We start from the raw sequence: 52,864 nt of genomic DNA, 5'->3' as shown, positions 1-52,864 counted from the left end.
ACGGGAATCTTTCACTACTCGTCCGGGAATGTTGTGGACTATAGTGACGCAAGCCTGTGTGGCAGACGCAAGGAAGATATCGCGCACAAATTTCGAGCACCCTTGGCAAGGTTTCTTATGCTTTTATCTTTAATCTGGTTTCTCTATTAATCGTGTCTTCTCTTTATCGGTCTATCCCTGTGATTGCAGCATTTAACAAATCCAACACTCATCAATCCGGATTGCACAAGTCCGGCAAGCTCAGCCAATCTGCATGGGATACGTTGGTAGTCATCGCTGGCGTTGTACTGGCTTATACCTGTGCCCTGCTGTTCAATCTGTCGGAAGAACTCAATGCGTGGCTGTCAGGCTATGAATATGCGCAACTCGATGAAATACCGCTTACGCTGTTTGCCTGCGCAGTATTGAGCGTATGGTTCAGCCATAGACGCATGCGCGAAATACGCGCCGAAATACAACGGCGTACGCTGGTAGAGCAGCAATTACTGACCAGTCAGCGTCTTTACAAAACCTTGTTTGATGGAGATTTGACGGGCAACGTCGTATTGGATATTGAAGGCAATATCGGCATGCATAACAGCGCATTTGATCGCGTGTGTCACCCGCTGCCAGCAGATTCAAGTGCCCGCAATCTGTTTACCTTTGAATGGATACCATTCATACAGGAGCTACAGACACATCAGGAAATCAACTTTAATAAACTGCAAATCAGGCGGCCGGACGGCTTGCCGTGTTATGTCGGCGCACGCTTTATTTATGTACATTCTGAGACGATGAAGCAACCGCAGATTCACGGCTATCTGGTAGATATGACCGAGCAATGTCTGGTGGAACTGGATCTGGAGCGGACACTGAAAGAAAACCGCATCCTTGCCCGTCATGCCATGCAGGTACAAGAACAGGAGCGCAAATACATCGCCAGCGAAATTCACGATGAAACCGGTCAATACCTCACCGCCATTCGTATGGATGCGCTGGCACTACAAAAAAGCAGTCCCGACCAGGTCAATGTCATCGCGGTGCGTATTGCCTCTAATACCAGCCATGTGCAGCAATCAGTACGCGCATTGATCAAGCATCTGCGACCACCGGCACTGGATTCACTTGGACTGATTGGCGCCATCGAAAGACTGGTGGCCGACTGGAAAAAACTGACGCCCGGCATTACCTGTCAACTGCGACTGGAGATCGGGGAACAGCCACTCACAGAAGATATCAACATTGTTGCTTTTCGTGTCGTGCAGGAAGCTCTGACCAACATTGCGCGTCACGCTGAAGCCACAGAAGTATGGATTGATGCGCAGGTCGTGCTACGCGCAAATAACGCCATGCTGCAAATAGAGATACGCGATAACGGCAAAGGCATGGACAGCAGCCTGCCGGTCGAGGGTGTCGGGCTGGTCGGTATGCGTGAGCGTATCGAATCATTGCATGGCACATTCAAGCTGATGAGCGGCCCTCAAGCCGGCACCCTGATTACCGGTCTGATTCCATTAACTTCACTGGCAGGCCAGTCTTCGGCCTCCGCATCACAACCACCTGTTTCCGGAGCACACCATTATGCGACCTCTTAAATGGATCACCTTACTGACCGTTGCCACTGTATTGCAGACAGCAGCCATCCCGCTGTATGCAAAAGATCTGGTGGTTGAAGAACAAGCTTTTTTGAAAACCTACAGCGGCAAATCGCGTCAATTTGTCGAAGAGCAACTGGGCAAACCCCTGAAAAAGGAAACAGCAGTCAAACCCCAGAATGCTGACCAGATATTGCAGGAAAAAGGGGCATCGGCAGACGGTAAAGGTCAACAGATTGAAATGTGGTATTACCGTGGAAAAATTCAGTATGCGCCAAACAAATTCTTCAATGCGGCCGAACTCACCTTTGCCGAAGACAAATGCGTGAACATCACCTTTGCTAACAAAAAATAAGGCTCAGAAATACCCATGTCCAAAGTAATGATTGCCGATGACCACGCCATGCTGCGTCAGGGGCTGCGCACCCTGCTGGAACAAGCCAGTCATCAGGTACTGACCGATGCACATAACGGTGAGGAAGCCTGCCTGCTGGTTGAAAAACACCATCCAGACCTGCTGATACTGGATCTGGACATGTCAGGCATCGGCGGGCTCGAAACCTTAAAACGCATTTTGCACCGCAAACCGCAAATGCGTATCCTGATTTTCAGCATGCATGATGACTGTATTTATGCCACACGCGCCATCCAGGCTGGTGCGCGCGGTTATGTGACCAAAACAGAACCGCCGGAAGTCATTCTGGAAGCCGTGCAAAAAATACTCAAGGGCGGGCGCTATATCAATAATGAGCTGGCGCAAAACCTGTCGATGTACCACCTTGAAAGCCAGGAAAATCCTATTCAGAAACTTTCCCCACGCGAGTTCGAAGTGTTTCGCAGGATTGCACAGGGTGAAGCCCTGGCGACCATTGCGAGAGAAATGCATATCGGCTACAAAACCGTGGCCAATATTCAAACCAGCGTACGTCAGAAACTGGGCGTGGAAACCACGGGGCAACTGGTTCATATTGCAGTGCGCTTTGGCATTATCAAGGGTTTGTAGGCTGGAGCGAAAACATGATGATGATGGTGACACTTGCCCGCAAAGAGCTGAAAAGCCTGTTTGCGTCTCCCATGGGCTGGTTATTGCTGGCGATTTCACAAGCGCTGGTGGGCACCTATTACAGCCTGAGTTTTAACCAGTATTTTGAGATCATGTCCAGCGGGCACTGGCAGGTGCAGCGCATCGGCATGACCCAGTTCATGGCGGAAGGTGTGTTTGGCATCGCGGCCTTGTTACTGATGTTTCTGGTACCGCTGATCTCGATGAAACTGATCAGTGAAGAACGTAAAAGCCATACCATGGCCTTGCTGATGAGCGCGCCCATCTCCATGACAGAAATTATCCTCGGCAAACTGGCGGGGATTGTCGCCTACCTCAGCCTGCTGATTATCAGCATGGTAGTCATGATCCTGCTGTTGGCGCCCTGGACAGAAATTGATTTACCTTACCTGCTCACGCATGCCCTAGGCTTGTGGTTGCTGATGCTGGCCAGCAGTGCGCTGGGGCTATTTTTTTCCAGCCTGACCAGCAACCCTATTCTCGCAGCCTTCTGTAGCCTGACCGCATTGATGGTGTGGCAAATGCTGGATAAATTTTTTACCGAAAACAGCCAGGCCCTGTTTCACCATTTTTCACTCATGCAACATTACCGGCAATTTGCACAAGGCATGCTCAACAGCTACGACCTGGTGTTTTTTATGCTATTTACCGTGTTTTTTGTATTACTGGCGATTCGCCGTTTACAGGCAGACAAACTCTATGGCTAATTTTTCCGGTTTACGTTTACGCCTCCGTCAATGCTTGCCTATCTGGTGGCAACACCCCTTATCCGTCCTGGCCATACTGTTGCTGACGCTGGCGATTGGCGCATTGGCTATGCACTTCAATATCACAACCGACCAGACCCACAACCAGCGTAATACCTTATCCAGCGCCAGCGTCAAGGTATTAAAAGAGTTACCTGGCCGTATCGAGATCACCGCGTTTTGCAGCAACAGTCCATTCAAAGGCCGCTATTTCAGAAAATCCATTCAGGCACTGGTGCAGCGTTATCAACACCAGCAGGCAGATATACAGTTGCAATTTGTAGACCCGGCCAGCAACCCGGCACTGGCCAGAACCATGCAAATCAAAAAAGAAGGGGAAATGCTTGTCAGCTATCGCGGGCAACAGGCGCATTTATACTTGCCTTACACCGAGGAAGCCTTTACCAACCTGCTGCTACAGCTCAAGCATGGCGAGCATGCACCGCTGTGGCTGATTGAAGGAGAAAATACACTCGACCTACAAGACACCACAGCACCAGGCGGCAGCCAGTTAGCGGCAGCTGTCGCCTCCGCCGGATTACATCTGGAAAAAGTAAACATCGCGCAGCAGGCATTACCTAACAAGACCTTACCCACATGGCTACTTGCCGGCGCCAATCAGCAGTACAATACAGACCAAGTCAACGCATTGTTGCAGCATGTGCACAATGGTGGCAATCTGATCTGGCTCACAGCGTCCCCTGCACAACAGGGGCTGGAAATATTAGCGGAAAAACTGGGGCTGCAGGTCAGTGCAGGGTTGGTCATTGATCCACGCAACCGCGCATATGATATCGCACCACACGCACTCAGCACGCAGCGCTATGCCGGCCAGGGATTGACGCAAGACTTTGCCCTGAGAACATTCTTTGATCAGGCACATAGCCTGATGCGGCCAAGACTCGCCAACAATCCATGGCAAGTGACCCCACTGGTAGCCGCCGCAGAGCACGGATGGGTCAGCGCCCGTTATCGGCCGCAACATCCGGCGCACGTCCCCACCTTTGACCCAGACACAGACACGGCTGGACCGGCCACTGTCATGCTGAGCATGGAACGCTTGCGCGCCTCCGGCGACAAGCAGCGTATTCTCGTGATAGGCAGCACCGATTTTCTGAGCAATGCGCAACTGGGGCGAGGTGGCAATCAGGCCTTGGCCATGCGTGGCGTACAATGGGTATTAAACAATCAACCCAGCGTGACTTTACCCGCCAGCCCACTGCGTGACAGCGTAATTGTGCTGCCTGAAGGACAACAGCAATGGTTATTGATGGTGCTATTCAATGGTTTTCAATTTGGATTACCTCTATTGTTACTGCTGACCAGTGGCTGGATCTGGCTGCGGAGAAAGCGACAGTAGCCGCCAAGTGCTATGTCACGATAACAACCAGAACAAAACGCCGCTGGATATAACACCGTCCTAAAATACAAAGCCCCTTGCATAAACACAAGGGGCTTTCATGTTTTATCGCGGTCAGAAAGCGACTGCTTACAATCCTGACAAGCCTTTCTGAATCGCCTGATCGTGCTCGCTGATGGGCGCGTTTTTGTCTATCTTGGCAGCTGGTGCGTTCGCTTTTTCGGCGGCAGGTAACGCCGTGGCTGGTGCCGACTCCAGTTTCATTTGCGAGAAGTCACCGAGAAACTCTACTTTGGCCTCTTTACGCAAGCTCGTCACCTCGTTTTTCACCAGGGCTTGCTGACCTGCATTGACCAAAAACTGCTGGATAGCCAGTTTGGCTTTGTCCATATCCACTGGCTGTCGGTCAACCTTGGCCAAAAACAGCAAAGCCAGTGCACTCTGGCTATTCACAATCAAAGTGTCGCCAGCCTTGAGGGTGTTCAATCTTCTGGCGAGTTCAAGCGGCAATTGCTCAGCGGCTTTTCTGCTAGCATTGGCAGTAAATGTATACCCATGCTCTTTTAGCCATTTGCCTAAATCATCCGCAGTTTTGAGTGGATTGATGCCAGCCTCAATCTCGCTCGCATGCGCACCGCCATCCTGAATAACAAACTCTTGTATCACATACACATTGCGCTCACTGAACAACTCCGGGTGCGCATCATAAAACTTGCTGATCTCGTCTGCAGAAGGCGCGGCCTGTTTGGCGGCTATTTTCTGCAAATAAGCTTGCGCCAGCACCTGTTGGCGCGAAGCCTCTAATACCTGCAACACATTGGGATCACGATCGAGCTTTTCTGCCACAGATTTTTGTTTCAACAGTTCCATATCGACCAGTTGCTGCAAGATTTTCTCGGAAGCCGGTTTAAGTTGGGATGCATCCAGCTTGCCCAGTTTAGACAGCGCAAAATTTAACTGATGCACGGTAATTTCACTGCCGTTGACCTTGGCGACCACTTGAGAACCGCCTTTACCAGCCCCCTCTTCATGTTTGCTGCACCCGGCCATTACCAACAACAATGCTGGCACAATCAATACTGTTTTTTTCATCATCACCCTTTAAATGTGTCATTTCGTTTGTGTTTTGTGTTTTGTGTCTAAAGTGCGCCATCCGCTTAACAAAAACGGCATTACACGGGCGTGTGATAACGCAGACTTTACAAACCACAAAACCATTAATACTTGCGCTTACCAATACAACCAATGCCCTCCTGCAATCACCCACATGCCTAATATAGCATTGGTAGTCATGTGTGCCAGCACGGACACCCACAGCAGCTGGAATCGACGGTATAAGCAGGCATATACCAATCCTGCCAACAGCCCTGCAAGCCAGAGCTGATGCTCAACTGCAAATAATACGCTACTTGCCACTACCGCATAAGCACTTGCCGTTACGGGGGACACGGCCATAAAATCAGACGCATCCAGTTTACGCATCAAATACGAACGCCAGAACAGTTCTTCTATGACAGGCACGATCAGCGCAGAGCCTGTCCAACGGCATGCCAGCCAAAACAGGTCCGCAGGATTTCCCATGATCGGAATGGCAAAACTGCCGGATTTTTTGCTTCCAATCCACTCGGGATAAGGCAGTATCCATAGCAAAAACACGATCAAACCACTGAGCAGCGCCCAAAATACGTGGTGAACCCTGGGTCTTTGCACAAGCTCTATATAGTGTTCGCGATAGTAAAAAAGCACACAGACTGCCAGCAGGGTGCGCAGCACATAAGTCAACTGCACGCTCAAGCCGATAGAGGTGAGGCCAGTCTTTAGCAGAGGTTCCGCTGCCAGCAGCAAAATAAAGCCAATAAAGGGAAAAACACGTGCGCGCTCTTGTACGCTAAACATAGAAACCGGTCTGAACCATACGATTAAGCCACTTTTCATCAAGCCAAACAATCCTGCATCCACATCTTCAACTGTGCAAGACCAGGAGGATCAAGGCGTTGCTATTGTATCAACTTTACCGCCGTCCAGTTGATCACGCTTTTCCTGTAACAAATTCTCCAGCTCAACCCGCTTTAGCTGAAAAAACGGTTCCTGTCGCAGGATTTTCTGGTAAGTGGAAGCATCATCATACAAACTCACCAGCGACTTGCCATAGGCATAAAGCTGACTGTTTTTCTCCTCACAGGATTGCAGTTTCTGATGCATATTACTGACATTGCTCACCAGTTTTTTTCGCTGCGTATCATTCACGCCCAGTGCATTTTTCGTGTCCGTCAATTGCTGGTTGAGCTCAGCCACCAATTGCTGGTGCTCCTGCAACTGTGTTTGCAATTGTGTCAGCTGGCTTTCCAACGCCTGTTTTTCTGCGCGTAAACGATCAGCATCAAACTGTAACTGCTGATTGCGTCTTACCTGCCCTTGCAGTTTGGCCGAGTTGCTACGCTGTACACTCTGGACAGAATTGAGCTGTTCAGTCATGCTCTTTTTCTCTTGCTCCAGCTGCGTTTGCAGAGCGGCCTTTTCAGCCTCCATATCCTGCTTGAGCTTTTGCATCAGAATGGCGGCACGTTTGGTAGCCTTGTCAGGTTTGTCGGCAGCGAATAGCGGCGATGAACAGCTCCAGGCAATCATCGCGACCACACCAAGAATGAGCGTCTTTTTCATCGAGTCAACCTTAGAAACGGGCGTTCATGTCAACAAAAAAGGTGTCCACCGAAAATGGCAGCCCGCTGATTTCGTCGGCACTGATATAGCGTGAAGATAACCACGCATTTTTACCCAATCCGTACTGCGCACCCAAAAAGTAACCTTTGGCATCGGTGCCGCCAAGGCGGAAGTTGGAGTCGGTAAAACCATCCAGCATGGCATCTCTTTCCAAACGGCGGTAGCCACCAAATACCTGCCAGTCATGCAATTTTTTCATCATCGGATGGCCGACCATCAACGCCAACTCATACCCTTCATTTTCTTCATCTAATAACGTATTCGTTCTACGTAAAATTTCTTGCTGGTCAAAGCCAATATTTTTCACATATGCACCATGTAGAACAACATGTACCGGATCAAACAAGGCCAGATCAACCTCGCCTGTAAAGTTCAACAATTGAAATTGCGAAGCCAAACCGCATCGCGAGGGGTTGGTCGCGCTATCACAATTATTAGCAAAAGAATTCAATTTAAAAGTACTGTTTCCCTTTTGTCTCCACAACGGTACGGTCGCATCAAACCTGGTGTCTCCATTAAACTGACTGGGTTCACCCTCGACATTTTTAAAATCGTAATAGGCTACGCCTAACTTGACTTTACTATTGTCGCTTGCTGTCCACTCTATGCCGCCTTGCGCTGCATACAACCACTTATCACGTGCTTTATTTGTATCTGAAGTTTCAACTTCCTCGATGGGGAATGCACCAATAGAAGAAAATACTTGCCAATGATTATTGATTTTAGGATTAGCTTTGGCGACTAAACCATCAAAGGCCAAATCAGGGTCCCAAATCAAATCCGTACCAAAGACCCGATTACCCGTAAAGAACGGATTGGCAAAACGACCTCCGGTCAATGTGAGCCAATCGTAAGGCTTTGCTTCCAGAAAGGCTCTATCCAGTCCAAACACAAATTTTCCTTGCGAAAAACCCTCGGTCTGGTTGGGGGTCACAGGGGTTTGTAGTAAGCCGGTAGTAAAGCGAATGCCACCATTTAACCAATCATTAATATGCAAATTGGCGCCAAATAAAGCGCGAATACGTTGGCGTTCTCTATCTTCAGAAGTGTTATTGACCTGCATATATTGCGTGTTATTGGAGGCAAGAGTGGCAGGACTCACATTGGTATCGCTAAACTGATCCTGCTGATAACGCAAGCGAAGCTCGCCGGTCCATTCCACCCGGTCTATCCACTCGGGAATCCCCAGTCGCTCACCTGCCTTGTAATTGAGCTTTTTCATCACTTCCTGCTCAATTTCGGCACGCATTTCATTTTTCACATGCTCAGGCACATACTGCACGCGGATGGATTTGGGCTGACCAGCGTCAGCAGGCGCTGCCGTCTCGACAGGCTGTGAGGCGAGCTGTGCAGCAGCCTCTTCCTGGGCTTTTTGCTTTGCCGTCTGTGCCTGTTTAAGCAAGGCGTCGGCCTTGTCTTTGGATAACACGCCCTCTTGCACCAGCAACTCAATCAGACTCATGGTGGTGGCACGCACTTCTTCCAGTGACTCGCGCTCGCCTGCAACAGCTGCCCCGTTCTGGCTGGCAAAAATCGCCGCCAACGCCAGTGATAGCTTCCAGTTTTTCAATGTGATCTGCATCATTTTTCCCTGTTTACACGTTGTCATTCAATGACATTTCCAATATGCGTTTCTTATCAAGACATATTCTGCGAAGTCACCCGGATCACCACTTTCCTGGGCATATCCTCAGGCGCAACCTCGCCGAGTGGCGGGATTCTGGCCAGTACCTTGCGCAGCAAGGCATCGGTTTCGGCATTACCGCTGGAATCCAGTAGCTCTGCACGCTCGATGTCGCCATGTGCACTTAAATACACCCGCACCTCTATCTGGTATTTGGTCTTGGCCAGCTCCATATCTGCCGCCAGCACTTTTTTGATCTGGCTGTCGATCTTGCCGGTAAACCAGGCAAACGCCGCCATGTTCTTCTTGCCACCAATTTTGGGCCCAGTGGTTAAATCGCCTTTTTCGTATTCCTTGGAAACCTGCCCGGAAGCAAAAGGACTCGGACCATCCCCGGCAGCGCCTTCCATTTTCAGATTCTCGGCCGGCGGTGCCTCTGCCGGTTTGGGTTCAGGCTCCTTCGGTGCTTCTTTCGGTTGCTCTTTTGGCGTTTCCTTGGGCGGCTCTTTGGGGGGCGGCGGAGGCGGTGGTGGAGGCGTATCCGGCAGCAACTTCACCGTGGTGATTTGCTTTTTGTGCGGTGCCCCGCCCGAGAACATCTTCTTAATGCCATATCCAATCGTACCCAGCACAGCCAACACCAGCAGAGCAATCAGCACTCGGCTAAGCCACAGGCGGCTGGCAGAGACAGGAGTTTCCTCGCTCATGGGATCAAATTGCGTGTCAGCCATCCTTTAGGTCCCAATCTTCCCTGTCACCAGGCCCACATTTTCAATTTCAAGACGATTGACCAGATCAATCACTGAAATCACCCCGGCATACGGTGCCTGCGCCTGCCCCTTGATCATGACGTTAAACTTGGGGTCCATGGCCTTGGCCTGATTGAGCTGGCTTTCCAGTTCCGCCATGCTCACGCCCACACCGTTAATGGTCAGCGTGCCACCCTGCTGTACCTGTACAATTTTCAGGTCATGCTTTTCGGTACTCGGCTTGTTGGAAGGCTTGGGCAGGTTCATGGTCAGCCCTTGTACCCCAGCAGTGGTCATCAGGATAAAAATCACCAGCAACACATAGGCGAGGTCCAGCATCGGCGTGATGTTGATGGTGTCGTAGGGTTGTGCGTCGTTTTGGACTTGCATGACTTACTCCGTGACCTTCTTGGTCACCAGACCAACTTCGGTAATATCGAGGCGCTTGCAGATTTCCAGCACTTCGGAAATTTTTTCATAATGGGCAGCGGCATCGCCTTTAAGCACCACTGGCAACTCGGGATTACTGCTTTTGTATTCGGCCAGCCGCTGCTCCAGTTGCGTCATATCCACCGGAAAAGCATCGAGATAAACACTGCCATCACTGGTCACGGTAATCGCCCGCATTTGCGGTTTGGCCAACGCAGCCGAATTCACGGTATGCGGTGTTTCGACTTTCACGCCCTGCACTGATGCGGTGGTCATGATGATAAAAATCACCAGCAATACGTACGCCAGATCCAGCATCGGCGTAATATTGATTTCATCGTAAAGCTGGTTCTCTTCCTTAACGCCTTCTGACATGGCTGATGCCTATTCCTTGCCGTACAGCTCAGCAGTGCGCGTGATAAATTCATCGACAAAAATCTGCATGGCGATGGTGATGTTCTTGACGCGACTGGCCAGATAGTTATAGCCAAACAGGGCCGGAATCGCCACCGCCAGACCGGCCACCGTCGCCAGCAACGCAGCGGCAATCCCCGGCGCAATCGCGTTGACGTTGACGTCACCGGCTGCTGCAATCGCCGCAAAGGTGATCATCACACCGACCACAGTGCCTAACAGGCCGAGAAAAGGGCCGCCGGAAATCGCAATCGTCAGCAACACCATCATGCTGTTCATGCGCTGGGTTTCACGCACCAGATCGGCATCCACAGCAGCCTTGATCGCATCAATTGACGCACCGCCCAGTGAAATGTGGCCGTCAATCTCGCGTTTTTTGATCTCTCGCAGACCCGCTTTGTACAGACCAAACAAGGTGGAATGCGTGTAATTGCCGCTGCTATCCAGGCTGAGCAAATCCTTGCCCTGCACTTGCTGAAAGCGTTTGAGAAACAGGCTATTGTCTTTATCGGTACGGCTGACCAAGCGCGCTTTGCTGCCCATCACCCAGACACTGATGGCAAACATGACGGCCAGAATCGCAATCACCACTTTGGCATCCAGCGTCAGGCTGTTAATCAGAATGCCCATGTAGTTGGCTTCACCTTCTTCTTCGCCTTCAGCTTCACCGGCAGGGGTCACTTTCACCAGACTGGTTTCGGCACCTTGTGTCTGCGCCGCCAGTAGCAGCCATGAAGCACTGCGTGCAGTCGCGGCCAGTTGCAATTCATCGACCTCGGCAGTCAGCCCTTCGCCAAGACTAAACGCGTTATCTGGCTTGGCATCCGTGAGTGCTTGTTGCGCAACCTCATTACCATTGAGGTACACCATCGCCTTGCCGTTTTGCAGCACCAGCGCAATATGCTGCCAGGCAGAAGCCTTGAGTTCGCCTGCAGGGGTTTTCGTGCTACCCGCTTGCAAGGTCAGCGCACTGCCCTCCACTTGCAAACTGATATTGCCAGACTTGAACAACACGCCGGTCTGCGGCAGGCTGGCCGGTTTAAACCAGACCGACCAGGTGGTACCAGCCACGACATCTGGTGCTGCAGGCAAATTGACAGTCAATGCACTGCCATTCAATTGCGCACTTTCCGCAATCAAGCCGGCTTTTTGCACGGTGATTAAGCCACTGGCTGTGAGCTGATTCGGGCCGCTGTCTTTCAACAATCCAGCTTCGGCAAAAGAAAATCTGGCCAGCAGATTGGTCGCATTCAGCACGCTGGCATCGCTCGCGGCTTTTCCGCCCTCGTTGCCACTGTACAGATTGATCGACAAGTCTTTATTCGCTGCGGACAACTGCGGCAACAACACCCAGGCGATTGCCAGTTCGTTGACCGCATCATATTTTTCCAGCTGGAACTTGAGTTCGGTTTTGTCATCGGCTGCAATAAAACGCAGGTCGGAACCATCAACATTGGCACCGGTAAAGTCAAAGTTCCCCGAATGCAGACGCACCAGCACTGGCGCCTGATTCACGGCTTCCTTCACTGGCGCAGTGTCAATGGTGATTTTTTGTTGGGTTGCCCAGTCAGCGTTCCATGCCGCGTGGGCAGAAAAAGAAAGGGCGTACACACAGAGGCTGGCCAATAAACCAAATATAGACTTCTTCATATCCATCGCAGTCGAGTTAATTCGAGGTGCAAGTCTAATCATTGAATGTTTCAACGAAATTAATAGCGGACTAGGCGGACTAGTCCTTTTCATACAAAAAAGCCCGGTCACCCGGGCTTTTCAATCCAATATTGTCGTGTGTGTTAACTGCGTCTTCTTGCGATGACACCCACCAGCCCCAGTCCCATCAACATCAAAGCCGTTTGTGCGGGTTCAGGCACGACGGCAACATAAGCCAGACTGCCAGCACCGGAAAAGCCCAGGGCGGTGTCATAAGCCAGGTAGGCATCGGAGCTATCCGCAAAGCCCGCTACAAAAGTAAAACCAATCAGTGGATTGTTGCTATCCACTGACCATTCAAGACCGGTAAACAAACCATCTTGAAACACAGCGTTTGCCGCACTCAGCGCAGGTGTTGACAAGCCGAACTGGTCACCACCAAAGTTAAACTGCAAACTGCTCAAGCTGATCAGCTCGGTGCCAGTGTCCAGCAAACTGGCATCATCAAAGCTGAATTGGCCTTGATAGCTGGTTCCATTGTAGTGACCGGAGTCGATTTGACCAGAAAACTGCCAAGCTTGTATGGCTGCCTGTGCCGGAAGGACAGTTGCCAGCAATGCCACCAAAGTGACGTGTTTGATCCATGATTTCATTTTAATACTCCTCTATAACATCAATTAAAGTGCAAAGTCTCTGGCTGGGGCCACTTGTCTGGCGGTCAAGCCTTTAAGCGTCAGCAATGGTTTGGCCGCTGACGGGCCGCTGCTGCCATCCGTATCTACCAGCAACTGCACACCACCCGTCACGTCTTGCAGTCGCAAGTAACCATGCGCAATTGCCACATTGGATGACACACCCAGTGAAGCCAGCAAACCGCTTAGCTGCAGTTTGTCTGCATAGGGTGTAAAGTCGGTAATGGTGTCACCCGCTTCGCGCATGCTGTTATACACAAACACATCGTTACCTGCATTGCCTGTCAGGATGTCTACACCCAAGCCGCCATTGATCACATCATCGCCTGCGGTGCCCACCAGCGTATCGCGGGCAGCCGACCCGTTGCGCGTCACGCCCGGTGTGCTGTTGGCAATCGCCAGGTCAATCAGGCGTCCGCCAAGGTCATACTGATTTTCAAGGCCATACATATTGGCAGTCACTTCATCGCCATCGGCATTGTTCAAACGACCCAATCCACCTTCTGATTTTGGTGTTTGAATAAAATTGGCCAGGGCCTCCTGGTAGGTGATGGTGAACGGGTCATTTTCAAACTGCACGCCGTTCGCCGGGAACGGATAGCCGTCACCGCCAGCTGCTGTAAAATCAATGGTTGTGAAAGAGAATGTGCGGCTGTTATTGACCACCACGCCATTGTCGATCAGCACAGTACCGTCATCCAGCACAACGCGGCGGACACGGTTGCCAGTGCCAACAGGTGCCGGGTCTGTCGCCGTGGTACTGGCGCGTGGCGTTTGACGCGTATCGTAGACCACCTGCATGCCAGACACTTGCGCAAAGCGGCCATTGTTACCGCCGGTGGCGTTTGCATTGATCACGGAATGCTCCAGAATGTCTTTCAACTGGCTGGCATTCATTTCGGGCGCACGCTTGACCAGATTAGTGAATGGCAGAATATTGAAAGTATCACCCACTGACACATTGCCTGCCGCAGCAATACTGGTGCGGATACCGCCTCCGTTTTGAATCGCCACGTCAGATTTGCCTGCAAAACGCATGGCATCGGCCACCAGGTTACCCAGGCCGGTTTCAGCATTTCTCACCCCTGCCACAAAAGTACAAGGGGCCGGCGTGCATGAGGTATGGGTCGGGCCATTGAGTTTGACTGCGGTTGTGCCAATGATTTGTGCGTTCAGGGCAGTGATATAGTTAAGTACCGGTGTCACCACTTGTGCCTGAATGGTGGCGTCACCAGTCACGCGGTCTGCATCGGCGCTGGCACCGGACACGCGCATCATTTTGGTTGATTCAATCCCGGTAAACGTACCCTGAGCATCATCAATACTGAAGTTGACCTGACCGACATAGCGGTTACCAAAATGGCTGGTCAACACAGGCACGGTTTTGCCCAGTGCATCGGTAGCATTAACTGGATGTGAGGCATAGGTAGCAGCTACACCACCATTAATTAAAGCGTCATCGACATCCACCATCAGTTCGTGACCACCACCAGACAAGACCAGATCGACGCCCTGCAACGCGGGCACCACCACATTTATTTCATTCACCGAATTTTGCAGATGACTCATCAGAATGACAGTTTTCACGCCTTCCTCAGTACGCAAACGGTTCACTTCTGCCTGAATCAGGGGAATCAAGGCCTGCAAGTTTTGTGCTTCAGTGTTAAACGGATCGTAAGCAAACAGATTGACCGCACCTGGCGATGAAATATTGGGCAACAAAGGTGTCGTAGCACCGACCAAACCGATTTTGTGACCGGCTTTGGTGGTCACAATTTTGGACGGGGCGACTTTGCCTGCTGATTTCAAACTGGCAAACGCCGTGGTGGCGTCAAAGTTAAGATTCACGGACAGGTAGGTACTGCCAGACACCTCGGCAAAACGGGCGGCAATCTCGGGGCCCAGGTCAAACTCGTGGTTACCCACGACCATGGCGTCAAAGCCAATTTGGCGCAGCGCGATGGCATCGTAAAAATCCTGACCGCCCATGTAGGCGCTGCTCAAGTTATCCAGACTGGCCTTGAAACGCGGACCGGGCAAAAATGCATCCCCCGCATTGAGTTTGAGTACACTGCGTCCGGCGCTGTCGGCAGCCGTTTCGGCATTTTTAATCACGGTCGCCAAACGGTCGATACCGCCATAAAATGAAATCGCCTGACCGCTATTATCGCGCAGGTTACCCTGGGCGGAGAGTAACCAGCTCTCTTGGTCGCCCACATGCAACAGGGTGACCCCTTCAGCCCAGACGCTGCTTGCCGTCAAGGTCAAGGCAACGCACAGGGTGAGTTGTTTCAATTTAAACATGACATTCTCCATCAATTATGGTGCATTTAAGTGGGTGCATTTAGCGGAACTTGCGGCGCAGCACAGAGAGCAAGCCCAGACCTGCCAGCAACATGCCCAGCGACTCAGGTTCAGGGACTGTGCTCACGGCAAATGCGGTGGTATTCGGAATCAGGGCGGCGGAGTTGCTATTGTTGGCGGTATCCACATTCCAGTTATTGACGTTAGCCACCTGCACCTTGTAATCAGCGAAGTTGCTCAAACCACTGCGCACGCCGTTGTACTCGGCATAGTCAGGGTTACTCGAAGCCCCGGCTTTAGAGGTCAACTGCATGGCGTTGACACCTGCGATCAAACCGGTATTGGTCAAGCTGCCATCTGTGGCAAACGTGCCATTGGTAATCGCGGTCAAAAAGGTGGTCGGCGCTGTCGCGCTGCTGCCCAGATAGGCATACACGGTTTCAGTGCTGTTGCTGATGCCCCAGTTACTGCTGCCACTGACAGTGACACGCGACAAGGTGCCAATTGAAGCAGACAGGCTGGCGGTGTCATAAGACGACAGTCTGACCACGCTGCCGGCACTCAGTACGCTGCCGGAAATCCACTGGTTGTAGCTTTCACCGGTATTGAATGCGCTGCCTGTCCACTCGTTATCGCTGAAATAAATCGCCGTATTGGCAGCAATATCGACAAAGGTCACAAATGACAGCCCATCTTCATCGGCGTTAAAGGCAGTAAACATAATGTCGCCTGCATTCAATGCCGCATTGGCTTGGGCGGATAGCAACATCGCCATCAAGATACTCATTTTTTTCATCATCAATCCTCTCGTTAGGGTTTCAAAATACGACTTATTGATTTGTTAAGTGTTATTCCCAACGCACATCTCTGTGTGCGTCCAGTTGACTCATGGCTAATCCTTTCAAGGTGACCAGGGCTCTGGCAGCGGCAGGGCCTGCCCCATCCGCATCAATCTGCAATTGCACGCCACCACTCACACTCACCCAGCGGGCAATCCCCTCGGCAAAAGGCTGGCTGTTCACTACGCCCAGACTTTGCAGCAGCGCAGTGATATCCAGCAGGTCTTGGCCCGGCGTAAAGTCAGTAATGATGTCCATGGCGTCACGCATACTCTGGTAAACAAAGGTGTCACGTCCGGCGCCACCGGTCAGGGTGTCAGCCCCGGCGCCACCGCTGATGACATCGTCACCGGCAGTCCCGGTCAGCGTGTCACGCTGGCTGCTGCCACCGACGGTTTTTACCAGTTGCAGACCGATCAACACCGGGTCATGGTCAGACGAACGGTAAGGTGAATCCTGGTAAAGGTCCTGCGGCTTGAACTCAGTGTTGTAATCAATCACAAAAGGCTCGTCCGCGTTGATGTGCCAGTGCGTAGTACCAGTCAATTGCGACGCCATATTGCTGGTGGCCAGCGCATGGTCGAGATAACCAGACTCACCATCAAACACGTAGGAGTAATCGCTGTCACCGGCGAAGCGTGCAATCTGATCTTGCAAACCACCAGCTGCCAGCGTCAAGACAGGATCCTCCTTGCCATAGGCGTTGAGATCGCCGATGACCATGACATCCTGATCACCCGCCTGTGCTTGTACAGTATTGATGAACTGCAACAGACGGCTGGCCTGGGCGATACGCTGCGGGTTGTAACAGCCCTGACCATCGCCCTGATCAGCATTGGCACCGGCCGAATCAGAACAGCTTTTGGACTTGAAGTGATTGACCAGCACCGAAAACTTCTCGCCGTTAGCCGCCTTGAAGGTTTGCGCCAGAGTCGGGCGATTATTGATGCTGTGGGTATCGGAAAGCGCAGTGCCCGCCAGTGCCAGTTTGGCTGGTTTGTAAATCATGGCCACTTTAATGGCATCCGTGCCAGTGCCACTGGCAGGGTCAGCAACCACGGCATAGGTATTGACGCCGAGTAGTGCGTTCAGGCCATCGACCAGATTTTGTGCAGCCGTTGCACCATTGTTCTGGATCTCCATCAGCCCCACCACGTCGGCATTGATCGCGGTCAAAGCACGAATGATTTTGTTGCGCTGGCGGTTGAACTCGATGAGGTTATTGGCACCACGGCAATTGGAAGCGGAGACGCTGTTGCCCAAGCTGCACCCTTGACCAGTCTGTCCGCTGGCAGTGGCACCATTGGTAAAGGTGGTAAAGTAATTGAGCACATTGAAGCTGGCCACTTTGACGTTGCCGCCCACGCTGGCAGGGACTGCCGACCGCGGATTTTCACGACTAAACTGCACGGGTGTAGTCGGATGCAGTTTGTAATCGCGCGGCCCCGTGCTCGATGCTGTAATCAAGCCATGATCAATGACACCGGTGAGATTTTCCACCACATCGCCAGCACGCAGGGTGTTGTCTTCGCCAATGTAAGGAATCGGATTGGGGTTTTGCACACTGCTGCCATCATCCAGCATCAACCGACGACGGGCATTGTCATCGGCCAGTTGCAACGCTGCGGCAGAGTTGGCGGGATACAGATTCGTCGGCTTAACCATGCGCCCTTCGGCAGACAGGCTGACTTGACCGTAACGCCCCTGAAAATAGTTTTGCGAGGCAGTCATTGGCGTGCTGATACGCACCAGCATGCCCTCGTAAGCTTCGAGGTCGCCCTCGGTCTGTTCCGGCAGGCTGAGCGCTGTCGGCAGGATGACATTGCCCGAACTTAACACTTGCAGGTTGCTGACATTGCTTAACTGGGTCACAGTATTAAACTCGCTGACCAGTGCCTGCAAACGCAGCTGTTGACCAACAGACACTGTCGGCGTCACGCCCGTGCCCAGATACACGAATACGCCATCTGAAGTCAGTGGATTACCGTCCCCACTTGCGTCCTGCATGTAAAAACCGTTGAGGCCAGGAAACACAGCGGTCACTACCCCTTCGGTGGTCACTGTTTGCCCATTGAGCGGGCTGACGGAAGCCGTCCCCAAAGCGCTGCCCTGAATCTGGTAAATACGGGTCAAGGCACTGTTTTGTACCGTGACACTGACACTGCAACGGGCGGTTTGCGCTTCATCGTTGGCAAACTGCACATCGACCATATAATTGCCCGCAGGCAGACTGCCATCCACTTGCAGGCTGACCGTCGCCGCCTTGCCCTCGCCAGCGGCAGCAACCAGCGCTGACAAGCTGACGCCGTCCAGCGGGGCAGACTGTAGCGCGGCTGTATTCACAACACTGTCGGCATCGGTGGCAGTCAGCAACACGCCACCGGCCTCCCCCACCTGCAACACCAGTGCAGGACAGCTGGTGACAATCGGCTGGTTGCCTGTAGAGCCCCCGCCTGATGCATCGCATACGTTTAACACACTGTTACGGTTGCGAGGCGCAGGCGTGCCCGTGACGAAGTCATTACCGTTATGATTACTGTCATCGCAACCATTGTTTTTTCTGAACAAGGCGCTGCTGCTGTTGAGTGCAGGCGCTGCAGCCGACTCAAAGTAATTGGCAGTGCCATAACCGACCAGATCCACGATCTGTGCCTGTTGTGTGGGAGTACATGGGCTTGAGCCGCCGTTACATGCCAAGCCGGTACTTTGATTGAGCAATATCACCTTGCCATTGCTACCACTCATGTTGGGACCAGTGCTCCCGGCATCCACTGCGGGCAGCGCGCTGCCGCTGCCACCCGTTGCCAGGCCGACCAGATAATATTGTCCCGGCTGCAACATACCGAACAGGGTAGTCACCCCGTTGCCTGCAAAGTTGCCGGTGCCAGTGGCACTGGCATATTGCACAGACCAGCCGCTGATATCGACAGCGACATTTCCGGCATTAAATAACTCGACATAATCCTGGTTGAGCACGCTACCATTACCGCCAAAAATCTGGCTGATGACCACGCCAGCCTGAACCGGTAAAGCAATCTGTGACAAGCCCAGCAATGCCAGCGCCCACTGCAATTTTTTTAATTTCATTCAAAACTCCACAAGGTTAACCACCAAACAATCAACCTGAATAATTTATCAACAATCCGCAGCCCGCTTATTAAGTTTGCAGCGGATACACTGGGTAATTAGGACTAGGCAAGCATGGGGATTGAGTGCACTTTTGCGACAGGAACTATGATTGCAACATAGTCAGGAAGGGGGCTACAAAGCACAACGCCCGCAAATGCGGGCGTTGTGGCGATGAGAATAAAACGTGGTAATAAACCTAATCTTCAAGCCGGATAGTTTTCACCGTCACAATCGCAGGCAGCTCTTTTGGCGCTACATTTTGATTGTTCATCTGGTTGGCAAGGTTATCAGTCATATTATTGCTCACACCAGCGGCGGTGCTGGTGGCACTCAGGGCGGCACCAGCCAGACTACCAGTGTCAGCGACGGGGACGCCAGAGGAAGCACCAGCAGCAGTAATATTGGTGGCGTTGTTGATCACCTGCGCGCCGATAAACAAGTCAGCACCTGAAGAAACTCCGGCCTCACCTGCATCCAGTGCGCCGCGTGGTGCCGCCAGATAAACCGTCCCTGCCTTAGGCGCCGTCTGTGAACCATTAGGACCATCCGGGTCATAGGTTTCTGTGGCCAAGCCACTGCCTGAGGCGACGCCTTTCACTTCAACAACCACATTGCCCTGATTATCAATATTGATAATCCGCTCAGGGATGGATACCGCTGTTTTGGAACCACGTCCGGCATCAATATCGCCGTTGTTTACCCAGGCAATTAAATCCCCACCGTACAAACTTTTCACTTTTGACTGGTTAACTTCAAAGCCTTTGTCGGCGTAAACATTAATGTAACCACCACGCTCAGTAATAATCCCTATCCCATGCGGCAAGTTTTCCGAATCTGCCGCTACCCCGGCATTGAGCAAGCCACCAGGCAGCAGCAAATTGATATTGCCGTCACGTGCAGTGACGATCTGGCTTTGATACATGGAAATATTACCGCTGTAACTATTTTGTGAAGGGAATAATCCATTAATGACTGCATCACCTCTTTCAGTATTCGCTGTCTGCACATAGTCTTTAATCGCAAAGACCATTTCTTTACTAAACACATCATAAACCAATGGTGCCTGCTTCTCTGTATCCAATGCCAGATACAATTGCATCGCCTCTACAACAGTCAGGGATTTCTGCGTTATTTTTTCCATATAGGTCTGCACAATTGCATTGACCTTGCTTCGATAATCGTTCAATGCCGAGGCATCTTGCAAACTCAACGGCCCGCGACCCTGCGGATCAATATACAAACTGATAAATCCTGCGATATCCGCTCCTTTCTCACCTACACCGGCAAGTACAGTAATATTGGCACCGTTCGTTGGCAAGTTAGGGTTAACATTATTTGCCCGTGACAATATACCGGCAGAATTACCCAGATTGATATCCCGGCCCGCTTGTACAATCAAATCACCCGGGCCATTGACCTCAATCTTGGCAAGTGGTTGATTGGCTTTCATCACGATATCGTTACCCGCTTTCAAATAACTCACATCATCCTGATTGTTATGCTGAATGGACGCGTTCAAGGTCAGGTTTTTGGCAGCTGAAATATAGGCTGGCATCGATGACTTCAGACCAAATGCGCCGGAACCTGCTGCCTCTGCAGCGAGCGTAGCAGGTGGGTCGCCTGGCAAATTGATATCTCCGGTTTTGGAAATAATCACGACTGAATTTGAAGTGCCCGTATTCACAGAACTTAGCTTGTTGCCGTACTTTAAGTCACCAAACAATTCCAGATTGTCAGCGGGCTTACCACTAAACGGATTTTTAATCGTCAAATTGTTTGTACTATCAGCATTCGATACCAGAATTTGAGCGACAGGTTTATCACGTCCAACCGAAGAGACTGCTCCAACAATATCAGAATTTGCAAGCAAACTCAGGCCACCGTTGGCTGATGGAGCAACAATGATTTTATTCACTGTGATCCCCCCTGCAAACGCAGTGGCGTTCACCAGGCCAGGATGAATGGCAGCCATATCATTTTTGGTCACCGCATCCAGTGAGTTGTCAGCATCATTAAACAAAGTGCCATTATTTAAACTGCCAGGGTCATTTTGACCTATCGTCAAATTCCCCAACAGAGCAGTCACATTAAATGCACTGTTATCTGTATAGGTATTAAAAAATGTCAGATTATTGCCTGTCGTCACCTTGACGTTTTGCATCCACAAGGTGGGGTTATAGACCGTTTCAATCAACGCACTGCCTCTGGCGCGTACATCAGCTTGAGCATCTTGCAAGGCAATTGCAGTGCCGGTATTGCCCGTTTTCTGAATATCTCCGTCTACACGAATATTGATTGAACCGCGACCACTGTAATAGATACCATTGGTCAGACTGCCGCCCGCCTGAATATTCAGATCACCGCCTCCATTGACCACAGAGTTACCAGTGGCACCAGTCCCTGCCGTGTCGTATTGTGCATTTGTTGCTGAAGAGACAGACAAGTTAGAGATATTATTACCAGCACTAATGTTTACATGGCCTCCTGCCAAAGCGGCCACCCCCTGATTAAAGAGATCGGCTCTAATCCACCAACTTGTATCTGCGGTTGTACTGCCCTGTCGAGATAGCCATTCGTTCACAGTCTGCCCGGACAGTACACCAGAGATGTTATTCCCTGCATGCAGCGCAATATCACCGCCGTTATTTACATAGCTACCGTTCACGTTATAGGCATTTCTATCTCGTGAAGACTCAGCAGTGCGCGGTGCCGTGAAACCATCAATATTTGAGACCGTTTTACCCAAAGTGTAAATATTGGCATTTGCTGCAAGTTCAATGTTATTTCCGGCAACTACCGTAATATCACCTTCGCCAGTACGCACCATTTTTCCGTTCGCAAGGCTAAAATTGCCAATTCCTGCAAGCGTAGCACCCTGATTAGCAGCGGTGTAATCAGCACCTGCAATCATATTAAAGTTAAAGGTTTGCGTGTTTGCCTGCAAAATACCGGCTGTTGTTGTCGTGCTAAACCCATCGCTCAACGTGCCGTTCAGCGAGAGATCGCCACTTGACCTTAATGTCAGCGTACCGCCTTTGCCCACCTGTAAATTGCCAAATGCTCGCAGATTCTGATCTGCGTTTGACGTCATGTTTCCTGTGCTTCTAATTTCTATATGTGGTAAAACTCGTGCTGCCAACCCATCTTGCGTATTGGCATAACTCCCCGCATTCGGATTTGCATCGTAGAAGCTATTGGTATCAGTGACCAGGCCCGCAATACTGTTATCAAATGTAGCGCTGGTATAGGTTTTTACCCCTTCTACCCGCACCTCGCTGGCACCTTTAATGGCACCCGTACTATTGAAGGCAACATTTACCGTATTCGCAGTTCCCGTCGTGCCACGCTGACCTCTTAAGGTCACCGAACCATCCGCACCATCAACCCCTACATTATTGTTGGCTGTTTTATCATATCCACTCACGTCAATGATTGCCCCTGCGTCAGCTGAGACAGCATTCGTTGTACTCAAGCTATTGGAGGAAAGCAAGACATCACCGCCAGAACCGGTCTGCAGATCGCCTGTGGACTGGTTGGTTTGATGGCCGCGCGCAGTAATTTTTGCTGTGTTGGCGAGTTTGACCAGACCATTTGCGTAAATCTCGACATTGCCACCCTTGTTGCCATCAGCGTTAATGGCTCCGGCAATATTGGCATCGCCAGCATCCACTCCCAGTATAAAGGTGTTGGCAGTGACTGTATCACCCGCCTGGACATTGACATCGCCCATTCTGACCCTAATATCACGAGACTGATTGAACTGCCCTGTTTCTAGCGCTTGATTCACGGCACTGAAATTACTAAGTGATTTAACATCGAGCGCGAACTCACCTGCACGCTCGTTTGCGCTAGCACTTCCTTTGAGGGAGCCGTCAGCCACCAGAAACTCACCATTCTTGGCATTGACAGTCAACCGACCCGCCTCGCCTTGCTGGCTACCGCCAGACACATCAATCAAGGCATTTTGCGCAATATCTACATTGCCAGTATTAGAGGTCAGGCTCACATCTCCGGCATCTGTGGTTTTTGCATGCGTTTGATCAAACTGCACCGTGGCCGAGCGTGTGATAATTTTGCCACTGGCACCTAATTTCAAATCACCGTTTGTAGAGGTAGCATTAAATTGACCTGCCAGTAACTCAACCGTATTGTTAATAGTGGTTTGAGCCGCAGTCAGTGACAGTTTGCCACCGATACCCGTTGTTTCAGCCAGTGCACTACCATTTGCACTTGTGACCAGGCTGCCGCTGGCGTTCACCGCATAAGTACTGCCTGTTTCTGCGGTGATTTTTGCAGCACTTAACTGGGTCTGGTTGGCTTTCACTTCTAACTGACCAGTTCCAGCGGTGGTTATGGCTTCTTGTGCATTGATATTAACAGTCTCAAACCCCTGTACATCAAAGCGTTGCTGGTTGCCTTTTACTGACTTGGTGGCACCAAGCACGGTATTTTTGGTATTCAACACCAGATTGGATGTACCTGCGTCAGCAGGCGCATTAAAGACGCTACCATCCTGGGTATTTTTCAAAGTGAGCGTATTTGCCCGAATTTGCACATCACCATCGCCATGATGGGCCAATCCACTGGTATTGAGTGTGAGGCTTAACTGCTCACTGCCGAGGCTCACCGCCCCGTAAATATCAATATTCTGATAGCTATTGAGGTTTAATTTGTTCAGATCACCGAAAGCAAGCAGGGTTTTCTGGTCCAGCCGGGTGCCGTCTACTGCCGGGATATTATCGCCTAACAGGAAGCGATTGGTGCCCAGGGTCAGTGAGCCGCCTTCACCAACGCGTATATCTCCGTTCAATGCCAGCTGCTGACTGGCGTCAAGCACAGCTGAACGGCTTGCCTCGAGGTTGGCTCCAGAACCAATTACCATATTGCCAGAAGCCGTGGTCGCATTATTACGGTCAAACGCAAGATCATTAACTGAGGAGATAGCAAGGAAGGCCCCTGCCCCATCGGTTTGTAACTCATTGACACCAGCGCTATTGCCCGTACGTTCAGTCGTTTTAACAGACGCGCCATCCTCCAGACGAATCTCGTTTTTGGCGGTCACCAGCAACTCTTTCATCACGACACCATGGTCCGCATCGTTTGAGAAGGTGACCTCCGAGGCATTGGTGGTAATGGTCTGTTGATTACCTGTTACCGCTCTACTGCCACCCAACAACACGCTATCTGCTTCAATCTTGCTTAGCTGGTCAGCACTTAGGGTCAGCACACCCGATGTAGGGGCAACTGAGGTAGAAACCACCTCAATCCGATTAGAGGAGATATCGACCAGCGCACCTCTGCCCCCTGTGACCGCCTGACCCGTAATTTTGCCATTCAGCTCCAGCTGATTGAGGGCTTGGATGGAAAGTTGACCCGCATCTTTTGCCAATGTCAGTGAGGTGTTATTGGCCGAAGCCTGTTTGCTATAAAAATCGTTTAAATAGGTCAGCAAGTACTCTGCCGGACCTTTGTAGTCTTTGGTGCCAGCATTGGCAGTAAAGATATTACCGTTATACACACTAAAACTATTAAACTGGCCTCGGCTACTGTCATCCAGGCGGGTAAAGTAACCTGACATCAGTGAGCCACCATCCAATTGTGCCAGCGTAGTGTTGATAGGCGTCTGCGTGCCATTTACTTTCACCAGATAAGCGCCTGGCATCAAGGCATAATGGGCTGGCAACAATGTGTATTTACCAGCAGACAGTCCATTGCCACCCGATAGATAAATGGCCTGACCAAGTGTTACATCTGAATTGCTCTGCATGTTGAAATCATATGGCGCATATTGATTGCCCAGACTAGGCATCACAGCGTAATAACCACTCTGATTCAACACATCAACCGTGCCGCCTATTCCCTGAATCCATTCGTACGCCAACATGTCACCACCACCGGAAATATCAACAGTTGCACCTTCTCGCATATCGACATTTTTACCGTTAAGTAAAATCTTTTTGCCTGAATATGGAAGTGCATCACTTTGCGTACTATCCTTATCTGCCACCAAGCGACTGCCACCAAGCGTGGTCACCAGATAAGGGATCAAGCTGTTTTCGGACGAAACAGACGTCCGGCTATTTTCCCCAAGCACAAGCATCTCTGTAGCGTTAAGATTAATCTCTCCCAGTGGTGCGCGTAACGTCCCTGATTGAATAATATTGTCTGCTGTTAATGTAAGTTTACCTTGTGCAGAAAGCGGAACCTGACTGGAACGGTTACCACTATTTTTAACTTCAATGACGGTATTGCTGCCAGTTGGCTTGATATCAAATTCATGTGCTGTCACCGGATAAATCTGCGCTGCATCCATCACCAACTTTTGTGGGGTGATCAAAGAGCCTGTGGTGCTTGATCGGGTTCTGATGCCGCCCACGCGGATATCACCAGTACTCTTGATTTGCAAGCTATTGATATTGGTGAAAGCAACATTTCCGATCACATCGACAAAGTCGGCATTTAATTGCATTTCACCCGTACCCAGCGTCGGATTGCTGAGTGTCGTTGCATTGCTGTTAGTAATGATCAATGCGGCTGTATTGACTGTCGCTGGCCCGGAAAATGAGGAAGCATCCAAAGTCAGTAATGTAGGCACATTCAAAGTGAGACCGCTCTCAAAAACCACTCCACTGGCAGTGTTTTCTTGCACATTATCGACCCGTAATGTCACATTATCAAAACCACCCTTGTTAATTTGTTGTGCAGAAATCTGTGCCTTACCAACTGCATTCGTAAGAGGCTTCCGCGGGTCGGATACCTCAATCAAGTTTGTTGTCAAAGAGCCAGGCGTGTTGTTGTCCGAGACCTTCTGATACTGCTGTGTAACAGTTAATAAACGTTGTCCAGCAGCATAAAGCAATGGGGTATTGTTATCACCCTCGACACCCACGGCATCTTCGCCACCTAACCTTAAGAGCAGCGTACCAGCCGCCCCACGCCCACTGGCCTGCCCTTGTAAATCGCCATCCAGCGCCATACCATCCCGGCCAGCAAGCCTGATACTGCCAGCATTACCGTCTACCTGCTGACGTGAAAAGCCACTATTAACAGACAAATCAATAGCACCAGAAACGGCAGACACATCCAGTTGACTGCCTTCTTTAAGAATCAGAACACCATTTTCAGCAGAAATAGAAATGTTGCCTGCATCTGCAACCGCCCGGCTACGGAAAGTACCATCTACGGATGGTGGTGCAATGTAAGAACCCTTGGCACTGATAGAGGCATTTTCACCGACAAATAGACTGAGCGTATTGTCAAATTTTGCGTTAGGAATTGTGGCGCTTCCGGGCTGTGATTTAATAGCCAATGTCACATTGGCAGACGGTGCATCAATATCTCCCAGAATGGTCATTTGCCCCAGAGAGCTAATATTAATATTGCCTCTAGCACCAGTCAGCGACGTCGGTGCATCAGTACTTAACAATGCATTTTCATGCAGCGTAAATTGATTACCTGCATTCAGGCTGAGTGAAACTGGTTGTCTTGCAAACGATGGCATCATGACTGTTGAAGTCATAGTGTCCAGCATGGCTCCGCTTTGCATACTGCTTGTCGCGCTTGAGATAAAACGTGTGGCCTGTTCGGGGTGAATCACTGTAGTACTTCCAGATTGGTCCCCTACCACGATTGAACCAAATACATTACTTTGATTATCAATAGCGTATTGTGAAAAACCACCTGACTTAAAGAATGCTTCGGACAACCAAAGCGTATTTGCCGCTTGAGTATTTGTGCCACCAAGCTGTACATCTTTTACACCACTGGTGCCAGTAACGCCTTGCAGGTGCACAGCCAGGTGCCCTCCGCTGGTCTGGGTTCCATTCGCGCCTAAACCGTAGGAAGTAATTGCACCGTCGGCAATTGAGTTTTGCGCCAGGGTGACCTCAACATTGCCCCCTTGCGCAGAGACAATCTGACCATTGCTTTTCACCCAGGCACCAGAGCTTGCATCAATGCGTGCCCCGTCCTTCATAACCAGGCCATCTGTGATGGTGACATTCCCGCCACGGGTAACAACGGGGCTAAGCATAGCGCCCTGTACCCCTGGCAAATCATTGGTGAATAATCCAGCGGTACTGATTTTAACATTGTTGCCTAGTACAACATCTGCTGTACTGCTTGCTGCCAGCTTTATATTACCGCCAGCAGTAGTGATATTTCTTGAAACATTTACGCCGGCTGCCCCATCAATCGTAATATTTCCGGAGGCACTGGCATTGATTGCGCCGTTTACATTAACCTTGGCCGAACTGGCATTGAGCGTGAAGTTGTTAATGCCTTGAGAAAACACGTGGGTGCTTAATTCACTTTGCTGTTTTTGCTCATCACTGAGGCTAGAGTCTCTTGTAAAGGCTTCCGATAGAAGAGCCACCTGGTCAGTAATGTTAAAACTGCCAGAACCGATATAATTGATATTGAGCGAACCGCCTGTAGGCGTGCTCACACCTGCATAGTCACCCCGCTGATATGTACCGATTGTTCGGGTTGCAATCACATCGCCTTGTAAAGCCAATGCCGTAGCTTCAACATTGTACTTACCGGCGTCAGCCCCTGCAGTATAACCGGCCTGGTATTGTCCATTCGCGGCTGAAGTCAATGACCAGGTCTTGGTCACACCCCAACGTGTATTGGTAATGCTGTACTCATCGTTAATCGCGCTGTAAGGAACGCCCGCAACGGCTTCGGAAGCATTGATCCATTTGCCGTTATAAAACAAACGGCTTTCTCTGATGTTACCAGGGGTGTATGTAGTTGTCCCGGACGACAGATCTATGACAGATCCGGCTTTGGTCACCACACTGTCAGCAACCAGTGAAACTGTACCGCCCGTAGTCATGCGCTCGGAAATGGTACGATCTTGTGAAAGCAATGCATCATCAATCACTGACTGGCTGATAATACCAGTCCCTTTTCTGGCATCAAGGTAAAGTTTTTTTCCAAACAGTGCACCGCCTCTCAATATGGGGGAGTCATTTAACTGTTGCGAATACAAGTCGATCACTAATTGATTACGCGACATAGGCGCAGTGGCATCAACCCCTGAGACATCTATCAGTGCTTTATCACCTACGTAAATCGAGGTAGTGCCAGAATTGGTTTTACCTGCTACATTTATTACACCACTGTTGGCGACAACAGCTCCCTCGATAGCAATGTTTTTGCCTGTAATTTCAATATTGGATTTGGTAATACTCTGGGCATTTTTGACTGTTTCGGTATCGTTGACGGCAATACTTACTTCTGTACGACTCCCTTCACCGAGCTTAACATCGCCGTAGATGTCGGTCAGTGGTGACTCGTATTGCGTAATCGACTTGGCCTTTAGATAGATTGATCCATTAGCGCGAATGGTGGTGGTCGCAGAAATGCGGCCTTCCTGATTCACCGCCAGCCCAATCATGCTGGCATTGCCGTTATTGACGAAAATATCGCCCAGATTGGTCGCCGTGCCACCGGAACTGACTTCAACCAGCAGGCCCGCAAATTTATCCAGCGTGCTCAGATAAATAGTTTTACCGGCAGCCAGAATGACTTGTCCGTCTGGCGCATGAATCACACCACTATTTTTCACATCCGGCGCCAGCAGCATCACTCTGCCACCAGTTGTCGTCGTAATCTTGGCGGCTTCTTTGACCACTTTGCCTTGTGCATCGACCTCTTTGCCAGCGACATCAATAATGCCTACAGCATCTGCAAACGAAAATACCGGGGCGGTTTTGTTAGACAAAATGCCCTGATTATAAATATTCTCAATGGTGTTATTAGCAATGTTATCGAGCGTGGTTGCAGTCAGCGAGCCGACGTTGATTTGTGAGCCAGCCCCAAAGTAAATGCCGTTCTGGTTCACAATATACACATGCCCATTTGAATTAAGCATACCTTGAATCAAGGAGGCCGAATCACCCATCACTCGGTTGAGCACACTGGATGCAGTGCTGGGCATATTAAAGTTCACACCGGCATTGGCACCAATATTAAAACTGTCCCAGCGGATGACCGCTTGATTGGTCGTCGTATTGACATCCATGACATTGTTATTGACGTTGATCACACCAGCACCGGAAACAATATTTCCATTGGTAGGCAGTGTATTGGCATCCTGAGCCCATAGGGCGCCCGAGGTCAGCGCAAAGCAACCCGCCATCAACAAAGCGGCTTGGCCCATAGCCAAACGCCAGAGTGGTGTCATGCTGGGATCAGAGGTGGTGGCTTCGAGTACAACAGGCTGCGAAATCGAGACGGATTTTTGATGACTGCGCGCAATTTCGGCAATCGGCACCAGCATGCCTAAACGCTTGCTAAATACCAGTTTAAAACGTAATTTATTCATCATCTCACCTCAATTGCAACCACTGATTGTTTTGACGATTACCAGTCAAAACCCACTTTAAAATGCAAGCGCGTATCGTTTCTATCCACCGTGCCGACCGGACGCAAGGCTTGCGCAAAATCCAGCCGGGCAAACAGGCCATGGGCGGCTTTGATATCTAAACCCACGCCATATGAAGCCAACACAAAACGCGCGATCTGGGATGCCCCTGGATCCGTCACCTTTGCATAGCCGTAGTCATAAAAAGCCAGCAGCCGCACATCATTAAACCCATCCACCAGATACTTTTGCAAAGGCGGTGTTCTCAGTTCCAGAGTGGCGTTTACCCCTTGATCACCCAGCGCACTGGCTTCCAGATACCCCCTGACGGTATCCAGCCCGCCCAGGAAATACTGCTCGTTAGAAATCAGCAGATCGCCGGTGGCTTGCCCGCCAATCGAGCCATAGGCTTGCCATTGGTAAGGTAAGGTATGGGTATGTTCAAGTTGACCACGCAGGTAAGAAAAATTTTGGCGTGCAAATGCGCGCTTTTTATCAAACTCTTCATCACTGTTGACAAAACTTTTAGTCGAAAAAATAAAATTCAGGTCGAGCTTGGTGGTACTGGCGGCAGTCGCCAAATTGCCTGTATACCCAATCAAAAATGGCAGGTAAGTAATTGGCGTATTAAAGCTATCTGAGCCCAATAAAGAAGTTGTTTCTTTAAAGTCCTTGTAATCCACCCCCAGGGTCAGGTTATGGTTAAAGCCTTTGATAGGGCTAGGCATCGGGTGGATGTAACGCAAACCATAAATATTACCGTTACCCAATACATTCACATCACCAACCGCACTGATATCACTGTTAGAAACCACACCGTACATAGCCCAGTAATCGCCTGCATAGGGAATGACATAGGTCGCGGAAAACACTTTGACTTCACTTTGATCTTCAGGGGTTACCTGAAAACCCAGTCCAATACTGTGATCGCTTTGCCACAGGTTGTCGTAACGCAAGTTGCCGGACAACCGGGTTTTGGTGGTGTTCGGAGTGTAACGGTCGTTGTACTCCATACTGGCATGCAAGGGGAACTTGTCGTCCACCTTCAAATCCACCTCCACCATGCCAGGGGACTTACCAGGCCGCAACACCGGCGCAACCACACGATCCTGATTAGTATTCACCGAAGCAATCTGCTTTTGCACAGTGGGGAAATGTGGCACATGACCCTCTTTAAACTCGGTCACGTTCTGTTTAATTTTACCCAGCGAATAATACCTTGAGCCAAGCACACTGAGCTTTTCAACCTTGCCTTCAAGTACATCCAGCTTGACCACGCCGCCGTTGACTTCCTGCTCAGGAATATTCACAAACACGGTCAAATAGCCTTCGTCATGAAAGGTTTTTTCAAGTGCACTGCGGGCTTTTTCCACATCGTCAATTGAACGATTTTCACCAAGATAGGGATAAACTGCTTTTTCGACCTGGCTAACGGTCAGCACGCTGTTGCCATTAACCACATATTCAAAAATATCAAAGCCTTCTGACTTTTCAACAGCGACTTCAGCCGGTGCAATGTGTTGGCTATCTGTCCCCCATGCATTCAGCTGTTCAGATGCTTGCGGGGCAGACCCTTCCGCTTGAACCCGCCAGGAAAACAGCAAACACACCACACACATCACACGAAGAAACAATTGCATCACCTTTCAGACCCCAATACTGTGCAGGACAGCGCATTACAAGGCTGTCATTTTGTAAGCGTAACGTGTCACAAAGATGAAATAAGGACTAGTCCGCCAGATGATTTAAGTAGCCCGAGTGGGTCATTGCGAGTAAAGCTTACAGCGCATTTCACTTTCATTAACCTAAATTGCAACAACATCAAGCATTTGGCTTCTGGAAAACAAACAATAAATTGCTTATATGCACATCAATTTGAATTAGCAAAAAAAAGCACACCTGGTAAGGTGTGCTTTTAACAAGAGTTATATAGCTTTTGGCTACACTACATCTTTCATTAGAATTTCCATGTCAATGGACGGCAGTTATTACCATTGCGAGTAGTTCTGGTAATGTGTATGCCTGAGTTAGCAGAAGAACAAGCACTTGAAGCAGAGTTCAATACCAGACCACGTGGCACAATATTACATTGCACGGATGAAACACCACTGATGATTTGGTTGATAGCTGTTTCACCAAAAGTGCCTTTGGCATCATTAGCAACAAACGCTTTCAATTCAATCTGGAATGGGTATTGCCCTTGTGCTGATGTGTAACGAGCCTTGTCATCTGTCGTATTATTAGGACCGGCTGCTGGATGTACACCTTCAACTTTCAAATAACGTCTGCCTGCAGCATCTGTGTTTTCAAGAGACACCACACCAATTGCAAACTTACCTGCTGTTGACGCGTTTGAAATAGCAGTACGTACCTCTGCAGTTTCCCCACCTTCAACCACATTGTAAAAACCTGGATCACTATCCGCGGCAGTTGTTGGGAAAAGTACAGAACTTGTGCTTGGGTTACCCAAACATGGGTTGCCCATAAAAAATGCGTTGGAAGAACCTTGTGTTCCTGAAGTATTTACGCGACGCGCAATAATCACTTCTTTGGAATCATCCACACCCAATGGCGCCCATGTTGCCAGCGGATCAGAGGCCAATGAAGCATACTGTTCCTTGCTGATTGATGGTGCATTCTGTGGCAAAAAGCTTGGATCAGCAGCAATTGCATCAGCTTCGGAAGCATAGATACGTTGTGCAACCTGCATCGCGCGATATAGCGGCTGGGAGGCCATCACACCGAATACCTGGGTTACACCAGCATCAAGCTCAGTACCATAAGAAGAGGCATCTACACCAAACAATGCGGCTTCAACATCGGAGAAACCACCAGCTGGTTTTTTAGGTGTGTTGTCTGTTGCTGTAAAACCATTAATCACAGCGTTTGAGCATTTGTAAACTGGAACAGCTGGTTGGTTTGGCACTGGGTTTTCAGGTTGAGTTGGTGTAACTGGGGTAAGTGAAGTAATAGACCCCACATTTGAACAGCTAGCTTTGGCCACATTTGCCAAACGATTCAGGTTAGTTGTTACACCAAAACCAGTACCAGCTACGTTATTTGGCACATGAGGTGCATAAGCATTAAATGAACCGCCCTGGTTGGTGTGGTACAACACAGAAACTACGCCGCCACGCTTGCAAGCATAGGCAAATGCGTTACCAGTATTACTGGCTCCTGGATTTGCAACGTCTGCAGTACCACCGTGAAACATAGCCAATGTGTTGGCTTCACAACCAGCCGCAAAGCCTAAAAACACGTTCAAAGTCGGAGCAGATGCACCTGTAATCCAAGCTTGATTTAAAGTGGATGCATTTTGGATATCTGTTGGAGTCACTGGAGCTGCAAAAGCAGTGGTTGCAGAAAATGTGGCTGCTAATACAATGGCCAATTTGTTAAGTTTTAACATGTTCGCTTCCTTAAATTATAAAGTTTGATTGGCGACCAGCTTCAGCGCTGGCCGTTATTCATGGCTTAATGTAATGATTATTAATGATTAAGCTTTGCGACGACGAGCAACCAAGCCCATCAAGCCTAAGCCAGCCAGCAACATCGCGTAGCTATCTGCTTCTGGCACTGGTGTTGTTACAGAGATCACTGAAAGCAAACCACTTGATGACAATTTGAATGTGTAGTTAGTACCACCGGCATCTGCCATAAAATTAGCGGTAGGTGCTGCAGTACCTTGCGTTAAAATCTGCAACATTTGCAAGCTGCTATCCAGTTCAGCACCGGCAGATGGACCTGCACCACCAGCTTTGCCACTACCGTAAGCAAGGCCGCTACCAGCACCAGCAGCAGCAGTTAATGCTGCAGTGCTAGCACCATTAGCAACTGAACTGTGATTACCAGTACTAATGTTATTGTTGGCATCAACATACACATCAAAGCCAGCTAACACATTTGAAACCGCAGCCGTTGAGCTAAGCTGTGACATACCATCCAGGCTGTTTGCTGTGGTGTAGTAACCGCGTGAACCAACAGTTCTTGCAGTACCAAGGTTATCACCCGCAAAAATAGCCCACTTTGTAGTGCCAGATGTGCTCAATGAAGTGAAAGTACTCCATGCATCAGCATAGTCACCTGCTGCCAGGTTAAAAGTGCCTTGGTTGACCAAATCACTGAATGAATTGTAGTTAAAGCCAAGATCAAAGGTTGCTGAAGTACCGCTGGCCTGATTCCACATAGACAGTACAAAACTACCGTTACCAGTGGAGGTTGCAGTATCCATTGCCGCTTGCGCTGACAAAGAGGCTGCCGACAACACCAATGCTGCTGTCAAAGCTTTCAATTGAAATTTCATATACTTCTCCTAGAATTTATTACCAAAAGATTAATTACCAAAAATGAAAGAGCAAACTCAACGAATGCCGAGAAATTCTTTGAAACGCATTACCACGAGAATATTGCGGCCTCAGCGTGACATCATTATTTTTTTGCGTAGTCTGATGAGACTAGACAGCGCGGTGCCACTTAAAAAGTTTTCTAGCTTTTAAGTGTAAACAGTGAATGTGACGGGATTTGAGTGGGGACTAGTCATATCGGACTAGTCTGTATGCAGCAGATGTGGCGCGGGATTATTGCTTGCGGGTGATCAAGCCCAGTTTAAGGGCCTTGCTGGCGGCCTGACTGCGGTTTTCTACGTCGAGTTTACGCAGTATGTTTTGTACATGATTTTTAATCGTGAGCGGACTGACTTGCATGATATTGCCAATTTCCCAATTGGTCTTACCGGCTTGCAGCCACTCCAGCACTTCGAGTTCTCGCTTGCTCAGCGGCTTGACACGGCCATTGCGGGCAGTGGTCGCCAGCACAGAGGGACATTTATTGGCAGTGACTTTAACAATCGCACAATGCAAATGGGGCATTAACAACTCAAGCAGGTGGGCAGTCAAGGCATTGGCCGGAGAATTTAAACGGCCAAACATGACAAGGGTCGCAATACGGCTGTGCTCATCACCAAAGCCATGCACCACAAAGCTTTTGAGCTCTGAAGCCTGTAGTAAGCCCTCATCCGCATGCGTCACACTGAAATTAGTTTTATCCAGTTCTGGCACCTGGTTGTTACAAAATACCGGCACGCCTAATCTGGTCCACTTTTGAAAGGCTTGACTGACGACACCATGTTCTTCATGCAATACGGCATCAAATTGCGCGTCGGCAAAATAGCGGCTGGAGGTGAGATACTCGTAATCGTAACTGGCACGTTCAACACCGCGCACGCCGACGATCACCACCTCATGCGCCAGCAGATATTGAAAGCCGCGCTGCAGCCAGTTAAAGAAATGCGAGCGATGATGCAGGCGCAGGGATTCTTCAATCACCTCCATAAATACCAGACGCTGCTCTTCGCTAAGCGTCAGTTCCCATGGGTCAATCTGATCTTGCGGAGTCGATAGGATGGTCGTCATGTGTTTGCCACATTCATATAATTTGCGGCAAGTGTGCGCAATATATGTGACATAAAAATGATTGCCAGATGTCATTTGTTTGATGGATTGATGACAATGGATCATTTCAGCCCGCTAAACAGCCTGTAATCAGGCTGTGCCGCAGAGGTAAAAAACATATTTTTTTATGACTACAGGGCGCCTCTGATAATTTAAATTGCTAAGCCAGACGAGGCGCGATTAAAAAATTTAGTCGCCGCATATAGTGGAGATGTAAGGAGAAATTTTTTATGAGCAACACAGTATCGCGACGGAAGTTGAATGATTAGAGGTGCCCTACGGGCTATGCACGCACAGCAGCCTCTAGCACGATTTCAATAGGTTCGCGCAAGCACTCATCAAACTGTCACAGTTTTATGTCAAGCTGGCTCACGATGATGACTTGTACTCCACTCACTTTATTTACATGCTTATGGCTGACAGGCATAACGATAGCGCATGCCGAACCAGTCTATGCAGACAATCCGGGGGAAATCATCCAGCTCACCGAACAGGTGTGGATGGACAGTACAGATAGCGAAGAGGTGTTGATCAGCAACCATCAGGAAGATGCAAGCATGCTCAGCGATCAACCGCAATTAAGCCTGGCATTAAAGCGCTGGCGCTTATCATCCCCTCCTCCCTACCAGCCAGAAGTATCAGCAGCAGCGCGCGATACGCAAATAGAGCCCGCACTGATACATGCGGTGATTGCTGTGGAGTCTGGTTACAACCCGCGAGCTGTCTCAGCCAAAGGGGCCTATGGGCTGATGCAGGTACTTCCTGCCACCGCACGTGGATTAAGTACCGTCCCGCTCAAACAGTGGTCAGCCAGTCAACAGGTGATGCTGGGCGCCCACTATTTAAAACAATTGCTGGCCATGTTTAAGGGAGATATGCAATTGGCACTGGCTGCGTACAACGCAGGGCCAAATGCAGTCAAAACACACCATGACAGCATTCCTCCATTTGCCGAGACCAGACGCTACGTGCCTAAAGTACTGGCGTATTATCACGCATTCAAACAACAGCTGGCAGCGCAGCAAGCCATCACCTATTAGTTGAATAAGCTGTCTTCGAGGGTAGTCAGCGTATTCGGTTCATAGATAAACTGCCATTGCTTGTAGTGTTTGGCGTTTTTAAAGCTTTCCTGAAACTCCTGATACCCGCTTTTACGAATCGGCGCCAGTTCTGACTGGCTGAATACGCCCACAATCCTGCCGTCACGTTGAATCACTCCTATTGGCCGACGCGGATAAAAGGGATCCGGCAGTATTCTGCGCAAATGCCTTTTGGCTAACGGAAACCGGCGATCCTCCAGTAATACATCCAGACTTTGTGGATATTGTTTAACCGGCCCAGGACTGGCCTCGTAATAACGACCAATCGCCAGGCGATACGCTTCGCCGGTTTCCAGCAGCAGGGCCTCATTGATCCGCTGTGCCTGGTGTTGCCACAGCATGGTGGCCCCGGTCATGCCAATCGCCGCAATCGCCAGCGTAATCAATACTCCAATATACGAAAATCCGTCCTGCCGGTGAGCCGCCGCGGCCAAATCACACACTCTACCAGTCCGCATAATTGCTGCCATCTTTGGCCTGGTCTGCCGCACCACTGTGCAAGTTGTACACACCACCGGTGAGCGGCAATTCTGGCGGATTAATTACCCAGGTTTCATTGCTTTCTGCAATCGGATCCCACGGCATTTTGTCCAGATAATGCTTACTGACCAGATCTTGCAAAGTGTCGGGATATTGCCCCTGATCGGCATAATACGCATCCAGTGCTTTGCGCGTGGTGGTGAGTTGCTGCTTGAGGGCCTGCTCTTTGGCACGCTGCACACTCGAAAAATAGCGCGGCACCGCCAGTGATAGCAGCAAGGCCAGAATAGACAGCACCACCAGCAGTTCCATCAGGGTAAATCCCCGGTGGCGAGAGGGGCGCTTCACGAGGATAGAAACATTACCATTGCGCATAAGGCACGCCATTCAAGCCGACTTGCGGGCTTTGTGAATACACGTCATACACATCCTGACTATACCGAGGCTGATCTGGCGGGCTATCATAACTGCGCAGTCCCCAATCTGAGCCACCAGCACCGGTGCTTTTACGCTGGCTGGCTGGCAATACCGGATCATAAGGAATCTGTCTTAAAAAACGCAGACGCTTGTGTTTCACATCCTTGATGTCATCCACGCCATCGACCAGCACCTGCAAGTCTGGCGGGTAACCACTCGCATCCGTATTTTTCTTGATGCGCCCGTCATCCGCCGCTTTTTTATAGGCATCAATGGCATGGCGAATTTCGCGCAGATGTTCGCGGAGCTGTTGCTCCTTTTGTCGCTGTATGGTCACTTGTATCATGGGCATGGCCACACTCGCCATCACCCCAATAATGGCCAGGGATACCATGATTTCCACCAGGGTAAACCCTCCACTTGAGACTGCCCTCATCTGCATGGCCTGTACCGAAAACCGCATTATGGAATCACCACAGGCTCCACCAGTTTGGACGCTGGCAATTGCTCTGTTTCCAAGGCGTTGGTCGCAGGGGTATCTGAGGGTGATGCGATTTCGTTATTCACAGGGGCCGAGTTGTCAGAAGTGGCTTGTGAAGCCTGGGGGTCCGTATTGGCAGACGGTGCACTGGATGCCGGATCAGCAGTGCTGTTCTGATCCACCACCGCAGGCTCCAGTGTTTCGGCTGCATTATTCAACTCACGCCTGCGTTGCGATTGCAAATCACGTATTTCCTGCATGCGGTTTGCCGGAGCCGCTGGCGCGGGCGTGTTGTTTAACATAGGCTTGTCAGAGATCACACTATCGGTCCCACTCCAGTATTCAGAGAAACTCGCCTCGGGCAAACTGACGTTGCTGATAATTTTAGGCGTAATCGCTAACACAATTTCTGTTTTGTTTTTTTCATCCGAATTATTGGAAAACAAACGCCCCAACAGTGGGATCTCACCCAAACCGGGGACTTTATTGGCGTTTTTCCGCTCCGAATCCTGAATCAAGCCTGCCAGAATTTGTGTTTCACCATGTTTGAGGCGTAATACTGTGCTGGCGTTACGGGTGCCAATGTTATATACCTTGGAGTTATTGCTCAGCGTGATTGCTTCGCCGAGCGAACTCACCTCCAGACTGACTTTAATACTGATAAAGTCATCCAGCATAATCTTGGGTTCCACATCCAGTTTCAGGCCAACATCAATATACGAAACACTTTCAGAGGTGCCAACATTGGCGGTGGTATTGGTGGTAATCACGGGTACTTTGTTGCCCACCACAACCTTGGCTTTTTCATTGTTTTTGACCCGAATGCGAGGGTTGGACAATAAATTCAAATCACTGTCCGTGGTTTTAAATTGCACACCTGGCGCCGGGCTCACCCCGATAGTACTGGACTTGATTGCCTGAATAGTCTCCAGTGTCAACGGACTGTTAAGCACGGTTAAACTCGTGGGATAAGTGATCCCCAATTGTTGCAACTTGTTGCGAGTGATTTCAAGCACCTCAATTTCAAGCATCACTTCAGGGTCGGCCAAGTCTTGTGCTCTGATCATTTTTTCAGCCAGAATCAGCACTTCCGGACGATCACGTATGACCAGCATGTTCAGACGCTCATCCACATAAATGTCTTTAATTTTGAGGATAGTACGCAACATATCGGCACACTGCTTGGCTGTGGTATTGGAGAAATAGAAATTGCGGATCAGCAGATCCTGATAGTCTTTGTTTTTTTGTTGTGTGGCCGGGTACACCAGCACACTGTTGGGTGACAGCACTTTCTTTTGCATGCCATTGCTGGCAAGCACCATGTCAATGGCATCTTCCACTGGCATTTTCTTCACAAATACCGAGGCCTTGCTTTCGGGTTTGATATCTTTATCCAAAACGAAGTTGATGCCGGTCGCACGTGACAGCGCTTCAAACACCACTTTCAAATTGGCGTCACGCAACTCAAGCGAAACCGGCTTGCTCATGTTGCTTTTCAATTGCGGCAGGGCGGTACGGGCTCGCGTATCCATGCCGACCAGTTTGCTTTCAAGTGCCTTGGCCTCGGCATTGGCAGGACGTTCCAGTAGAACATCACGTACTATTTTCTGCGCTTGTTTGGGTTGATCAAGTTGTCGTTTGGCATTTTCTATCTGCTTATTCAGGGCTTGTTCACGCATATTGAGATTACCGTAATCGGCCGCTTTACGATTATTTGGATCCAGTGTCAAAATCCGGGCATAAATCTCTTTGGCAACAGCAATGTCTCCGCGTGCATCAGCAGCCTCGGCATCACGCGACAAATCATTAATGGTATTTTCACGTTCACGATACCAGCGGTTGCGTAATGCCACATCACCAGGATGCTCGGCCACCTCTTTGGCCAGCATGTGCACTTTACCCTCGGGCGACAATTCTGGTGTTTTCTGCCAAGGGTAGCTACTGCAAGCAGACAGCATTAGCAAGGTAGACAAGGCCATTGCATTGGATCGTATCCATGCCGAACAAATCGTCGAATAAATCCAGGGGCGAGGCCATAAAAAGGATGTGATGGCTATATTTTTGATCATTGATTGGCCATTTCTGATGCGTTACTTTCGTAGGGGTCGGTTGTCTGTGTACGCGAAACGACAAGCTTGCCAGTTTTGCTCAACAACTTGGGCTGATTCAGAGGAAGGTAAGTAAAATACACAGACTGCGCATCTTCACGGTCAAGGCGCCACTGCGGCGTCACCTGCGTGCCCATCCTCGGCATCAACAGTTTCTTTTGCTGCATCAGTATCACTGTGTGGCCTTCAGGCATCTCTTCCATACTGCCTATATACGCAAAGGGCACCGGTGGGGCGACTGGCGGCGGTGGCGGCGCAGCTTTTACCGGCGGTGGCAACCACTCATGGGCCGCAAATAAGGCATGGCGGGTTTTGGGCGCAATCGCAGGACGTTGCCAGACAAACCCGGTCTTGGTCACTGGCGACGCTGGCACAGCTGCGGATGGTTCAGCGCCTGTCGCCTTCACACTTTCAGTAGTGGCCTGACTGTCGCTGGCCGGGCGACGCATGACAATATCGTCTGCTTCCGGCGCATCATCCGGTATCTGGCTAACCCAATAGACCAGCCCCAATGTGACGAGCAGCCCCCCCCACAACCACCAGCCTTGACTGGCGGATTGCGTAATGGATGGACTGATGGCTTTAGCGGGTTGCATCGAGGTCTCTCATTAATACCGAGAATGTCAAGGTGGCTTCAATGGTTGGTTGTAGCGTGTCGTTTTTGCGTAACTCCAAGCCTGAAAGCGCCATAGACGGGTAGCGCTGCAGTATATCTGCAACAAAACGTCGACAAGTAAGATAGTCAGTCTGAATCATAAAGCGCATGTCAAACTGCTGAATGTGGCTGGCCTTGTAGGTAGTGGCTGGCTGCCATTGATAATCACCAACATTGAGCGGAATATGGTGCTTGTGTGCCAATGCAGCAATCTGCAACATGCGGGCAGATAACTCGTTGACCGCTGGCATCTGTGCAAGTAGCAAAGCCATCTGCGCCTCTTCACTGACTGGCAGGTCTGCAGCCTCTGGCTCCCCGGTTTGCGGGGGGGCTGCTATAGCGTCTTTTTGTTCCAACTGGCGAGTCAATTGCTGGCGTTGCTGCTGCAAATGGAACGCCTGCAGGCGGTAAGCGGCTGTTTGCTGCGCAAGGTTGAAACCGACGATCAGGCATAACATCAGCGCCACCAATGGCACCCACCCCACCACATGACTGACACGGCGTACCCACCATATCCACTGTGACCCCAAGGCAGTTTGCAGAGGATTCATGGCTGCCAGCCCCCCTGTACTTCAAATACGACCGGGCGTTGCGGATGCGCTTCATTTACCTGATGTTTTTGCAAGTGCACCTCGCGCAATGCCGCGGCTTGCTGCAAGCTGCCAACATACTGCAACAGGGTCTGATAATTTTCAGCTTCGCCTGTCAGTACAAAATAGCCTCGACCAGCATCAGGCACCAGTTGCAACAAGGAAACTTGCCGGGTTTGCCGTGCTTCAAGCACCTGCAACAAATCAAACCAGCGGATGGTTAACAAACTTGCCATTTTTCTGGCTTCCTGTTTTTGCGCCTCGGTCAAACTGGCCTTTTGTTGTTTGGCCTCTGTATGTTTGGCCAATATCGGGTGTCGGCCCTGTGTAGCTGACTGTTGCTGCATTAATTGCGCCACTTGCTGTTGCAACGTGTTCACAGCATGCTCGCGGGTGGCCTGCACTTGCCATACACATGCCAGCGAGAAACAGGCCAGCATCAGCAATAACAGTCCAATGGCCGTTAGCCGTCGCCAGGCAAAAGGCGGCTGCGCGAACTCGAATGCGAATAAGGAATTACGCCACATGTGCCACCTCCTGCCACAAACCAGTGACCGCCCGTACAGGCGACAGCCATTGCAGGCGCTGTATGCCTTGCAGACGTGTGGACAAAGCCTGTCCGGCCTGCTGCGCGCGCCGGTGCGTAGTTTCAGCCAACCAGCAGCAAGGGCTATCCTCGCTCGCCAGCAAGGTGCGCTCGCGCATCAACCAATCCGCAATAGATGCACTATCCTGCACATCGCCAGACCAATGTGCAGCATGCAAGACACGCCGATGCTTGACATGCAACAGCCTAACCAGACCTTGCTCGGCAATCACGACAGAGCCCTCCTCCGGCAGCCGGCTGTGCGTTAATAATGCACCGACATAGGGTTGTATGGTGTGCTGCAGCCACCTGGGCTGACCGAATAGCGTCATTGCCTGCGCTGCCGAACGCGTATGCTGCCCCAGCAGCGGGATCGCGGTGAGTAGAGCAGGCGATGGCAGACGGTGATCCTGCATGCGGAAGGGCCATTGGCGCGCTTCTTCGCCATAGGTTTGTGCCAGCATCGCAAGCGCATAAGCCTCTTTATCAGCAGCGCTCAAAGCCATTGGCGGCTCGGGCAACACCATCATATGTACATGTCGGTCAGCCAGATACACGGCAATGCGCTGCCAGCGGCTGGCCGGCAATTGTGATAGCAAGGACAGCATGGCAACCTGAAAATATTGCGGCTCGGTGCCAGAAAATGCTTGCTGCACAACCTGACGGTGTGGACGCGGCCCACCAGACAGATATTCGGCGAGTATCCTGTCAGCGAGAACCAGTACGCGGATAGTGCTAGGCCACAAAGGTGACACGGTTGATCTCCTGCAAACTGGTCATGCCTTCAGCCACCGCACTGATGGCCGCCTCACGGATGGTACGCATGCCGTTTCTGGCAGCGGCTTCTTTTAATTTGCGGATGGGCTCGCGCGCAATAATCATTTCACGCAACTCATCATTGAGCACCAGCATTTCGGCCACCGCTTTGCGCCCCTTGTAACCCGTGCCGCGACAGTGCCCGCAACCCTTGGCATGTAAAAAAGTCATGGCCTGCCCTTGCTCAGCGGTGATGCCGGAGTCTTCGAGCAATGCAGCATCCGGCGTAAAAGGCTCGGCGCAGTGCGGGCAGAGCGCACGCACCAGCCGCTGGGCAATAATGCCGTTCACCGCCGACACAAAATGGTAAGGGTCCACACCCATATGCATAAAGCGGCCAATCACATCGAGCACGCTGTTGGCATGCACCGTTGAAAACACCAGATGCCCGGTCAAGGCCGCCTGCACCGCAATTTGTGCGGTTTCACCATCGCGGATTTCACCCACCATGATTTTGTCCGGATCGTGGCGCAGAATCGAGCGCAAACCGCGGGCAAAGGTCAGGCCTTTTTTCTCATTGACCGGAATCTGCAACACGCCGGGCAATTGATATTCGACAGGATCTTCGATGGTGATGATTTTATCGAAACCGGTATTCACTTCAGAAATGGCAGCATACAGCGAGGTGGTTTTACCGCTGCCGGTGGGGCCGGTCACCAGTACCATGCCATAGGGCTCGCTGGCCAGCTTTCTGAATTTGGCAATCACTTCGGCATCAAAGCCCAGCGCTTTCAGACTCAAGCCTTGCGCCTGCTCGGTCAGGGCTTTTCTGTCCAGCACCCTGAGTACCGCATCCTCGCCAAAAGCACTCGGCATAATCGATACCCGAAAATCCACCAGACGCCCCATGGTGTTGACTTTAAAGCGCCCATCCTGCGGAATGCGACGTTCAGCAATATCCAGTTGCGCCATGACTTTAATGCGTGAAATCGCCTGTTCGGCGCTGTCCAGTCCCGGGCTGTTGGCAATGCTGGCCATCACCCCGTCAATCCGGTATTTGACGGCCAACCCACCGGGATGCGATTCCAGATGAATGTCGCTGGCGCCGGTTTTCAAGGCGTCATATAAGGTAGAGTTAATCAGTTTGATAATCGGGTTGGCATCTTCATGGATGGACTTGAGTGAAAGCTGGGTGACCGGCTCTTCGTCGCCATCCTGTGCGCCCGCCTCTGGCAGGCCGACCCCATCCATGGCGCGCATGGTTTCTTCTTCACCCGCCAGATAGGCGTTGATATCCAGCCTATGCGCCAGTCGCCACTGAAAAGGCTGTGTTACTGCATGTTGCACCCACAGGGGCAACTGCCGATTGAAGGGGTCCGCAAACACCAGCACCAGCGACTGCGCTTCATCATAAAACGCCAAACATTCTTTTTGCTGTGCCTGATTGTAAGTAATCACCTCAAAGGCCACTTGCCACGCGCGCAGGTCGCGCATGGTCGCCTGCTGGTAATTCAGCAGACTGGCCAGTGCAGCCACCATGGCATCTGGTTCCAGCGCCAGCATGTCTTCGAGTACTTCGATAGGGCGGCGCTGCTGTTGCTGCGCCTGCACCTGCGCATCGGCCAGCAGCTTGACATGCAGTGCCATAGGCTGGTTTGTTGGAGTCTGGCTTATTGGACTCTGACTCATTGGATTTGCCCCGCCAATTCAAAAATCGGCATATATAACAGCAAGACGACAATACCGATCACCAGCCCGATAAACAGCATCAGCAAAGGTTCAAACAGCTTGGTAAACCAGTCTATCCAGCGCGCCAGCTCTTCATCATAAAAACCGGCAATCCTGTCCATCATGTGCGCCACATTGCCACCACGCTCGCCCACCAGCAACATGCGCTCACCAATCGGCGTCGTCATGCCCGATACCTGAAATGCATGTGACAAGGGCTGGCCCTGGCTGATCAGGCCTTGCGCCTGCTGCAAGCTGGCGGATAAACTGCCATCGAGTAATCCAGCCACTGAGGTCAGTGCCAGCATAATCGGGGTGCCGCCACTGAGCAGCATGCCCAATGTGCGATAAAAACGGGCCAGTTGATACATATGTAACTTTTCGCCAATAGCCGGAATACGCCAGATGGCACGCATCACCAGTTGTCGCAAGGCAGGTTGTCGCAGTAAAAAACCCAAGCCCACCAATACACACAGCAGGACTATCAGCATCTGCTCGCCATGCTCGGCAATCAGCGTGCCCCAGCGCAACATCATTTGTGACATCCAGGGCAAATCGCCCCCTGCACCCTCATACACACTGCTGAATTTGGGCACGACAAACCCCATCAGAAACAAAATCACCAGGCCACCCACACCCATCAGCACCACCGGATAAATAGAGGCACTGACAATCTTCTTTTTTAACAGCGAGATTTGAGTATCGTAGGCAATATAGCGGGTCAGCGCATTGGCCAGATCGCCGGTGCGCTCGGCGGCTTTGACCGTGGCGATATATAGCACTGGAAACACTTCTGGCTGGCGCTCGAGCGCTGCAGAAAAAGACTTGCCCTGTTGCAGGGACAGTAAGATACTTTGCAACACACCGCGTGTATGGTCTTGCCTTAAAGAAAGCGCCTCGATGGCCTCCACCAGATTCAGCCCGGAATCCAGCAGCGCCAGAAGTTCCTGACTAAACAGGGCCAGCGGAAATTTTTCGCGTGTGCGGCGTTTGCTGGCGTGCTGTGCCTGTAAAGAAACAGGCGTCAATCCTTTTGCCTTGAGCTGGGCGTAAGCCTCCTGCTCGTCATCGGCTTGCAGCTCAATGACGCTCAACGCCGACCCGTTCAATACCTTTGCCTGATAGTGCATCGCCTGTTACCAGCTGGTGATATCCTGCGACTCATCACTGCCGCCGACCTGCCCGTCTTTACCCAGACTGAACAGGTCGTATTCGCCGTGCTGTCCAGGCATGCGGTACTGATAAGGATGCCCCCACGGGTCATTCGGCACGCCTTTTTTCAGGTAAGGCCCGCCCCAGTTTTGTTCATTGGCTACATTATTCATCAGCGCATTCAAGCCCAGCTCAGTGCCTGGATAATGTCCTGTATCAATCCGGTACTGATCCAGTGTTTGCTCCAGTGCAGCAATCTGCGCTTTGGCAGTTTTTACTTCAGACTTGCCAATCTGCTGAAAGTATTTTGGTCCGACATAGCCCGCCAGCAAGCCGATAATCACCATCACTACCAACAGCTCAAGCAAAGTAAATCCGGCATTAACCCTGACAGCACAACGCGGCATCGCAAACACTCCATGAAAATTTGATGACAATTCTAAGCAGCCGAGATGACAAACAGGTTTCAGAAATATGACCTTGTGTCACAATCCGCCAGAGCCTCTGCCACTGGCACGGCGTCAACCGGGCAATACCACCACACCCTTATCCACATAGTTGGCCGGATACACCACCTGCTCACGTGCATCTGTCCAGATCACATCGCAATGTTCATCATCCACATGCAGCATGCGGCCCGCCCTATCCACGCAATATTCACCGCAGACGATACGTTCTTCGATACGATAATCCTGGCCTACCCGCGTGTAATCAAACAAAATACTGCGAATGACCTCACTCCCCCGCTGCAAATGGCAGCCATGACTAATCCAGCTGGGGCCTACAATCTTGGTGGAATGGTCAATCCTCGAGCCAGAGCCAATATACACCGGCCCGACAATATCGGTGTTTTCCCAGTCAATGCGCACATTCAACCCCACCCATACCCCAGGCCGAATCTGCGTGCCCGGCATCGGCATCGAAGCCACCTGCCCCTGCATCATCTGCTGCATCACCCGCCAGTAATCGCTGACCACGCCAATATCTATCCAGTTAAACGGCTGTTTAATGGCATAAAAAGGCAATCCACGCGCCACCAGCAGCGGAAACAAATCCGAGCCAATATCAAAGGTGCTCCCAGAAGGAATCAAGTCCAGCGCGGCAGGCTCAAAAATATAAATGCCGGTACTGGCCCAATTCGACCGGGCCTCATGTTCGGCGGGCTTTTCCTGAAATGAAACAATTTTCCCGTCGTCATCCGTCACCACAATGCCATAGCCGGAAACCTTATCCAGTGGCACTTCCATGGTAATCAAACTCACCAACGCGCCCTTTTGCTTATGCTCGGCCAGAGCTTTATCCAGGTCCAGGTCAATCACCGCATCGCCACACAGTACAATCGTCGTGTCATCAAAAAACCCGCTGAAATCCTGAATCTTGCGCATGCCGCCCGCCGAGCCAACAGGATTAGGCACAATCTTGCCGTGACTGATATCGCCCTCAAAGGAATAACCGATGTTCACGCCAAAACGGTGACCGTCCTCAAAATAATCCTGAATTTTCTCGTGCAGGTAACTCACGTTCACCATAATATCGACCACCCCATACTGCGCCAGATGCTCGATCAGATAAGCCATCACCGGCTTGCCCATCACAGGAATCATAGGCTTGGGTAACTCGTAAGTCAGCGGACGCACGCGCGTGCCTTTACCTGCAGCCAGTATCATCGCCTTCATACAACCTGTTCCTCACAATGTTACGGATCAATGCCAGGCAAAAGATCACCAGACAATGAAACTGAAGATTAAAAACAGGAACGAAGCTTAAAGCGGAAATATGTCAGCAAGATGTCGAGGGATTAGAACTGCCAAAAGCCTTCTAACTGAAAAAAGTAGGTAATTTTTTAGTTGATTATATGGTTGGTGACTACCTAGGGGCATTAACTTCAAACTGCGCTGGGGCAACAAAAAGGAGTAAACGATTATGTGTGAATTATTAGTTTCAATCCACGCGCCCACGCGGGGCGCGACTCAGCGCCACCTGTATCGGCCGGATCAACTGCATAGTTTCAATCCACGCGCCCACGCGGGGCGCGACTCGGTACAGGCCAGCTGGATGCACTTCAAGGTCACGTTTCAATCCACGCGCCCACGCGGGGCGCGACACGGCGGCCAGCGCTGCGTAAGTCACTTGGGGAGTTTCAATCCACGCGCCCACGCGGGGCGCGACCACCAACACTATGGATGTGAAGCGTACAGATTTTGTTTCAATCCACGCGCCCACGCGGGGCGCGACCACCGATGGAATGCGCAGATTCCGCCGGGCGTATGTTTCAATCCACGCGCCCACGCGGGGCGCGACCTTTAACGGCATGAACCAAGAGCGCATTAATCTTGGTTTCAATCCACGCGCCCACGCGGGGCGCGACGCGGTTCAATTAAAGACCGTGGCGACTTTTACGTGTTTCAATCCACGCGCCCACGCGGGGCGCGACAGGTTGCGACCGTGCCGGACACCGACGTTGTACTGTTTCAATCCACGCGCCCACGCGGGGCGCGACCATTTAAAGCATTCCGATGGCCTGATGCTTCGCTGTTTCAATCCACGCGCCCACGCGGGGCGCGACTTGCAGTGCCTCTCGCTTGAGTTTGGCTATCTCTGTTTCAATCCACGCGCCCACGCGGGGCGCGACGAACATGGTGCAAAAGACGGTGAACCTGACGACATGTTTCAATCCACGCGCCCACGCGGGGCGCGACGCCAGCATCCGACGTTGATTGCCTGGGTGCAAGAGTTTCAATCCACGCGCCCACGCGGGGCGCGACTGATTGTAAAGCAGCTAACGCCAAGAAAACATCAGTTTCAATCCACGCGCCCACGCGGGGCGCGACGTACAGGCACCGGATCACTTGTCTGTGGATCTGTGTTTCAATCCACGCGCCCACGCGGGGCGCGACCTTAAATCTGTGTCCGGAAAAGGCAAGCATTCGATGTTTCAATCCACGCGCCCACGCGGGGCGCGACTCAAGATTTAATGGCGATCAGCTTGGCGCAACCTTGTTTCAATCCACGCGCCCACGCGGGGCGCGACTTGAGATAATTGCGCACCTGGTCATAAGTCACCGGTTTCAATCCACGCGCCCACGCGGGGCGCGACTTACAAAGCCGGTTTGGTTAACGGCAATTTTTTGGTTTCAATCCACGCGCCCACGCGGGGCGCGACAATCAACAAGTTGGCATCCGCACCGAGATAAGGTGTTTCAATCCACGCGCCCACGCGGGGCGCGACCATTTGGTGTGGCCAACTCATCACCACCTCGTTTGTTTCAATCCACGCGCCCACGCGGGGCGCGACACAGCATCAGTTCTAAAAAGAACGTGCCTGTCACGTTTCAATCCACGCGCCCACGCGGGGCGCGACTTGATGTGGTCTCAAATATTATTCTTACGACTGGGTTTCAATCCACGCGCCCACGCGGGGCGCGACCGCACAGGCGGCATTAATATACACGGCTTGCGCTGTTTCAATCCACGCGCCCACGCGGGGCGCGACGCACGGTTGGTTGTGATTTCGTGCCAACCTTGGTGTTTCAATCCACGCGCCCACGCGGGGCGCGACACGCAGCGCTTTCGCCCGGGCGGCATATTCTGCAGTTTCAATCCACGCGCCCACGCGGGGCGCGACTCACAACAGTGACATCACCGCCTGCAGTCACTTTGTTTCAATCCACGCGCCCACGCGGGGCGCGACAAAACAGCGCGATAAGTTTGTGGCCATTTACGGCGTTTCAATCCACGCGCCCACGCGGGGCGCGACTCACTCAGGCGGTATTGCTGGCCTGAAGCCTAACGTTTCAATCCACGCGCCCACGCGGGGCGCGACGATTCGTGAGCTGCTCAGAGCCCATCTCAAAACTGTTTCAATCCACGCGCCCACGCGGGGCGCGACTAGCTTTAGCAAACAGAGAGCGGCTTAAAATGATAGTTTCAATCCACGCGCCCACGCGGGGCGCGACAACCATCACCATACATATCTAGCCACTTATCTTTGTTTCAATCCACGCGCCCACGCGGGGCGCGACCTTCAAGTTATCCTCTAATTCAGCGACCACTGGGTTTCAATCCACGCGCCCACGCGGGGCGCGACCAGACCTGTAAACGATTAATTGTTTATGCCTAGGGTTTCAATCCACGCGCCCACGCGGGGCGCGACTTTTAACGATGGGAGAATATTTCGTTGCCATTGGAGTTTCAATCCACGCGCCCACGCGGGGCGCGACTTCGTTGGATGTATGTATCGTTTTCAGCAACAGAAGTTTCAATCCACGCGCCCACGCGGGGCGCGACCGATGATAAATGCTTCATTCTTGACAATTTTCAGGTTTCAATCCACGCGCCCACGCGGGGCGCGACCATAGCGCCTGAGATAGTTGCGAAGCGCCTGTCTTGTTTCAATCCACGCGCCCACGCGGGGCGCGACGTTCGCAAGTTAATTGTATGTGGTAATTGCGTACTTGTTTCAATCCACGCGCCCACGCGGGGCGCGACCAGATTTATTTAATTTGTCAGCCACCTCCGGGAATCGTTTCAATCCACGCGCCCACGCGGGGCGCGACATTACGTGTGATGGTTACCGTGTATCCCTATCAGGTTTCAATCCACGCGCCCACGCGGGGCGCGACTGCGAATGACTTTTAGCGCTTGTATTCAGGCGTTGCACCTGTACAGGCGCTAATCGTGCGCTCGCAAAGCTATTTTATAGCTTTTATTAAAATAACAAAATAATTGCTTTTAAATTCAGATTGTTAAGGAGCGATAACCGGATAGGGTTTTGATGAGTACGTGATGTTAGCGGTTATAGTATCAGGGGGTCACGCAGGCTGTCTGGTGTTTGTTTGATGCCAAAATGCTCGACCTTTTGTCTGCCTTTGGCACCTAGCATGTAAAAGCGCAGACTGTCTTCTTTTGGGTCATAAATTTCCAACAATGTCTGCTTAAGATTCACCCATTGGTCTGGTGCGACCTCGCATTCAAACACGGAGTTTTGCACACGCATGCCATAATCCAAACAGGTTTTGGCAATATTTCGCAGGCGCTTTTGTCCGGCTTTGGTCAGCACACTCACGTCGTAGGTGATCAGCACCAGCATAGGCTATTTAATCAGGTAGGGTGGATAAAATGCAGTATCGCCGCGCAGGTGTCTGGCCAATAGCTGCGCCTGACAATGTGGCAGCAAACCATATGGGACTTTTTCTTCTAGATAGGGATGCATGATCTCTTCTTGTTTACGCTCCTGAAAAGCAACCAAGACTTTTTTACGTGCGTCATCCGTCAGTTTTACGGCACCGCTGGCTTCATAAATAAAATCCGCTTTTTGTAATTGCTTGCGGTTAAACAGCGTTAATACAAAGCGGTCAGCCCAGGGCGCTCTAAACTCTTCCAATAAATCGAGCGCCAGACTGGCTCTGCCTGGCCTATCCTGATGTAAAAATCCCACATAGGGGTCTAGCCCAACGCCCATTAGGGCAGATACGCACTCTTGCGTAATCAGTGAATAGGTAAAAGAGAGCAAAGCGTTGACCGGGTCTGTAGGCGGGCGGCGTATGCGGCCTTCAAATTTAAACTCACCATCGTGTAGCAGGTCGTTAAAAACCGAAAAATAACTCGCCCCGGCCTCGCCTTCTATGCCCATGGTTTGCGCCACGGTTTCGCTTTGCTCACAGCGTTTGAGGCTGTCAGCCAAACGACGGATGACTTCAGTCATCGCCGGGTTTTCACCATGATTGCGTACATCGCGCATCAACACGCTGCGGGCATTGGCAATTTTTGCTGCTACCATCACCTTGGCAATCTGGTTGGCTTTTACAGCATCGTCTGCCACGCGATACTGGGTACGGCGCAGCAAAACATTGCCAGTCTGCTTGCCCTGTACACGCGCCAAAAAGCGGCCATACTCAGTATAAAAACTCAAGCCTATGCCTTGCTCACCACAATAACCCATCAACGGTGGCGACACTGTCACCAGGCCAAAACACAGAATATTGCCTATGGTCAACGCGGGAAACTGGCCCAGCTTTTCATCCCCCTGCTTAATCACAATAGTCTCGCGCTCTTTGTGCAGGTAGGTTTCTTGCCGCGTGATATACAAGGTGTTCAGCAGTTTTTTCATGGGTTGGCCGAATCAAATAATTGTTGGATATACCCCGCTGTATGGTCTTTGCGCAGCACATCGGGCATGCACACTTCAACCAGAGAGCATGCCTTGCAACGGCTTTTATGCGGCGTTGGCGGCGGGGTGATGCCTCGGGTCAAAATATCTCTGGCCTCGGCAATCGCCTGCATGGTCAGCGCCCGCAATCCGGCATCTAACGCAACCCGCTCACGCTTGCGCTCCTGCCAATACCACAGCGCACCTTCGTCTATGCTTATTCCACGCATTTCCTCCAGACACAAGGCCTGTGCACAAAGCTGTATCCTGTCCCAATCCTCGGTTTTAGATTTACCGCGCTTATACTCCACCGGAAAATAACGCTTCTCCGCCTTACCCTCTATCTCAAGCAAATCCAGCTTGCCAGACAAACCCAAGTGTTGAGAATATACCGCCACAGAACGCTCGTATCGCGTATTACCGCGCTGCTCAGGTGCACCGCCATCCACCCGCTCATGCAACACCTGCCCATGCGCAGTAAAAAAGTTATCTTCCCAGGCTTGCTCCACGTGAATCAATGCAAACTGCCGCGGACAAAATGCCACATGTTGCAGGGCAGAAATGGCAATGGTCTCGACGTTGTCCACGCATGTAATCCTGTGTATTTATTGAATAAGGTGCTTGAATATTTAAAAGCGAATGCTCAATCAAACAGTATGTGACATCTTTGCGTTACTCAAACAAATCCGCATGCGAGCCAGCACGCACAAATATCACCTGTTCAACTTTGCCTAAATGATGCAGTTTATAAGCCAGCAAAAAATCACCGCCAATATGACACTCTCTATGCCCCTCCCACTCGCCACCCAACGGGTGGTCTAACCATTCCGGGCTAAGCGGTGCATCATTAGCAATTAACAGCGTCATGGCCTCTTTGAGGCGCGTCATATCATATCGACCAGAATGAGATAAGCGCTCCCAGTCTTTGAGAAACGACTTTGTATAGTCTGATAGACGCGGAAGCCTGGTACGTTTACTTGCCGCTGTTTTTTTCGAGGTCATTCATCAACTCATCAGCATTTGCAAAACGTGCTTTATGCCCACTGGCAATTGCATCCGCCTCCATCATGGCTGCGTGTGTTTCAGGATTAGGCACCTTTAAAGGGAAAGGTAGTTGTTTTTCGACCACTACTCTGGTCAAAAACACACGCACCGCATCTGAAACAGAAAGCCCCATTGATGCCAATGTCTCGGTTGCTTCCAACTTGATTTTTTCGTCCACTCTGACATGAACCATGCTAGTCGATGACATATGAATATCTCCTTAAATTTGAGATACAATGTATCTCAAATGGTATTGTAAATCAAGTTGCTTTGTGGCTTTTTAATACTCGTAACCACTTCATCCCATGATTGCCCCAAATGCGGATTGTTACCGTAAGCAGCAAGCCTCTGCTCAAGCAAATACGCTTGCTCATCCGTGATAGGAGAGGTGGACCCGGAAAACTGGACAGTGTTTTAAGTGATATTCTTGCTTAACCTTGCAGCCGATAGGCGGCAGAAAGCAGAGAAAGAAAGCAATGAAACGTACCCGAAGAACCCACGCA

General features: G+C 50.9%; 41 protein-coding genes and 1 CRISPR repeat array. Of the genes, 6 read left to right on the top strand and 35 right to left on the bottom strand.

Translation table 11 applies throughout. The features are described from left to right. Positions 1 to 56 precede the first annotated feature (56 nt). From Q9291_RS10200 to Q9291_RS10180, 5 genes are read left to right on the top strand one after another with little or no spacing between them, the layout of a single operon-like run. Complete coding sequence (locus Q9291_RS10200) at positions 57 to 1,574, top strand: sensor histidine kinase (RefSeq protein WP_306389943.1); 1,518 nt, start codon at positions 57 to 59, stop codon at positions 1,572 to 1,574. Further along, complete coding sequence (locus Q9291_RS10195; protein WP_306389942.1) at positions 1,561 to 1,929, top strand: hypothetical protein; 369 nt, start codon at positions 1,561 to 1,563, stop codon at positions 1,927 to 1,929. Before Q9291_RS10200 ends, Q9291_RS10195 begins: the two co-directional genes overlap by 14 nt. A 15-nt stretch (positions 1,930 to 1,944) precedes the next feature. Further along, positions 1,945 to 2,577 (top strand): response regulator transcription factor, encoded by a 633-nt coding sequence (locus Q9291_RS10190; protein WP_306389941.1) that lies wholly within the window; start codon positions 1,945 to 1,947, stop codon positions 2,575 to 2,577. Positions 2,578 to 2,591: 14 nt separating this feature from the next. Beyond that, a complete protein-coding gene (locus Q9291_RS10185; RefSeq protein ID WP_306389940.1) occupies positions 2,592 to 3,344 on the top strand; it encodes an ABC transporter permease in 753 nt (250 codons plus the stop codon). Next, a complete protein-coding gene (locus Q9291_RS10180; protein WP_306389939.1) occupies positions 3,337 to 4,743 on the top strand; it encodes a DUF4350 domain-containing protein in 1,407 nt (468 codons plus the stop codon). Before Q9291_RS10185 ends, Q9291_RS10180 begins: the two co-directional genes overlap by 8 nt. 129 nt (positions 4,744 to 4,872) lie before the next feature. Here the strand turns inward: Q9291_RS10180 and Q9291_RS10175 are convergent, their stop codons facing one another. From Q9291_RS10175 to epsA, 17 genes are all read right to left on the bottom strand, one after another. Beyond that, the gene (locus tag Q9291_RS10175; protein WP_306389938.1) at positions 4,873 to 5,838 is read right to left on the bottom strand and encodes an EpsD family peptidyl-prolyl cis-trans isomerase; all 966 of its coding nucleotides are present in this window, start codon (positions 5,836 to 5,838) and stop codon (positions 4,873 to 4,875) included. A 135-nt stretch (positions 5,839 to 5,973) separates the two neighbouring features. Continuing rightward, positions 5,974 to 6,678 carry a CAAX prenyl protease-related protein gene (locus Q9291_RS10170; protein ID WP_306389937.1) on the bottom strand — a complete coding sequence of 235 codons (705 nt, stop codon included), beginning with the start codon at positions 6,676 to 6,678 and terminating at the stop codon, positions 5,974 to 5,976. Between the two features lie 51 nt (positions 6,679 to 6,729). Next, entirely contained in the window at positions 6,730 to 7,404 is a 675-nt protein-coding gene (locus Q9291_RS10165) for a hypothetical protein (RefSeq protein WP_306389936.1), read from the bottom strand. Positions 7,405 to 7,414: 10 nt separating this feature from the next. After that, complete coding sequence (locus Q9291_RS10160; protein WP_306389935.1) at positions 7,415 to 9,049, bottom strand: putative porin; 1,635 nt, start codon at positions 9,047 to 9,049, stop codon at positions 7,415 to 7,417. A gap of 53 nt (positions 9,050 to 9,102) precedes the next feature. After that, positions 9,103 to 9,819 (bottom strand): TonB C-terminal domain-containing protein, encoded by a 717-nt coding sequence (locus Q9291_RS10155; protein ID WP_306389934.1) that lies wholly within the window; start codon positions 9,817 to 9,819, stop codon positions 9,103 to 9,105. A gap of 3 nt (positions 9,820 to 9,822) precedes the next feature. After that, positions 9,823 to 10,227, bottom strand: coding sequence for an ExbD/TolR family protein (locus Q9291_RS10150; RefSeq protein WP_306389933.1), 405 nt, complete (start codon positions 10,225 to 10,227; stop codon positions 9,823 to 9,825). Between the two features lie 3 nt (positions 10,228 to 10,230). Then, complete coding sequence (locus Q9291_RS10145) at positions 10,231 to 10,641, bottom strand: ExbD/TolR family protein (protein WP_306389932.1); 411 nt, start codon at positions 10,639 to 10,641, stop codon at positions 10,231 to 10,233. 9 nt (positions 10,642 to 10,650) lie between these two features. Next, positions 10,651 to 12,330: a DUF2341 domain-containing protein gene (locus tag Q9291_RS10140; RefSeq protein WP_306390081.1), complete on the bottom strand. Its 1,680-nt coding sequence runs from the start codon at positions 12,328 to 12,330 to the stop codon at positions 10,651 to 10,653. A gap of 143 nt (positions 12,331 to 12,473) precedes the next feature. Beyond that, a complete protein-coding gene (locus tag Q9291_RS10135) occupies positions 12,474 to 12,983 on the bottom strand; it encodes a PEP-CTERM sorting domain-containing protein (RefSeq protein ID WP_306389931.1) in 510 nt (169 codons plus the stop codon). A gap of 24 nt (positions 12,984 to 13,007) precedes the next feature. Beyond that, a complete protein-coding gene (locus Q9291_RS10130) occupies positions 13,008 to 15,326 on the bottom strand; it encodes a 5'-nucleotidase C-terminal domain-containing protein (RefSeq protein WP_306389930.1) in 2,319 nt (772 codons plus the stop codon). 40 nt (positions 15,327 to 15,366) lie between these two features. Further along, on the bottom strand, positions 15,367 to 16,125 hold the full coding sequence (locus Q9291_RS10125; RefSeq protein WP_306389929.1) for a PEP-CTERM sorting domain-containing protein: 759 nt from the start codon (positions 16,123 to 16,125) through the stop codon (positions 15,367 to 15,369). Between the two features lie 49 nt (positions 16,126 to 16,174). Continuing rightward, positions 16,175 to 19,252, bottom strand: a complete 3,078-nt coding sequence (locus Q9291_RS10120; RefSeq protein WP_306389928.1) for an ExeM/NucH family extracellular endonuclease — start codon at positions 19,250 to 19,252, stop codon at positions 16,175 to 16,177. Between the two features lie 238 nt (positions 19,253 to 19,490). After that, positions 19,491 to 29,630 carry a filamentous hemagglutinin family protein gene (locus Q9291_RS10115; RefSeq protein ID WP_306389927.1) on the bottom strand — a complete coding sequence of 3,380 codons (10,140 nt, stop codon included), beginning with the start codon at positions 29,628 to 29,630 and terminating at the stop codon, positions 19,491 to 19,493. Between the two features lie 35 nt (positions 29,631 to 29,665). Further along, entirely contained in the window at positions 29,666 to 31,306 is a 1,641-nt protein-coding gene (locus Q9291_RS10110; protein ID WP_306389926.1) for a ShlB/FhaC/HecB family hemolysin secretion/activation protein, read from the bottom strand. Between the two features lie 317 nt (positions 31,307 to 31,623). After that, the gene (locus Q9291_RS10105) at positions 31,624 to 33,075 is read right to left on the bottom strand and encodes a hypothetical protein (RefSeq protein WP_306389925.1); all 1,452 of its coding nucleotides are present in this window, start codon (positions 33,073 to 33,075) and stop codon (positions 31,624 to 31,626) included. An 87-nt stretch (positions 33,076 to 33,162) separates the two neighbouring features. Next, positions 33,163 to 33,969, bottom strand: coding sequence for a PEP-CTERM sorting domain-containing protein (locus Q9291_RS10100; RefSeq protein WP_306389924.1), 807 nt, complete (start codon positions 33,967 to 33,969; stop codon positions 33,163 to 33,165). Between the two features lie 274 nt (positions 33,970 to 34,243). Continuing rightward, a complete protein-coding gene (gene epsA / locus Q9291_RS10095; protein ID WP_306389923.1) occupies positions 34,244 to 35,077 on the bottom strand; it encodes an XrtB/PEP-CTERM-associated transcriptional regulator EpsA in 834 nt (277 codons plus the stop codon). A 413-nt stretch (positions 35,078 to 35,490) separates the two neighbouring features. Here epsA and Q9291_RS10090 point away from each other — a divergent pair, with 413 nt between their 5' ends. Continuing rightward, entirely contained in the window at positions 35,491 to 36,156 is a 666-nt protein-coding gene (locus Q9291_RS10090) for a lytic transglycosylase domain-containing protein (protein ID WP_306389922.1), read from the top strand. On the opposite strand, the gene Q9291_RS10085 is transcribed toward Q9291_RS10090, so the two are convergent. The 18 genes from Q9291_RS10085 to Q9291_RS14160 form a co-directional block, all read right to left on the bottom strand. Then, positions 36,153 to 36,674 (bottom strand): type II secretion system protein, encoded by a 522-nt coding sequence (locus Q9291_RS10085; RefSeq protein ID WP_306389921.1) that lies wholly within the window; start codon positions 36,672 to 36,674, stop codon positions 36,153 to 36,155. The two genes, Q9291_RS10090 and Q9291_RS10085, sit on opposite strands and share 4 nt — an antisense overlap. Beyond that, positions 36,661 to 37,071, bottom strand: coding sequence for a type II secretion system protein (locus tag Q9291_RS10080; protein WP_306389920.1), 411 nt, complete (start codon positions 37,069 to 37,071; stop codon positions 36,661 to 36,663). Before Q9291_RS10080 ends, Q9291_RS10085 begins: the two co-directional genes overlap by 14 nt. After that, positions 37,058 to 37,576, bottom strand: a complete 519-nt coding sequence (locus Q9291_RS10075; RefSeq protein ID WP_306389919.1) for a type II secretion system protein — start codon at positions 37,574 to 37,576, stop codon at positions 37,058 to 37,060. Before Q9291_RS10075 ends, Q9291_RS10080 begins: the two co-directional genes overlap by 14 nt. Beyond that, on the bottom strand, positions 37,576 to 39,573 hold the full coding sequence (locus tag Q9291_RS10070; protein WP_306390080.1) for a secretin GspD/PilQ domain-containing protein: 1,998 nt from the start codon (positions 39,571 to 39,573) through the stop codon (positions 37,576 to 37,578). The genes Q9291_RS10075 and Q9291_RS10070 overlap by 1 nt, the downstream gene beginning before the upstream one ends. 86 nt (positions 39,574 to 39,659) lie before the next feature. Next, positions 39,660 to 40,298 (bottom strand): hypothetical protein, encoded by a 639-nt coding sequence (locus Q9291_RS10065; RefSeq protein WP_306389918.1) that lies wholly within the window; start codon positions 40,296 to 40,298, stop codon positions 39,660 to 39,662. After that, positions 40,285 to 40,908 (bottom strand): hypothetical protein, encoded by a 624-nt coding sequence (locus Q9291_RS10060; protein ID WP_306389917.1) that lies wholly within the window; start codon positions 40,906 to 40,908, stop codon positions 40,285 to 40,287. The genes Q9291_RS10065 and Q9291_RS10060 overlap by 14 nt, the downstream gene beginning before the upstream one ends. Next, positions 40,905 to 41,474, bottom strand: a complete 570-nt coding sequence (locus tag Q9291_RS10055; protein WP_306389916.1) for a hypothetical protein — start codon at positions 41,472 to 41,474, stop codon at positions 40,905 to 40,907. Before Q9291_RS10055 ends, Q9291_RS10060 begins: the two co-directional genes overlap by 4 nt. After that, entirely contained in the window at positions 41,464 to 42,288 is an 825-nt protein-coding gene (locus Q9291_RS10050; protein ID WP_306389915.1) for a hypothetical protein, read from the bottom strand. The genes Q9291_RS10055 and Q9291_RS10050 overlap by 11 nt, the downstream gene beginning before the upstream one ends. Next, entirely contained in the window at positions 42,269 to 43,936 is a 1,668-nt protein-coding gene (locus Q9291_RS10045; RefSeq protein ID WP_306389914.1) for a GspE/PulE family protein, read from the bottom strand. Before Q9291_RS10045 ends, Q9291_RS10050 begins: the two co-directional genes overlap by 20 nt. Before the next feature lie 38 nt (positions 43,937 to 43,974). Then, positions 43,975 to 45,147, bottom strand: coding sequence for a type II secretion system F family protein (locus Q9291_RS10040; protein ID WP_306389913.1), 1,173 nt, complete (start codon positions 45,145 to 45,147; stop codon positions 43,975 to 43,977). Positions 45,148 to 45,153: 6 nt separating this feature from the next. After that, positions 45,154 to 45,576 carry a type II secretion system major pseudopilin GspG gene (gene gspG, locus Q9291_RS10035; RefSeq protein ID WP_306389912.1) on the bottom strand — a complete coding sequence of 141 codons (423 nt, stop codon included), beginning with the start codon at positions 45,574 to 45,576 and terminating at the stop codon, positions 45,154 to 45,156. Between the two features lie 114 nt (positions 45,577 to 45,690). Beyond that, complete coding sequence (locus Q9291_RS10030) at positions 45,691 to 46,845, bottom strand: nucleotidyltransferase family protein (protein WP_306389911.1); 1,155 nt, start codon at positions 46,843 to 46,845, stop codon at positions 45,691 to 45,693. A gap of 262 nt (positions 46,846 to 47,107) precedes the next feature. Beyond that, a CRISPR array of direct repeats spans positions 47,108 to 49,791; the repeat unit is 32 nt; unit sequence GTTTCAATCCACGCGCCCACGCGGGGCGCGAC. Between the two features lie 173 nt (positions 49,792 to 49,964). Next, the gene (gene cas2, locus Q9291_RS10025; protein WP_306389910.1) at positions 49,965 to 50,258 is read right to left on the bottom strand and encodes a CRISPR-associated endonuclease Cas2; all 294 of its coding nucleotides are present in this window, start codon (positions 50,256 to 50,258) and stop codon (positions 49,965 to 49,967) included. Between the two features lie 3 nt (positions 50,259 to 50,261). Beyond that, positions 50,262 to 51,278: a type I-C CRISPR-associated endonuclease Cas1c gene (gene cas1c / locus Q9291_RS10020; protein WP_306389909.1), complete on the bottom strand. Its 1,017-nt coding sequence runs from the start codon at positions 51,276 to 51,278 to the stop codon at positions 50,262 to 50,264. Further along, positions 51,275 to 51,904 (bottom strand): CRISPR-associated protein Cas4, encoded by a 630-nt coding sequence (gene cas4, locus Q9291_RS10015; protein WP_306389907.1) that lies wholly within the window; start codon positions 51,902 to 51,904, stop codon positions 51,275 to 51,277. Before cas4 ends, cas1c begins: the two co-directional genes overlap by 4 nt. Positions 51,905 to 51,989: 85 nt before the next feature. After that, the gene (locus tag Q9291_RS10010; protein WP_306389906.1) at positions 51,990 to 52,319 is read right to left on the bottom strand and encodes a type II toxin-antitoxin system YafQ family toxin; all 330 of its coding nucleotides are present in this window, start codon (positions 52,317 to 52,319) and stop codon (positions 51,990 to 51,992) included. Then, the gene (locus tag Q9291_RS10005; protein ID WP_306389905.1) at positions 52,291 to 52,569 is read right to left on the bottom strand and encodes a type II toxin-antitoxin system RelB/DinJ family antitoxin; all 279 of its coding nucleotides are present in this window, start codon (positions 52,567 to 52,569) and stop codon (positions 52,291 to 52,293) included. Before Q9291_RS10005 ends, Q9291_RS10010 begins: the two co-directional genes overlap by 29 nt. A gap of 35 nt (positions 52,570 to 52,604) precedes the next feature. Continuing rightward, a complete protein-coding gene (locus tag Q9291_RS14160; RefSeq protein ID WP_370530756.1) occupies positions 52,605 to 52,742 on the bottom strand; it encodes a hypothetical protein in 138 nt (45 codons plus the stop codon). Positions 52,743 to 52,864 lie beyond the last annotated feature (122 nt).

The organism is Methylophilus aquaticus (genome assembly GCF_030769565.1).
Classification (GTDB): Bacteria; Pseudomonadota; Gammaproteobacteria; order Burkholderiales; family Methylophilaceae; genus Methylophilus; species Methylophilus aquaticus.
This window is presented reverse-complemented; position numbering and strand designations above follow the sequence as displayed.

Bases quoted from the DNA above. Each gene is read 5' to 3' on its own strand.
- Q9291_RS10100 (WP_306389924.1), bottom strand. From the start codon at position 33,969: ATGAAATTTCAATTGAAAGCTTTGACAGCAGCATTGGTGTTGTCGGCA.
- Q9291_RS10145 (WP_306389932.1), bottom strand. From the start codon at position 10,641: ATGTCAGAAGGCGTTAAGGAAGAGAACCAGCTTTACGATGAAATCAAT.
- Q9291_RS10155 (WP_306389934.1), bottom strand. From the start codon at position 9,819: ATGGCTGACACGCAATTTGATCCCATGAGCGAGGAAACTCCTGTCTCT.
- Q9291_RS10060 (WP_306389917.1), bottom strand. From the start codon at position 40,908: ATGAATCCTCTGCAAACTGCCTTGGGGTCACAGTGGATATGGTGGGTA.
- Q9291_RS10005 (WP_306389905.1), bottom strand. From the start codon at position 52,569: ATGTCATCGACTAGCATGGTTCATGTCAGAGTGGACGAAAAAATCAAG.
- epsA (WP_306389923.1), bottom strand. From the start codon at position 35,077: ATGACGACCATCCTATCGACTCCGCAAGATCAGATTGACCCATGGGAA.
- Q9291_RS10165 (WP_306389936.1), bottom strand. From the start codon at position 7,404: ATGAAAAAGACGCTCATTCTTGGTGTGGTCGCGATGATTGCCTGGAGC.
- Q9291_RS10090 (WP_306389922.1), top strand. From the start codon at position 35,491: ATGATGACTTGTACTCCACTCACTTTATTTACATGCTTATGGCTGACA.
- gspG (WP_306389912.1), bottom strand. From the start codon at position 45,576: ATGCCGCGTTGTGCTGTCAGGGTTAATGCCGGATTTACTTTGCTTGAG.
- Q9291_RS10055 (WP_306389916.1), bottom strand. From the start codon at position 41,474: ATGTGGCGTAATTCCTTATTCGCATTCGAGTTCGCGCAGCCGCCTTTT.
- Q9291_RS10195 (WP_306389942.1), top strand. From the start codon at position 1,561: ATGCGACCTCTTAAATGGATCACCTTACTGACCGTTGCCACTGTATTG.
- Q9291_RS10120 (WP_306389928.1), bottom strand. From the start codon at position 19,252: ATGAAATTAAAAAAATTGCAGTGGGCGCTGGCATTGCTGGGCTTGTCA.
- Q9291_RS10030 (WP_306389911.1), bottom strand. From the start codon at position 46,845: ATGAAGGCGATGATACTGGCTGCAGGTAAAGGCACGCGCGTGCGTCCG.
- Q9291_RS10010 (WP_306389906.1), bottom strand. From the start codon at position 52,319: ATGACCTCGAAAAAAACAGCGGCAAGTAAACGTACCAGGCTTCCGCGT.
- Q9291_RS10190 (WP_306389941.1), top strand. From the start codon at position 1,945: ATGTCCAAAGTAATGATTGCCGATGACCACGCCATGCTGCGTCAGGGG.
- Q9291_RS10040 (WP_306389913.1), bottom strand. From the start codon at position 45,147: ATGCACTATCAGGCAAAGGTATTGAACGGGTCGGCGTTGAGCGTCATT.
- Q9291_RS10140 (WP_306390081.1), bottom strand. From the start codon at position 12,330: ATGAAGAAGTCTATATTTGGTTTATTGGCCAGCCTCTGTGTGTACGCC.
- Q9291_RS10045 (WP_306389914.1), bottom strand. From the start codon at position 43,936: ATGGCACTGCATGTCAAGCTGCTGGCCGATGCGCAGGTGCAGGCGCAG.
- cas2 (WP_306389910.1), bottom strand. From the start codon at position 50,258: ATGCTGGTGCTGATCACCTACGACGTGAGTGTGCTGACCAAAGCCGGA.
- Q9291_RS10180 (WP_306389939.1), top strand. From the start codon at position 3,337: ATGGCTAATTTTTCCGGTTTACGTTTACGCCTCCGTCAATGCTTGCCT.
- cas1c (WP_306389909.1), bottom strand. From the start codon at position 51,278: ATGAAAAAACTGCTGAACACCTTGTATATCACGCGGCAAGAAACCTAC.
- Q9291_RS10130 (WP_306389930.1), bottom strand. From the start codon at position 15,326: ATGTTTAAATTGAAACAACTCACCCTGTGCGTTGCCTTGACCTTGACG.
- Q9291_RS10080 (WP_306389920.1), bottom strand. From the start codon at position 37,071: ATGCGCAATGGTAATGTTTCTATCCTCGTGAAGCGCCCCTCTCGCCAC.
- Q9291_RS10150 (WP_306389933.1), bottom strand. From the start codon at position 10,227: ATGCAAGTCCAAAACGACGCACAACCCTACGACACCATCAACATCACG.
- Q9291_RS10110 (WP_306389926.1), bottom strand. From the start codon at position 31,306: ATGCAATTGTTTCTTCGTGTGATGTGTGTGGTGTGTTTGCTGTTTTCC.
- Q9291_RS10105 (WP_306389925.1), bottom strand. From the start codon at position 33,075: ATGTTAAAACTTAACAAATTGGCCATTGTATTAGCAGCCACATTTTCT.
- Q9291_RS10125 (WP_306389929.1), bottom strand. From the start codon at position 16,125: ATGATGAAAAAAATGAGTATCTTGATGGCGATGTTGCTATCCGCCCAA.
- Q9291_RS10170 (WP_306389937.1), bottom strand. From the start codon at position 6,678: ATGAAAAGTGGCTTAATCGTATGGTTCAGACCGGTTTCTATGTTTAGC.
- Q9291_RS10075 (WP_306389919.1), bottom strand. From the start codon at position 37,576: ATGCGGTTTTCGGTACAGGCCATGCAGATGAGGGCAGTCTCAAGTGGA.
- Q9291_RS10065 (WP_306389918.1), bottom strand. From the start codon at position 40,298: ATGCAACCCGCTAAAGCCATCAGTCCATCCATTACGCAATCCGCCAGT.
- Q9291_RS10135 (WP_306389931.1), bottom strand. From the start codon at position 12,983: ATGAAATCATGGATCAAACACGTCACTTTGGTGGCATTGCTGGCAACT.
- Q9291_RS10160 (WP_306389935.1), bottom strand. From the start codon at position 9,049: ATGATGCAGATCACATTGAAAAACTGGAAGCTATCACTGGCGTTGGCG.
- Q9291_RS10115 (WP_306389927.1), bottom strand. From the start codon at position 29,630: ATGATGAATAAATTACGTTTTAAACTGGTATTTAGCAAGCGTTTAGGC.
- Q9291_RS10070 (WP_306390080.1), bottom strand. From the start codon at position 39,573: ATGGCCTTGTCTACCTTGCTAATGCTGTCTGCTTGCAGTAGCTACCCT.
- Q9291_RS10085 (WP_306389921.1), bottom strand. From the start codon at position 36,674: ATGCGGACTGGTAGAGTGTGTGATTTGGCCGCGGCGGCTCACCGGCAG.
- Q9291_RS10175 (WP_306389938.1), bottom strand. From the start codon at position 5,838: ATGATGAAAAAAACAGTATTGATTGTGCCAGCATTGTTGTTGGTAATG.
- Q9291_RS10185 (WP_306389940.1), top strand. From the start codon at position 2,592: ATGATGATGATGGTGACACTTGCCCGCAAAGAGCTGAAAAGCCTGTTT.